This is a genomic window from Bythopirellula superficialaquae (genome assembly GCF_059632245.1).
Window position 1 is genome coordinate 5,535,106 of record NZ_CP197426.1, and the last position, 47,329, is coordinate 5,582,434.

Consider the following 47,329-nt stretch of genomic DNA (forward strand, 5'->3'; position numbering starts at 1 on the left):
CCCAGCGTGGCATTGATGCTAAGCATCCGAATATGCTCGGCGGGGAGCATGATATCGCGCACGGGTCGCGATTGCATTTCGGTCGCACCGTGGATGATCCCTTCTTCACGATGGCCGATCAATCGCGAGGCACGAGCGAGGGCCGCTGTCGCGCGAATTTCGTGCAACTCGGCGGTTTCTGGTTTTGCACCACCCTCCTTGCGCAAACCTTCGCCCCACGACATGATGCCCATCACCACCGTTTCAAACATCCAGACCGCCGGCCAGACGCTGAAGGCAAACCATCGCATGAAGGGCGAGAGCCGCAGCGTAACCCACTCGGCATTGCGCAGCGCGAATATTTTTGGAATCAGTTCGCCGAATATGATGGTGAACACCGTGAGAGGCAACACGACGCAGATCAGCGCGAGAAACTCGGCCAGTCTTGGTGAGAAATCAAATTTCGCTTCCAAGATGGGAGCCAGATTTTCGTCGGCCCCCGCACCACCGACCGCCGCGGCAATGGCACCGACGAGCGTGATGCCGAGTTGCACCACGGCGAGGCTCGCCTCCATGTTCTCTTTCATGTAGAGAGCGACTTTGGCCCCCGCGCGATTCTCGGTGGCGAGCCGCTGCAGACGAGCGACGGTGATCGAAGCCAGGGCGATTTCGTAACCCGCGAAGATACAATTCACGCCGATCATGGTGAGCATGACGGCGATTTCCAAACCCCACATTCAATCAGCCTCGGGAGACAACGATTCTCACGGCAATGCGCCCTAGTTGAGCCATCCAATCTACGGAAAAAGCGACGGATTGGACAGACATTTATCAATAGAACGCAGATGAACACGGATTGGGCCGATGGACGCAGATAGATAGTGGTTTGAAAATCCAGAAACTTATCCGCGTAGATCGGTCAAATCTGTGTCATCCGCGTTCTATTCTTCTTGAATAATGAACGACTCCTTGGATTGGATCAGCGACCCCACAACCATCCCCACAATCGCCATGAAGAGCCCGGCGAGTTGTTGCGGGAAATGCTCGCCTAGTGGCGTGGCCATGAACAGAATCCAGGTCCCCACACCCGAGGCGATCGACAGAATGGCGCCGGCGTTGGTTGAGCGTTTCCAGTACAACCCCGCGACGAGCGGGACAAACGCGCCGACGACCGGCAGTTGATACGTGGTCGAGACCAGATCGTAAACCGAAGTTCCTTCCATGATCAGGGCGTATATGAGAACCAACGCGGTGAAGACAAGTACCGTGTAGCGCATGAGGCGCAGCTCATGGCGGTCGCTCATCCCCGGCCAGAAGTGCTTCAAGATGTTTTGCACGAACACCGTTGAAGGAGCGAGGATCGTCGCCGAGGCGGTCGACATGATCGCCGACAGCAGCGCGCCGAAAAACATGATCTTCGCGAACTCAGGCATGTGGTTGACGACGAGCTTCGGCAGGACTTTTTGCGATTCGGTGTCGCTGCCCATCAGTTCGGCTGTTTCCTCGGGCATGATGATCAGACTGCTCGTCACAATGAACATCGGTACGAGGGCAAATAGGAGGTAGCCGGTCCCGCCGATGATCGGTCCCGCGACGGCCACGCGCTGGCTCTTAGCTGACATGATGCGCTGGAAGATATCTTGCTGGGGGATCGAGCCAAACATGATCGTAATCCCCGCGCCGATGAAGAACATGATGTCTTTGAAGTTCGCATCGGGAAAGAAGCGCAAGAGATCACGCTCGGAGGCGAGTTCAAAGACTTTGGCTGGTCCACCCGCCATGTCGCCCGCGATGAAGGCGATGCCGGTGAGCCCCAGCACGATCACAATCATCTGGAAAAAATCGGTGATCGCGACCGACCACATGCCGCCGTAAACGGTATAGAGCAGAACAATGGCCGTGCCGATGAAGGCTCCTTGGCGTGTGCTAATTTCGTCGTGGGTCAGCACGGCAAACACAAATCCGAGGGCCGTGATTTGCGCGGCGACCCAACCGAGATACGAAAAGATATCGACCACCGAGCAGAAGAGCTCGACCTTCTTGCCGTACCGTTCACGATAGAAATCGTTGATCGTGAGGAGCGACATGGGATAGAGCTTGTGGGCAAAGAAAAGCCCCACCAGGATCAAGCACATCGCCGCGCCCCAGGGATCTTCGACGGTCGACGACATGCCGCCATGCAAAAATTTGGCGGGAATGCCGAGCACGGTTTCTGCAGCAAACCACGTGGCGAACGTCGTGGCAATGATGACCGACAACGGCAACGACCGCCCCGCGACGGCGTAGTCCTCGGTGTTTTTCACCCGCCGCGCAACCCAGAGCCCGACGGCAATTGAGGCGAGGAGGTAGAGGATGACGAAGGTAAGGAGCATGGTAGCGCAACGCTTCAAGAACCATTGATCAATGTCGATAGATTATCAACAGAAGTGCATGGAAAACAGCTCAAAAGAATTCGAGTTGACCACGCATGTCTTGCGGTTCGAGGCAATCGCTGAGAAAGTGCAAATACCGGACAATCTCGCCAATAGAATGCGACCCATGTCGTGAATAAACGATTCCTGCGTGATGATCTCCGGTCGTGTGACGACGCAAGAAATCTTGATCTTGGGTGAAAATAACACGACTGTCTGCTAAAGCGAACGCAATATGCTCGGCATCGGTCGCCGCAATGAGTTGAGCATCACTTGTCGTTGTCACATCAAGTCCACGCAATCGCAGCCCATGAGCAATCGCGTGATCAACATTCTCATCAAGATGAAACCGTATCACTGCCATTTTCCTGCGCGGACAGCTTGAGATTCAGTGGGCTACGATTGTTGGCCTTTAGTTGCTCCACGAATTCATCGGCTTCCTTCATTTGCTGGTCAATGGCCGATTGGTTATCCCAATAGTAAGCCATGGCCGCATGAACATCTGCCAGAGAGAGGTGAGGAAAAGCTGCCACAATCTCGTCGGGCGATTTTCCTTGCCGCTCGTGTAGGACGTAAATATCCCAAACCCGAATCCCGGTCCCAACAATGCAGGGCTTGCCCGACGAAGGATCAATATGGATATGTTGCTGCAATAACATGACTTTTCTCCTACTGGAATCATACCATGCGGATGCTTGCGAAACCAACCGCGTCATTTACGCAAATCCAACGTGTTTCTTCGTCGTCACAATTACTGCTTCTGCTGTTGCGGCAGATTGTCAAAATGCGAGAATAGAACCGAGTCGAGCTGTGTTATCTTCCATTGTCTTGGATGCGCAATATGCCGACAAAAACACCTGCTAACTATCTGCTCGCCATTCTCGGTGGCGTCATCGGCGGAGCCGTCGGTTACTTCATTTTCTTTTATGCCGTTAAGCAGAGCCTGTATCCCATGGTGCTGCCCGGGGCGCTTGTGGGGCTTGGCTGTGGCGCGATGTCGGGGATGAAATCGAAGACACTGGGTGTCATCGCCGGGTTGAGTGCGCTGCTCTTGGGCATCGTCATTGAATGGCAGTTCGCGCCGTTCGATAAGGACGGGAGCTTTGCATTTTTTATCGCCAATCTTGGCAATCTGCGAACAATGACGCTCGTGTTGATTGCCATCGGCGCGCTGTTGGGTTTCGCGTTTGGTATGGGACGCGAAGGGGGCGTGTGGCTACGTCGAACGAGGCAATCGCAAAACGAATAGCGCCACCGACGGACGCGGCTTTATGGCGAGCTTGGCACCGTGGCGTTGAGAAACTCTTCGAGATTGGGATAGCCATCGCCGTCGGGATCGCCCAGATGGTCGTCCTTTTGGGGATTCAAACCATGCTCTTTTTCCCAAGCGTCGGGCATGCCGTCGTTGTCGGAATCCTTGGCAGGAGCAGCCGAGTGGTAAGGGGGCCAACCACCCACGTCCGCCTGTGAGTTGATTATTCCCACCGTGCCGGTGCGAACTTGTTTCACGACGCGGGCATCGACGGCATCGCGCTTTGGTAAGGTCGCACCCGCGGATTCGAGCACGGCTTCATAAGCAGTTTCGGCGGGTTGCGTTTCCACGGTTGCCACTTCAAACGGTTCCCTGCGTTTGTTCCGTGGCTGCACACTTCTGACGAGTTGCCAGAAATCGTCGTTCTTCGCGCCGGCATCTTCTTGGAAGTTGCCTTGCTGATACATTTCGGTTGTATCACCGCCGACTTTAAACGCCGGACCATTGAGCTTGCGGAGGTAGTTGCCGACGTAATTCATCCGCACGGGATCTTCGGCCGAATAGCCGTTGCCGTCATAGATGACGTTGTTGCGAAAATCGAACAACAAGCTGCCATCGCCATAAGTGCCCGGACGGGGGCAGCGAGTGCGATGATGGGCATAAAGATTGTGATGAAAGCTGACGTCGCCGTTGGTGCGGATCAACGATCCAAAGCCATGGTCCCCTTTGTGATGGGCTCCCTTGTTGAGCGATTCGGAAATGATGCACCACTGGACCGTGACATCTGTGATTCCTTCGCCCGACACGGTGCAGGTTTCATCAGTCGACCAACTGGCCGAGCAATGGTCGAGAATCACATTCCGCGAGGGGGCACTAATCGTGACGGCATCGGGCTCAAACGATTTGCCTTTTTCGCGCAGAGCTGCCGCGGGTTCATCGCCGGGACGAAAACGCAAATGACGAACCACAACGTCGTTCGCGCGAACCGTGAAGTTGTAATTCTTGAGGCAGATTCCGTCGCCGGGGGCCGATTGTCCCGCGATCGTGCAATAGGGTCGGCGGCATTCCAACGGCTTTTCGAGTTCGATAATGCCCGCGACTTTGAACAGAATGTAGCGAGGTCCGCGAGTCTCCAAGGCCGCGCGGAAACTCCCGGGGCCAGAGTCGTTCAGATTCTCAACGAAAATGACTTCGCCACCGCGGCCACCTTGCGCGTTAGCGCCGAAGCCTTCGGCACCGGGGAAGGCAAGGGTCGATTGTTCATCAGCAAGTGTCGACAAACCTGCGAATAGCATGAAGGCAAGGGTCAGCAAAAATCTCATGAATCACCCTTGAGCGGAAAAGATAAGATTGAAAGAAAAACTAGAAGCAGCTTACGGTCGCGCGTCACGCTCTGATAAGGCTTTTTCGCCATTTTTGATTGGATATATCTTCGATTCATCAAAGTAAATGAGAGAGGTCGGCACGACTCAAAACACAGGCTTAATGTTCTTCAGCCGGGCTTCTGTTTCCGCCATGAGAACGTCTTCAGCGGCCTCGTCGGCAGCTTCGTAGGTGATGCTGAACCGCAAGAACGCGCCGGCGTCGTCCCAAGGCACGGTGCAGATCGATTGTTCTTTGATCAGGTACTGGCTCGCCGATTCCGCAGTGTCAAAAGAAGGCCCACCATCCAAACCTTTGGGCGATGGTGTGTAAAGAAAATATGTTCCTCCCGGCATGCTGCACTTGAAACCGCAGCGCTGGAGCGTGGCCACCAGTTTTTCCATCCGTCGTTTGTACTTGGCGTGAATCCGCGCGGGGATCGATGGATCGTCCAATGCGGCCGCGGCGGCTTTTTGAATGGCGATGAATTGGCCGGAGTCGCAATTGTCTTTTACGTCGGCAAAGGCGCGGACGATGCGCTCGTTGCCGCACACCCAGCCGAGCCGCCAGCCGATCATGTCGAAGCCCTTGGACATCGAATGGACTTCGACGCCCACGTCCTTAGCCCCAGGCACGGCGAGGAAGCTGTTGGGCTCTTGATCGAAGGAGAGCAGGGCATGCGCGGCGTCTTGTACCACCACGATGTAATTCTCTTTCGCGAAACGGATGACCGATTCGTAAAACTCTCGGGTCGCCGTTCTACCCGTAGGGCTATTGGGATAGCACAGCACCAACAACTTCGCGCGCTTCTTGATGTCGGCTGGAATCCCCGCGAGGTCGGGCAAGAAATTGTTCTCGGCCAGCAGCGGCAATTTATGAACTTCGCCGCCGTAGTAAGCCGTGTGTGTGCCAGCGACCGGATAGCCGGGCACGGTCATGAGCGTCACATCGCCCGGATTGATAAACACGGCCGGCAAGATCGCTAGCGCCGTCTTCGAGCCAATGCAGTGATTGATCTCAGTGGCGGCATCAAGCGTCACGCCATATTGACGTTGCATGAAACGTGCGACGGCTTCTTTGTATTCCCCGATGCCGTTGTCGGCGTAGCCACGATTCTCGGGCTTGCCGATTTCCTCGGCCATCGTGTGCAGCACCACTTCGTCGGCCACGCCATCGTTCTCGCCAATGCCGAAGTCGAGTAGCTTGCGCTCAGGGTGCTCGGCAAGGGCTTGGCGTTTGGCGCGTTTGATTTTCTCGAACTTATAGATCGCGGTGCCTTTACCATATTGGGCACCACCAATGCGGTCGGCAAACAGAGTTTGGAAATAGGGATCGGACATGTCGCGTACTCTATAGTGAAGCCGAGTGGCTGATAGCAAAACCATCAACATACCTAAACATATTGACTGAAACAAGTTGTAGTAAAATCGCCTATTTACGAGAGATGCCGAGGCGAAAATTAGTACAAAATAGCCAATCTGTTCTTTGCGGCTGGAGATAACGAAAATATATTGCTTGAATTAGACTGAATCTGCCACGAAGGGAAACTCATGAAAGCCGAGATCCATTTCTTATGCATAAATCTATTAGCACTTCTTAGTCTCTTAAATTACCAAACGGCTACTTGCAACGCGGGTGAGCTAACATACTCATGGACGGGTCAATTGCGATTATATGACGATACATCACCTGATCCTTGGATGATTGGCGAAGATGATGCCGAATTTCAACTCGAAACCAGTGTTAGCACTAACGCCGTCGACCAAAATGACACTCAAGTACCATTCGCAGCATTTTCAGCCATTTCTGCCCGACTGTGGGTCGACGGTCAGGAAGCACTGTATTTGGGTGATGCGTATATCGACTTTGCAGACACCACCGATATCCTTGATCTCTTGACAGCTGGCGGGCTATTCAGCATGTTCGGCCAGCCTATTGAAATCAGTTCGGTTGTAGGGCTAGAAGCTTCTGCCTTCTCACTAAACCTGGTAAGCGAAACACCTCCGTACTTTGATCCAACAGTTACTACATCAAATGGAGGAACTGGTAGACAACCTTATATGACAATTGTAAACATTGGCACTTTCGTTACGGTTGTTCCCGAACCGTCCAGCTTGCTGATCGCTGGGGTAGGCCTGCTCGCATTTGCTGGAATCCGACGCAAGTAAAATCTATTTGCTGATCAACAAAACAGGGCCGTGCAGTGACAACACTGCGCGGCCTCGTTATTTCAGGAACTGCCGCAGATAGCGGCCTGTGTGGCTCGCTTCGCATTGGGCCACGTCTTCAGGTGTGCCGGCGATGATTAATTGGCCGCCCCCAGCGCCCCCTTCGGGACCAAGATCGATCACCCAGTCGGCGGCTTTGATTACGTCGAGATTGTGCTCGATCACCAGCACGGTGTGGCCCAACTCCACGAGTTGCTGCAACACGCCGAGCAGCCGTTTGATGTCGTCGGTGTGCAAACCGGTGGTCGGTTCGTCGAGCACGTACATCGTCTTGCCGGGGGCGGGTCGACCCAGCTCGGCGGCGAGCTTGATTCGCTGGGCTTCGCCCCCCGAAAGCGTCGTGGAGCGCTGCCCCACGGTGAGATAGCCGAGCCCAACGTCGACCAAGCTTGTGAGCATGCGATGAATCGCCGGGTGATTCTCGAAAAAGAGCGCGGCTTCGTCGATGCTCATCGCCAACACGTCGGCGATCGATTTTTCACGATAACGGACGGCGAGCGTTTGGCGATTGAACTGGCGGCCATGACAGACGGGGCACTTCACAAACAAGTCGGGCAGGAATCGCATCTCGATCCGCTGCACACCCTGACCTTGGCATTCCTCGCAGCGACCACCCTTGGTGTTGAAACTAAATCGTCCCAACTTGTAGCCGAGTTGCTTGGCATGCTTGGTGCCGATGAACACGCGACGAATCTCGTCGAACACGCCCGTGTAGGTCGCGGGGTTCGAGCGCGGTGTCCGACCGATGGGGGATTGGTCGACGTGAATCAACCGTTCGAGCTTGCTCACACCACGCAGTGCTTTGTACGGACCCGGTTTAGAACTCGCACCGTTAAGTTTGCGTGCCAGCGCGGGAACGAGCGTATCGACCACGAGCGAACTCTTACCCGAACCGCTCACGCCGGAGACGCAGGTGAATGTGCCGAGCGGAAATTCGACGTTGATGTTTTGCAGGTTGTGAACGCTCGCCCCTTCGAGTTCCAACATCCGCGTTTTGGCCACGCGGCGGCGTTGGGCGGGGATTTCGATTTGCATCCGCCCGGAAAGATAGTTCCCGGTGAGCGAATTTACATCGGCCATCACTTCGGCGGGCGTCCCTTGCGAGACGACCAAGCCGCCACGATCACCGGCCCCGGGGCCCATATCGATGAGCCAATCGGCGGTCCGCATTACGGTTTCATCATGCTCGACAACCAGCACGCTGTTGCCGAGCTGCTGCAACTCTCGTAACGATTCCAACAACAAATCGTTATCACGCGGATGCAGGCCAATTGACGGTTCGTCGAGAATGTAAAGCACACCTACCAGCCCCGAGCCAATTCCCGTGGCCAGTCGAACACGCTGCATTTCACCACCGCTCAATGTGTCGGCCGCGCGGTCGAGCGCGATATATTCCACGCCGACCTGTTTGAGAAACTTGAGCCGTTTCAGAATTTCCGCGACCAGCGGTTCACCAATAGGCTGTTGCTGCGGAGGAAATTTGAGTTCTTGAAAAAACGTGAAGGCGGCATCAATCGGCAGGGCCGTAATTTCATGAATCGCTTTGCCACCCAAACGGCAGGCACGTCCTTCGGGCTGCAACCGTGAACCACCGCAATCGCTGCACACGACTTGCGCGCGAAACATGGCCAATCGTTCGCGCGAGCTTTCCCGCTTCGCATCGGTGAATTCTTTTTCGAGCAGGGCGAGTACACCGACAAACTTCCCGCCGTCGCCGTGCAGCAATTGCCGCCGCGTTTCTTCGGGCCATTCGCTGAGCGGAGTTTCGAAACTGACTTTGGCTTTGCTAACAAAACTGGCGAGCAGTTTTTCTTGTTCTTCCTTGCTTGGCCCGCCTGCTCCACGCCAAGGAGCGATTGCGCCGGCTGCCAAGGTCAACGCCAAATCGGGCACGACGAAGTCCGCATCAAAGCCTTCGCGCGTCGCGAGGCCATCGCACGTGCGGCAGGCGCCGTAAGGACTATTGAAACTAAAAGTGCGCGGCTCGACCTCGGCCAGATTTCGTTTGCAGTCGGGGCAAGCATAAAAGGTGCTGAAAACGCGTTCTTCCCAGAATTCGTTGCCCTGGCCGTTGGACGCTGTGCCATTGGACGCCCCGCCATTGGACTCGTTGCCGTTGACTCCATTATCGTTGAGCTTAGCTTTGGCCTCGGGAGTAAGCACCGAAATCCGTAACGCCCCTTCGCCATGTTTGATAGCCAAGCGCACCGATTCAGCGAGACGGTTTTCAATCCCTTCGCGAATGATTACGCGGTCGACCACGGCTTCGATGTTGTGATGCTGCCGCGCTTTGAGTTCGGGGACTTGATCGAGTTCGTAAGTTTGGCCGTCGATCCGCACGCGGACAAAACCTTCGCGGCGGATGCGATCCAACACTTCTTGATGCTTGCCCAGACGACCACGCACCATCGGTGCGAGGATCATCACTTTGGTTTGCTCGGGATAGCCCAGGATGTGTTGCTGAATCTCGGTAGGGGTTTGCTGTGAGATCGGCGTGCCGCAGTCAGGGCAACAAACTTGACCCGCGCGAGCCATCAACACGCGCAAGAAATCGTAGATTTCGGTGACGGTCGCTACGGTGCTGCGGGGATTTGTGCTGGCCGCTTGTTGATTGATGGCAATCGTCGGCTGCAAGCCTTCGATGACGTCGACGTCGGGGCGTTGCATTTGATCGAAAAATTGCCGGGAATAAACCGACAGGCTTTCGATGTATTGCCGCTGTCCCTCGGCCAAGAGCGTATCGAATGCGAGCGAACTTTTGCCCGACCCGCTGAGTCCAGTAATGACCACGAACTGATGCTGCGGAATATCGAGGTCGATATTTTGCAGATTGTGCGTGCGGGCCCCACGAATGCGGATCATGTCCGCCTGTTCGGCAGCCGCAGCGTTGGTGGAAACATCAGCCTGGGGAGGTATCGCGGTCGTCGACATCGGCGCCCAAAAGGACCAATCCGCTGGGGTGGCGGCTTGCGTGACAGGGAATAGCTTCCCCTGTGGTCGTAAATACACAGTGGGAAAACCGTTTAGACTAGCACTTCGCGGAACCGGGAACAACCAAATAACCCGAGATTTCCCGTGCCGCGAGGCCGACTAGTAGCCGCTAGCGGCTTAGCGGCAAGGCTTGTTCCGGGCCCCTGGGCCGATTATCATCGAAGGTTTCGTTACATTCCGGAGTCGATCACTATGCGTCATGTTCTTTCTGCTTTGGTGCAGAACGTGCCGGGGGTGTTGGCCCACGTGGCGGGGATGTTTTCCTCGCGGGGCTACAACATCGACAGCCTGGCCGTCGGGGAGACCGAAGACCCTCAACTCTCGCGGATGACGTTTGTCGTCGTCGGCGACGATTCGTTGCTGGAACAAGTCCGCAAGCAACTCGAGAAGATCGTGACCGTCGTGCGCGTCGACGACATCAGTTCCAAGGAATTCGTCGAACGCGATTTGATGCTGCTCAAGGTTCGCGCTGATGAAAACAAGCGGACCGAAATTGGCGAACTGTGCCAAATCTTTCGCGGCCGGATCGTCGACGTGGCCCCCAACCAAGTGATCGTCGAAATCTCGGGACAGGAAAAAAAGATCCAAGCCTTCGTCGAGCTGATGCGTCCCTTCGGGATTGTCGAACTGGTACGCACGGGACGGATCGCGATGGTGCGCGGCTTGGCCGATGGACCAACCGAGCACGGCTCGATCCATGCGGTCGACTCCGAGGCCGTCGCAAAATAGTTGAAGAATTATTCACGCAGAGGCGCGGAGTTCGCAGAGCGTGAGATAAACATATCACTTTCAATCTACAAATTTACAAAACACTTTTATTTTATTTACTCCGGAGTGCATCTCGCGGCCTCTGCGCCTCTGCGTGATATTCCGGGAGTCAGAAGCTAACACAGACGGGAGCAAATCTCATGGCCGCTACGATTTACTATGACAAAGATGCCGACATGAAAGCCCTGACGGGCAAGACGGTCGCGATCATCGGCTACGGCTCACAAGGCCATGCCCACGCCCAAAACCTACGTGACAGCGGCGTGAAAGTCATCGTCGGCCAGCGTCCTGGCGGCGCGAACTACGACCTCGCCAAGAGCCATGGCTTCGAGCCGATGTCCGCGGCGGATGCCACCAAGCAAGCCGACGTCGTGAACATTTTGCTGCCCGATGAAGTGCAGGGCGACACTTACAAGGCCGAGATTCGCGACAATCTCAAGCCAGGCAATATCCTCATGTGTTCGCACGGCTTTAACGTCCATTTCGGCCAAGTGGTTGCTCCCAAGGGAGTTGATCTGCTGCTGGTGGCTCCCAAGGGCCCTGGCCATTTAGTTCGCAGCGAATTCGTGGCCGGCGGCGGCGTCCCTTGCTTGATCGCACTCGGCGATGGGGCCAGCGAAGAGACTTTCAAAGTTGGCATGGCCTATGCCAAAGGCATCGGCGGTACCCGCGGCGGCGTGATCCGCACGTCGATTGCCGAAGAAACCGAAACCGACCTCTTCGGCGAGCAAGCCGTGCTGTGCGGTGGTGCTGCTGCCTTGGTGAAGGCAGGTTTTGAAACTTTGGTCGAAGCTGGCTACCAACCCGAGATGGCCTACTTCGAATGCATGCACGAATTGAAGTTGATCGTCGACCTTTTCTATCAGGGCGGTCTCAACTACATGCGTTACAGCGTCTCGAACACGGCCGAGTACGGCGACTACACCCGCGGCCCACGGATTGTGACCGAAGAGACGAAGAAGGAAATGAAGAAGATCCTGACCGAGATTCAGAACGGCGATTTCGCTCGCCAGTGGATTCTCGAGAACAAGGCGGGGGCCCCTTCCTTCAAGGCAGTTCGCCGCCGCGAGCGGAATCACCCCGTCGAGCAGGTCGGCAAAGAATTGCGGAAGATGATGTCATGGATTCAAGAAAAGGAAGTCTGATTCGCGACAGAATAACGACTGAAATTCAACGCCCAGGGAGTGCCGTCCCTGGGCGTTTTTCGTTGATGCACTCTTTTCTCTCACGCATCGAGTTCGGGCGATGCCAAATGGGCCTGAATGTCATCGCGGGCGTGTTTACGGTCCATGTTCGGCAAGAAATAGGCGAGCAGCCCCATCAACGGCAAAAAGGCACACACTTGATAAACGGTTTCGATGCCATACCGGTCGGCCAGTTTACCAAGCACCGCGGCACCGATTCCGGCCATGCCGAAGGCGAAGCCGAAGAACATGCCGGCCACTAAGCCCACGCGGCTGGGGATCAACTCTTGGGCGTAAACAATGATTGCCGAGAAGGCAGAGGCCAAAATCAAACCGATAGTGACGGTAAGCACTACTGTCCAGTGAAGATTCACATACGGTAATACGAGCGTAAACGGCAACACGCCGAGGATCGACGCCCAGATGACGGTCTTAAAACCGAGCTTGTCACCAACCGGTCCGCCGCCGAGCGTACCTGCGGCAACCGCTCCCAAAAACACGAACAGATACATTTGGGCATCTGTCACCGACACGTGAAAACGATGCATCAAATAAAACGTGTAATAACTCGTGAGGCTCGCCAAATAGATGTACTTGGAGAACACAAGGGCCAACAAGATTGCAATCGACATCCGCACACGCGACGGAGAAAGGCCCGCGGCTTTCGCACCCGCCGTGGAGCGAGACTTCGCGTGATAACTCACAAGATGGCGTTGATACCAGCGCCCGACGTACATCAAGAGCCCAGCCGCCAACAATGCCCCCAACGACAACCAGGCGATGCTCCCTTGGCCGCGCGGCATGACGATAAACGCTGCGATCAACGGGCCGATGGCCGTGCCGGTATTGCCACCCACTTGAAACAAGGATTGGGCAAATCCATAGCGGCCGCCAGATGCCAAGCGAGCCACGCGGGAGGCTTCGGGATGAAAGATCGACGAACCGATCCCTACGAACGCCGCGGAGACCAAGATGCCGGCAAAGCTTGTCGATGCGGCCAAGCCTAAGAGCCCCGTCAACGTGAACATCGTCCCGAACAAGAGCGAAAACGCCCAAGGCCGACGATCGGTCAAAATGCCCACCACCGGCTGAAGCAGTGAAGCGGTGCATTGAAACACGAACGTGATCAAACCAATCTGGAAGAAACTCAGCGAATACTGAGATTTCAAAAGGGGATAAATCGCCGGGAGCAGCGACTGCATGATGTCGTTAAGCAGGTGCGAGAAACTCAGCGCCGCGAGCACGGTGATGACCGTTGATTGTTCTATTGCGGAACTGGAATTCGCTTCGACCGTGGCTGACTCCGCCGACATGCTCTACCTCGCTGCTTGTAACTTGCTTTCTCGTTCTCCACCTATTGTTACGTGGACCCAGCCCCAAGAAAGTAGGTTCATTCCGCAAGGGGGTTCATTCCGCAGATGGGTCGTCGGGCAGATTGGCCAGCACCGCATCCCAGGTTTGGTTGCCTCTGCAAAGCAGCCACCACCACGCTCAGCGGTTCGGCATAAATCTGCGGCAAATCGTACTCACCGGCAATGTGTATCGGGAATGCCAATCGCTCGAGAGGTGGTGTGAATTCGGCGCTAATGTCGGCCCGATTGCCGCGGGCGTCGATACGATACCAACCCATCTCGGGAAGCAAGACCGCATTCAATCCGTGTAAACAGAAGGGCGGTCCAATACCATCTACACTTAGTCGCTGATAGCACAAGCCCGCCGGAATGCCGTTGGCTCGCAAGAGGGCTGCAAGCAAATGGCTTTTGGCATAGCAGTAGCCAGTGCCCGCGGCCAACACGTCGGAGGCCCGGCAAGTTACCGGATTCAGCCGGTAATCGCAACTATGTTTGATCTCATCACGAACCCATTCAAAGCAATGCTTGGCCACGATCATAGGATCGCGCTCATTGCCGGCAAGCTCCAGGGCCCGCTTCCGTACGTCCGGCGTCCGATGATCAATTATCTCAGTGGAAACGAGCCAGGGAGATGGCATAGGAGTCGTGTTGGCGAATGGTTGTGATTGAGTACCATGTACGGACACGACCGCAGATACCAAGTTCATATTTTTAATACCCTTGGCCGCTCGGCACGGAAGAACACGGCTTGGACCTTTGGAATCAGGTGCGAGCCCCTCGCGCAAGCTTTAGGTAGCCGCGATAGAAGGCAAACTTCCTGTGTCACCAAAGTCCAGCGCGTTTTGCTCGAGCTGATTTAATAATATGTCCGTGCGCGAGAGGCAGAAGTCATCAACGAAACACAGCCCCCCAAAAGTAAGAGCATGGCAGAAGTCGGCTCGGGCACCGTCGAAAGTGTAATGAAAAATGGTTCATTCAAGCGTGAGTAGTACAAACTAATCTCGGGCGGACCAAAAATTCCGACGTCGGTCGAATCACCGGGCACAATGGCATCATTTAAACTCACTAACGATCCAAGAGTTATCTCGACATCCAACGGCAGCGCGGCCTCTGCAGCCGTTAATGTCGACAGGAAACGATATTGGTCCGTACCAGGCACATTCGTTATCGAGTGCGAAAACCGGCGGTCGCCAGTTCCCGTAGAGCCCGATGATGACGATGTCGACCCAGGTGTTGGTAACGAAACACCGGTAAGGCTTCGGCCACTTATCGTTGGAAATTGGGGGATGGTCGTGAAAAGAGATCCTCTCGGAGGTTCATCAGCCCCCAGGTAATCCCAGGAAAAGCGAAATGTGCTGCCATTCTTGATCACTTGACCAGGAGATGGGGTTAATAGAGTCGGAGCTGTCCGATTTATCGTCGCAGGGGAAAGATCGTTAATGGTGAAATCAAAGAGCCTAGTTTCCCCAGAGATAAAGCTTGTGCGCATCGTAGCTTGCCAATCTCCAGTCGTATAGGTATTTGCATCTTCGAGTGTATCGAAGTCCCGAAGGTGCAGGCCAAATATGCTTGACCCAAGAGCGCTCTCCTCATCAAAAACATCTCCGGAAGGAGCAATGAGTTCTTGGGCATCAAAAGACGAGCGATCACTAAGGCCGCGGACCCAGAGTGCCACTGAAGTATCTGGTCCGTCACCAGACTCCAACAATGCAAACCTCAAAGCAAAGGCATTTTCCGTCATAGCCAGGGAAATGCCGATACTTAGAGTGAGCAGTAAAGTTACGCAAGCGCGGGTTCTATTTTGGTTCATGAGTCATTCCTCTTCAAAATATACGCAAACTGTTATTACCACTACGTCTGCAGACTGATGGTCCCAAATGGCGATGAAACTACACAGCTCTGATGTTAATATCCTGGGCTGTTAATATCTATCGCAAGAAATGGATCACCCCTTAGGGCGATTACATTTATACCTTGGCCTGATACCGAAATTGTTCAGAATTAAGTCTGAGCACAGGCAGACCAATGCAGACCGAATCATATTCGGCAAAAAACGTGCGAACATAATGCACCTCTTTTGTTCTGAGACGAGTGTCTCGATAAGATTCTGTTCCAGCCTCAATCTAGCATGTTGGCTGGATGTTTCAAATGTTTTTTTTGCTCGCGGGGGATCTTTCATGCTAATTTGCTTAACAGCGAATTCAGCCTTTTATCGTTAATTCCATTGGAACCAATGATCCGATCTGCCACATCGGGCTGAAACGGCAGGGCCTCCTTGGTGTTTTGAAACCCCTCAATTCGCTGGGGTTGCGGTTCGCCTCGCCGACATCTTCTGGTAAAATAATTCGTTACCGCTTCAAATCTCACCCTCAATTCCCGCCTCGCCATGCTCCCCATCCCGCCCGGAACCGCCGCGCTGTTGTTTGATTGCGACGGCACGCTCGCCGACACAATGACCCTCCACTACGCCGCGTGGCGGGATACGCTGCTGGCGCACAACATCGATTGCCCGCGCTCGTTTATCGATACCCACGCTGGCGTGCCCACGCACGGCATCGTGTTGGAAATCAACAAACTGTGGGGCGTTGAGCTTGATGGTGATGAAATCACCGCCGATAAGGAAGCTCGCTTTGCAGCACAGATCCATTTGACCAAACCGGTCGAAGAAGTATTGGCCACGGCTCACGCATATTTCGGGAAGCTACCGATGGCGGTGGTTTCAGGTGGAACCAAAGATATGGTTCACGCGATTCTCGAAACGATCGACGCGATCGATTTGTTTCCCGTGATTATCACGGCCAGCGATCCGGTGGCGCCCAAGCCCGCGCCGGATGTGTTTCTCGAAGCGGCACGGCGGCTGAAAGTCCCTGCCGATAAGTGTCACGTTTTTGAAGATGGTGATCCGGGCATCGTTTCCGCACAACGCGCGGGGATGAGTTTTACCGACGTGCGATTGGTTCTGAAAGCTCGAGCAAGCTGATTTCTGTGGCTGGCCCTCTGTGAGGCCGGATGTTGAAGACCGAGGTCATAGACCTCAGCTACAGAGCACGATTCTACGACTCCGGCGGCACGCGCAGTTCGGTCGCTTCTTGAAGGCCGGTGGCGATCTCGGGCAAAATTCCTTTCTTGCGGTAGATCGGGCGAATCTCTTCCCGCAGCTCTGGCAACAATCGAAAAAACCATAGCGCCCCCAGGATGCAGCCAATCCCCCCGAGAAACAGCGTGGTAGGAGCCCCCCAACGCTCGGCCACCGTGCCGGCGAGTAAGCTGCCAAACGGGGCGGTTCCCATGAACGCCATCACATAAAAGCTCATCACACGGCCGCGCTTGTCTTCGTCGACTAGGGTTTGCAGTAGCGTGTTGCTCACGGCAAGTTGGTTGATAAATCCGAATCCCGTGATCACCAACAGGGGAAGCGAGAGCCATAGCGATCGCGACATCGCAAACAACACCAATCCCGTGCCAAAAACACCGGCGGCCATAGGGATGTATTTACCCAAGCCCAGCACAGTCTTACGCGCGGCAAGAAACAAGGCCCCAATCAGCGCGCCCACGCCCGTCGCCGCCATCATCAGGCCCAGAGTGTTCGCTCCGCCGCCGAGAACCTTTTCGGCCATCACCGGCATCAACACTGTGTAGGGCATGCCGACCAAACTTACGAGGGCGAGCAGCAACAAAATGCTGCGGATCGTGCGGATGCGCGAAACATAACTCCAACCTTCGCGTAGTTCCAGCAGGATATGTTTCTCGCGTGAACGATCTCGCAAGCGCGGTATGACTTTCATCAATAGCAGCGAACCGAGCACCGGAATGAAACTCACCGCATCGACCATGAAGCACCAGCCTTCGCCTGCCGCAGCGATGATAATGCCACCGATCGATGGCCCTAAGAGTCGAGCGCCGTTGACCATCGAGGAATTCAGTGCGATCGCATTCGACAAATCTTCTTTGTTGTCGATCAGCTCAGCAAGCAATGCCTGTCGTGTCGGCATATCGAAGGCATTGATCAGCCCCTGCAACACACTCAGGACCAAGACTTGCCAGATCGTGATCCAACCACCCAGCGTCAGCACGGCCATGGCTAAGGACTGCAACATGGCGAAGACTTGCGTGACGATTAACAGGCGATGGCGATTCCAGCGGTCGATAAAGACGCCCGCAAATGGGGCCAACACAAACGAGGGAAACTGCCCGGCAAAGCCGACCACGCCCAGCAAAAATGCGGAACCCGTGAGTCGATAGACCAACCAACCCGTCGCGATGCGGGTCATCCATGTGCCGATTAGCGAGATGCTTTGCCCGTAAAAAAACAGCCGAAAGTTACGATGCGCGAGCGCCCGCCACATGTACGACAATTTCGACGGGCTGAGCGGATGCTTGGCCGCTTCCGCTTCGGGCGTGGCTGGGGAAGAACTCATGGCCGGCGGCTCACTGGTTGGCTGCCAGAGAATCCCACTTGTTCAAGCGTTCTTCCAGCGCATCGAGCCGTGCCGATATCTGCTGCAAATACGTGATGATGATCGCATGGGTGTATTGTGCATCGATCCCCACGGGCGAATCCCGCACGCTGATATGGTCGACGATGGTGGCCAAATCGGCCTTAGACTTGGCCATGGGATCAACAGACATGCGAATCTCCCGCGTATTTGATATGACGTGATGTGCTGCTGCATCGCAATTATCACGCCACGGGAGAAATCAAGCTAGCCGTCTAATATTTTATGCGGCGGTTTCGTCTCAACAAACCTGTTGCGGCCGCGATGCTGAATAACAAGAGCGACGAAGGCTCGGGCACCGTGGAAGTCGCCGAGAGCCCGACGAAATCCTCCCAGGTCAGGCCTATATTGCGCTGCCACGTGAGGAAGTCACGCCCATCGGTATCGCCGTCGTTGTCGGCATCGCCCAGTTCATCGACACCCAATGAGGACTGCCAGATCGCGAGGTCCGCCGCGTCGACTTCGCCGTTACCGTCAAAATCCCCCGGCACGTATACGAACGGGTCACTGAACAGGTCGCTGGTGAGAAACGTGTTGTCGGTGAGCGTATTCAAGAACGCCACAAGCGCGGCCTTCTCTTCGGTGGTCAGATTAAATGTGCCGAAGTTTTGGGCCGCGATTAAACGTGTGTCAAGGAACGGGTTGGCCTGAATGCCCGAGACATAAAACTCGACGACTTCTTCGAGCGTCGTGAAACGACCATCGTGCATGAAGCCATTCCGCACGGCAGCGTTACGCAGCGAAGGAGTTTTGAATTTGCCATTGCCTGCACCGGCGTCCTCTTCGTTTGTCAGATCGAGTCCGATGTTGTGGGTGTTGTTTGCCACTTGCAGATTGCTGGCATGGCAAGCACTGCACGAACTGTTGCGATGGAAAATTTCAGCACCCAGCTGTTCTTGTTCCGTAAAGACCGCCGCGTAGTCTGGAAAATTCGGATTTGGGCTGGCCGCGACGGCTTGGTCGAATTTGGATTGATACGAAACCATCGAACGGACGAATTGGCTCATCGCTTTGGAAATCCGTTCGTCAGTGATATCAGGTGTGCCGAAGGCTTGCTGGAAAAGCTGGGGATAGAAACTCGTTGCGGCAAGTTTACCCCTGACCTCGGCCAGTGTGCTACCCATCTCAACGGCGTTTTGGATCGGTTGCAGAACTTGCGCTTCGAGCGTTGCGGCGCGTTCGTCCCAGAAATACTTGCCTCGGGAATAGTAGGCATTGTTCGACAAGCCGATCGAATGGCGTGGGGTCACTTCGCCGTCAAAACCTTCGCTGAACTGATTGGGATCGGAAAAGTCGTTTTCCTGCCGGTGGCATGATGCGCAACTTGTGCCGTTGTCATGGGACAAGCGATTGTCATAAAACAGTGCTCGCCCCAGGGCCGCACCTTCATTGGTGATGGGATTGTCGCCGGGCGTATTATTCCGAGCAAGTATGCCACCCGTTTTCCAGTAGGCGGGAATATTGGTGACCGCGTAGCCCACGTAATCGGCGGGGGTCGTGGGCAGGACGGGCACGCCAGGCACCGCCCAACACTTGCTGGCAGTTGAAACGACAGCAACACAGCAGAGTGTGAAAACTGTGCAACGACAAAACTCGAGCATGCTCTGTCCCTTAAAAGTCATGACCAATCAGCTATCTACTCGAGTGACTGAATGAAGCTACTCCCCGGACGCGGCCCGGATTTCGCAGTCCTGGTATAATAAACCCCCTTCGCGGTCGGTGCAACGAAAGCGGACTGATGCTCAAACACCGTCCGTGCGGCAAAGTTTCGTAGACAGGTGCGGAAAGATGCAACTACTCCGCACCTGATTCACGTAACCCAACTAAGTCGCGTGCTTGCGGCGTAGTTTCTGGGTCAATTCCCAGGCGACCAGCGTCAGCACGGCTGGAACCGCGAACCATAAGGCGCTCAATTGAGGCCAAACGCCGGTGGTCAAATACGAAACTGCAAAGAAGCAACCCGTTCCTGCCAAGGCCAGGATGCTCCCAGGCACGGCATATTTCCGGCTCAACAGGTAGCCGACAAAGACTCCTACGATCGCTGCGGCCTGCAGGAACGATTTAGCAACTGGAAAGTCGAATTGCGTACGAAATTGCTCGCCGACCACCAAAACAACCCAACCCACAAAGAGTACCACGCCACTGACCTGAGCGGCCCAACTGAACAAGCGGGGAAGCGTCGCAGGTTGCTTGAACACATGGGCATTCATCATGCACCTCACTTTTCTGACTGGAAAGACTTTAATCCAGCCATTAAGAATGCAACGCTTGTGCCAGCTTCACTGGGCCCGATTCCCCGAGGATTTTTCGTTCCGGAGATCCGTTCGTGTGCGAGTGCTGCACACTGTCTGTGACAGTTGTTCACGCCCCAAATCTTGATGCCCCAATCATTGAAGCTTTAGCCGCGGGAATCGACAAAGCGGATCGCCGCTTGGCGGGCTCGGGCATCGCCGGCCAGATACAGGGCCACGCCGCTGCAAGTGTGGGCCCAGGTGGCTTGCTGCGACATCCACAGCACTTTTTCCGTGCCCGTGGCTTGGCAGCACACACGGATCGAATCCCCCCGCCAATTTTCCGGAACAATGAACCGCACGATCAGTTCGTGGGTCCCTTCGAGTGATGTTTGGGGCGACGAACGGAGTTTGAAGAACACCCCGTGCTCCTGCGAGATCGTGCCGCTTGCCACGACGGCAAACTTCGGCGCTAGGCGAACTTGCTTCTCGGTGATCTTTTCGTGATTCGTCTTCGCGCCACTGATCGTGGGGGTCACGTGGGCGATCAATCCGCCCACGGGCGTGGGCAACTCGCCACCCAGCGAGGCAGCCAACGAGTTGGTATCTTCGGTGGTCTTCGACCATTCGATGTCTTCGCTGAGATGGCTCGCCAATTGAGTGCAGGGAGCAAAACTGTGGACTCGCATGCGGTTATCGCTATCACCCACCTCGACGCGCACTTCTTTCACGTCGCTGATGTCGCCGTCGAGCAAGTGGACCGACACGCGCAACTTCACCTCGACGATTTTTTCGCCGGGATAAAGATCCGCTTTGTTGGCGGGGGTCACGTCGACACATTCCGCGATCCGCCCAAAATCAAACGCCACCTGCGGTTTGCCAGCAGTGGCATTTGTGTTGCCAAGCGCCAGCAAAGTCAAAGAAAGGATTCCACTTCCTAGTCGAATGGCCAGTGACATGACGAGATTCCTTCTGCTCCGTGCCGTAAGATTCCTGCGAGGCGTCGGTGTGCCCCCCAGGCCACCGACTCCTCAACATCATTACGCAGCGAGTTCGGAAAAGGGTTCGCGTCAACAAAAAAAGCCCAGGAAACACAGTTCCTGGGCTTGCTGGCATTTGCCAAAATCTTTTTCGTTGGTGCGAACTTATCCCTTGGCCTGGGCGTAGCGCTTCGCCACCTCGGGCCAGTTGATGATGTCGAAGAACGCCGTGATGTATTCTGGTCGGCGATTCTGGTATTTGAGATAGTAAGCGTGTTCCCAAACGTCGAGACCCAAGATCGGCGTGTGACCGTGCATCAACGGGCTATCTTGATTGGCGGTGCTTTCGACGTGTAGCTTGCCGCCGTCACCCACGCAGAGCCAGGCCCAGCCGCTGCCAAAGCGCTTCGTCGCGGCTTCGGTCAGTGCGGTCTTGAAGGCTTCGTAGCCGCCGAGATCTTTATCGATTGCCGCGGCCAATTCGCCGGACGGATCGCCGCCGCCATCGGGGCTAATCACCGTCCAGAACAAACTATGATTCGCATGGCCGCCACCGTTGTTTTGCACGGCCGTGCGAATGTTCTCGGGAACGGCGTCCAAATTCTTGATCAAGTCTTCAACGCTTTGATCGCCCAGATCGGTCCCTTGCACGGCAATGTTGAGATTGTTCACATATGCCGCGTGATGCTTGTCGTGATGAATCTCCATCGTCTTAGCATCGATCGACGGCTCAAGGGCATCGAACTTGTAAGGAAGCGGCGGCAACTTGTACGGGCCGGTCGGCGGCGCGGGGGCAGCCGCTTGAGCGAAAGCATTCTGAGGGAGGGTGCTTAACAAAGCCGCGCCAGTGACGGCGGAGACTTGCAGAAAATTACGGCGGGAAAAATCCTCGGGCAGGTTCATGGATCACCTCGACGAGTGAATAGGAGAGATTGATCGTGCGAGCGCACGATCCTGTTCGCGTTAGGGCAATCCTAATGCCGAAGCGGTGGAGGGTCAATTGACGGCATTGCGCAACAGCCACGCCAAATATTGATTATTTCATTACCAATCTGACAGCTTAGCGACAAGCTTCTGTCCCCAATTTTGCCTTGAGATGGTAGCTTACGTGTGGAGTAAATCAGCCATGCGAATTCTTATTGCCGTACTTTTAATTGTATTATCTGCTACTTGTCGTGCGGATGAAACGATCACGATCCCGCTCAAAAGCATCTGGGCCTACAAGATGCAAGGCACTCGCGACGTTCATGGCTTGGATCTTGGCAGATTCCACGAAAAATATTTTCCAGGATGGGGATTTGAAGATTATGAACGGGAGCGTGAAACCGCCATTAAAGAGATCCAACAACACTTATCAAGCAAAGTTGCTTCTGATAATGCGGTGCCAGGTTTTGTGATTCCAAGATTGATCGACCTCCACACACTTCGCAAGATACCCCATCTCATGGAAGGTGTCATGCGGCATGGCAAGCCTGAAAACTGGACCAATTCATTTCCTATTGGTGACGAAATGACGCTTGTCTTCTTTTCGCATCCACTCAGCTATTACATTCAGCTCACGGAAGTTGCGCGTACGGGGAAAAATATTACTGTCAGCTATCAACCGATTCCACATTATACGTCGGAAAGCACGGTGCATTTTGCGTTGATTCCTTTGGGAAAACTTCCCGTTGGTGAATATCGCGTCCATTTTAAACAGGTGGGAATGGACAAAAAGTTTTATAAAGCCGGATTTACGCCACTTGGTTACGATCAGCAAAAGAAACATATCTGCCAATCTTTTTCTTTCACGATCTGGGAACCTCCTCGGCCTGACGATAGCAAGCTGAGCGAAAATGCCGTGGTGATTCCACTCAAGGACATATGGGGGCATAAACTGGCGAGTACAAAAGATATTTATGAACTTGAAGGAGGTCGAAAGAAACTCAATGGCATGTTGTTTGAAGAACGCCTCAAGAATTCTACCGTTATGCGAATAGAACGATCACTTTCACGCCATGAAAGGGACAAACCTGCGGGAGAAGGTTTCATTATTACCGCCACAAACTTTGCCGCTTTACAGGCTATGGAAAAGTTTACCGCAGACTCTCACCAACCCACCGGCACTAACTCCGCATCTGATGAGCTTACACTTTGTTTTTACAAACATGCCCATGGCCGATCAGTCGTTATTGATCAGATCGTTCGCGAAGGGAAGTCAATAACCATCAAGTACCATTTCGTGGCATCCAACTATTACGGTACGCGTGGTGCTCAATTCGCGCTGATCCCTCTGGGAAAACTTCCTGCGGGCGACTACCACGTCGAAATGAAACAATTGCCAGGAACAGGCCCCGCTTGGGGACCTCCCGCACCGCCCATCGATCCAGAACGAGTGAAGCAACTCGTCTGCGGCTCGTTCGATTTTAAGGTCAAAGACTGACTCTACTTTTCACCACTCGTCTTAAACTCGTAATTCACCGGCGAGAGTGGCACGCCCCATTTGCTTTGGAAATTCACGTGCTGCAAACTGTTGAGGCCCAACTTGTATTGATTGTCGGGTTTTAACGTGACCGGCAAAATGCAGGTTCTGCCGTCGCTCGTCCACTTTGGCTTCTCATCGGCCAATCCTTCGGGGAAACTCGCCCCGCCGCCGACCCAGGACATCCCTTTGCCCATCGGAACATTGAAGGTGATGCGGATCGCCTTCGACTCGGGATCGACGTCGGTCGCGCCATTCTCGGGGACCATTTTCGTAATCTGCGGGGCACGAACGCGGCTTTGCATCGCTTTGTTAGAGCCGCGGGTGGTGAAGCAAATCACCGAGCAGGGGGCCGATTCACCAGCAGCACTCTTAAAATTCTGAAAGCTCTTGGAATTGATCCCGACACGATAGTACTTGCCTCGCTTGAGCTTTACGGGCAGCACGCACGTGCGTTTGTCTTTCCACGAGGCCTCTTTATCGGGATCGGCGGGAAACATCTCGTCTTTCTCGTCACCGGTCCAGCTCATGCCATCGCTCATGTCGCGGTCGAAGGTCACCGTGATTTCGGTGAGCTTGGGATCGATGTCGGTCGCGCCGATTTTGGGAGACGTGGAAACAATCCAAGCAGGGAGGGGAGCGGCAGCCTTTTCGGCAGCTGCCGTCGCGGCGTGAGTAAATTCAAGTGGCAATCCAAACAGACAAGCAACTAGCAACAGTCGACGCATAGCAAACTCCAATATTTAGAGTGAACTTACCTCTCATGTCCGTGAAGTCTATTTGAATGTAACGGGATACTTCAAGACAAGTCAATTTGCCCATTAAAATCTCCCTATCAAACTCCCACGGTACGGTAGCTAATGCCAACTCGCGCGGAGTACGTTGGGGGATCTGGGTGGACCTGCTTAAAGTGCAAGCCTGGGTAGTAGGGATCGTTGCTAAAAAGGCGATAGGCTTCACGAGCCTGCTGTTTAACACGTGTGGGCAAAGCCGCATACAATTCGCGGAAACTGCGGGTGTTACGCGAAATCATAGCCGATCCGGATCGAGCTCCTCGGTCAGCCCAGCTCGATACTCGGCGAGAGCTTCTCGCGAAAGATTTGCCAATTGATCCGAGGTTCGCGAGATCGCTCGATCAAATTCATCTTCAGCAGCCATCTCCGCGAGAAGACGGGACGCCAGCAATTCCTGTTCAGCGGCAGGCAACTTGGCAGCCTCGGCGAATGCTTGTTCAAGTAACGTCATGAGTTTCTTCCTTTGGCACAATTATACCATGCCGCGAGATAAACCCAATTACCAGATTCGTGGATCGGGAGTGATATGCTCAGCCCTACACCCGCCAGAAATCACTGCTCTTCGTGGCAATCGATTTGACCACGTCCCAACGGTTCTCGCCGGTTCGTTCGAGATCGGTGAGCGAGTCGATGTACTTCAATCGCGGCACAATCCCCTGACGATGCGCCAGTTGAATCGCGAGGCCAGGCCGAGCATTCGCTTCGAGCACCACGGGTCCCGTGTCGGCATCGACCACAAAGTCGATCCCCACGTAGCCCATTTCGAGGGCATCGCTCAACTTCATCGAGCCTTCGAGTACTTCGTGCCAATAAGGCAATTCAATGCCGGCAATCGGCTGCTGCGTGTCGGGGTGGTGCGTGATCGCGCGGTCGCGGCAGACGCCGCCAAAAGTTTTGCCGGTATCAAGCTCAATCGCCGCGGCGACGGCCCCTTGATGGAGATTCGCACGGCCACCCGAAGCCTTCGTCGGTAGGCGAATCATCGCCATCGCCGGCACGCCTCGATACAGTATCACCCGAATATCGGGCGTTCCTTCGACGGCAATGCTCTTGAGCATGGGGTGACTGACGATACGGCGCTCGACGATGATTTGGTCGAGCTGTCCACCCAACGAATACAAACCTGAAAGCACGGTCGAAAGGTGATGCCGAAGGTCGGTCCACTCGATGAGCCGCCCCGAGGTGCTAAAAAAGTTGTTGCCTAACCGGCCAGCCACAACAATGATCCCGCGTCCCGCGGCTCCGCTCGCCGGTTTCACGACGAACTCCGTACGGTTGCCGATCAGCTCCAAAAATCGCGGGCACTGACTATGCTCGGTCATCACGAAGTAAGTTTCGGGAACCTGAATGCCATGCTCCTGGCAAATTTCCTTGGTCTTGAGCTTGTTATCGACGCGGGGATACAAACTCCGCGGATTGTGCTCGAGAATGAAATCGAGATTACGGTGGTTGATCCCCAAGATACCCCGGCGATGGAGTTCTTCGGGCCAGGCCCAGAATCGTTTGGAGTTGTTATCCATGGTGTTGGTCTCTTGTCACGACCTGAATTTGCCACAGAGTACACAGAGGTCACAGAGCATATGACTTTGGATGTCTACTTCGGTTGGCTCGATCTTGAATCCGTCTACGGTGTGATTTCAATAAACAAACAGTTCTGAGTGCTCTGTGCTCTCTGTGGCTACTTTCATTTCACCATGTCGCGGAACCGCCAGAGTTCCACGAGGCGATAGCCGCTGTAGCGACCGATCCAGATGAACGCCGCGATCGTGAAGAAGTGCAGCTCGGGATAGATTAACAGGATCTGTCCGATTTCTTCCCAGCTCAAAATCAAATAACAGAACGCGGCAACCACAAACGTGCCGATCACGATTTGAATCGCAAACGCGGTGCCGTCTTCCTCGGAAGTCACAAAGAACCGTTCGATCAAGATCGTCAAAATCACCAATGGCAACAACACGGCACGCACGCCCGAGGCGGGGGCCATGTAGTCGATCACCGACACGCCGAACACGACGAACAAAATAATGATCGTCAGCACGATGCTCGACCGCGGCACCATTAACAGATGCAACCGATCGAGGAGCGACCGTCCGACGTAACCGGCCATCAGCACCGAGATCAAGATCACCAAGCCCGTGCCCCAGGCAGCGTAGATAAAGCTCATCGCCAACAGGGCGGGGGCGAAGGTTCCCAACGTGCGAATACCGATGATGTTGCGGAAAATCGCGGTAATCAAAGCACCCAGCGGTAACAGCAGCATCAACGACATCACTTGATGCATCTCGACCGGCAGCCGCGTCAGATCGAACACCTGCGAGGGGCGGCGGACTTCCGAAAGTAACAGTTTGTCGGGAGGAGCGAGCCGCATGATGGTGTACTTCTGCGTCAGGTCCTTAGCGCCATTGCTGCGAACGATCACTTCGCCGTCGCGGCGAATCGGTATAAAGTTCTCTGGCATAATCCGGGCGTAACCATAGGTCGGATCGAAGGGGACCCAACGATGGCCGTAGAAGGCTTCGACCCACACATGGGGGGTCGGATTATCCGCCTGACGCAACTCGAAGCCAACCACCAGCCGCGCGGGAATTTTGTCTGCCCGACAGAGCGTTACAAAAGCGCGAGCGCGGCCCAAAGGCGTCGCCCGATGATTGGCCAGCGCCGAGGCCACATTATCATAACCATCCGCGGCAGTTCCCGGCTTAAGTTCCTGCGAGCAAAACACAAAAAATTCTTGAACACGCTCCCCATCGGTTAAGTCGGCTCGTGAAATTTTCTGGAGCACCTCTTGGACGTTGGACGAGGAGGTGTTGATGTTCTCATCGCTGCGCAAGAAGCGGGTCCGACCAGCTGACGACAACGTGGCCAGCGTATTTTGTTCTCCCCACGAATGGCGAGGCCGCAGACGGATATCAAATTCAGCCGTGACCCGAAACGGCCCAGCGATGTTGGTATCCACCACCAATTCGCGATTTTTGCTCAAGGGCGTTTCGCGAATTTCGTTGTGAAGATTCGTGTACGACAGCTCCTCGACTTCCACCTCGGCCGCGGGGCTCGACGTGGGCAGACCCACCACGACTTCCGTTTCCGGAGGTCCCAGGTCGAAACCAATGTCGTAGGTAAGGCGCCAGAGACTGTCTTGCTGGGCGACTTTGGCTTCGGTTCGTGAATAGTATCGTGCCGAAAAACACACGATTCCTAGCAACACAAACACCAGCGCAACGATCTGACTAAGTACGCGAGCACTCACGGCAGTAAGCCTTTAATTCATCAAGAGTTGTAAAATCAAAGAGTGGTCCATCGCTGGATTTTTCCCTGGCAGGCCGGCCCAGCGTGACCAATCATAGTAGTATAGTTTACGCACTACGCCAGAACCGCCCGGTCCAAAGAGCCGTATAAGAGCTTTTTGTGGGCCGAAACGGTTGTGCAGGCTGTTCCCTTGGCGGGGACTCCATGCCAAAATGAAGGGCTAAAAATCCCAGTTTCCCAGCCAACACCCCTAGACCATTTCGCCACCGGCGACTTTTTCTTACCAGCGAGTATTGAGTCCGTGACATTCAGAGAAGAGCCTTGTCGATCCGTGCTCATGCGTGGTTTCTCTACGCTTGGCCTGTTGATTTTGTTTGCGCTCGCGTGCGGCTTGCCCGTCGTCGAGAGTCCGTTCATTTCCACGGCCCGTGCCGAGGAAGAGGACAACCAAGACGAACAGACTGACGAAACTGAAGAAACCAAAAACGACACGGATCAAGACGCCGCCCAGGAAGAAGATAAAGAAGAGAAGAGCGAAGACGAAAGCAAGAAGCCCGCCGCAAAAGAAACCGAAGACGAAGAAGAGTCGCCTCCTCCCAAGAAAAAGAAAAAGCAAGACGAACCGGTGAGCAAGAAGGAGCAAGAGCAAGCCGAGAAGGCTGCCGACGAAGAAGTGAGCGAATCCGACGAAGAAGCTGACCGAAAAGAAGATGAGAAGGCCGCCGCCGAAGAAGCTGCCGGCGCGGAAGTGGAGATCGACGAATCGGACGACGAAGAGGAAGAACCCGTCGAATCAGAAGAATCAAAAAACAAGCCACCGGTCGTCGAAGACACACCAATCCAACCGACGCAGGAGACACCCCCCGTGCAAAAGCGCGTCATTGGTGCGACGGCCACGCTCATGGAAAAGCAAAGCGAGCTGCTCTTCCGTGCCCGCGTCGACTCCGGAGCGAAAAGTTGCTCGCTGCACATCGAAGATTACAAGATCGAAAACGAGTCGGACCAGATGGCCGAGAATATCGGCAAGGTCGTGCGGTTCCATATTAAGAACGGCAACGGTGAATCGCATTGGCTTGATGCCAAGATCGCCGGTTACGTGGTGGTAAAGACCGCCGCTCATCGCGAACGTCGTTACAAAGTTCCTTTGACGCTGCGTTACAAGGACTTTGAAAAGACCGTGCTCGTGACGCTTAACAACCGCGAAAAGATGGAATTTCCCCTGCTTTTGGGCCGCAATTTCTTAATGGGCGATTTCGTCGTCGACGTTGAGCAAGACAACAACGAGCTGCACACGCGGTAGTCACACGCTCTCGCCAGCGAGCCAGCCGGTGCTGAATGCCCCTTGAAAGTTGTATCCGCCGATGGGGCCGTCGAGGTCGAGAATCTCGCCCGCGAGATACAGCCCCGGCACGAGTTTGCTTTGCATCGTGCGAGAATCGACTTCCGCGAGGCTGACCCCACCGGCCGTGACTTCGGCCTTCTTGAATCCCAAAGTGCCGTTCACCGGGATCGCTTGCTGCTTGATGGCATCAACAAGTTTGTTTCTTTGAACTTTGCCGAGTTCAGCGATGCGCTGATCGAGCGCGATGCCCGCTTGAGTTAATAGCGCATCGGCCAACCGTCTTGGCAACCACTCACCAACGAGCGCGTTGATGGGTCGTTTACCATTGGCCGTGGCTTCTTGTGCGATTGTTTCCACGAGTTGTTCTCGAGTTGTGTTCGGCAAAAAATCACACACAGCCAACCAATCGGTCGCATCGGGCTCGGTTGTCACCGCGCGGCTAACATCCATCGGCGTCGGGCCCGACAAGCCGAAATGTGTAAACAGGAACGAGCCCCGTCGCTCGGCAAGGGGCTTCTTCGCATCGCCACGAACGATCTGCATGCGAACGTCAGGAATCGTCACACCACTGAGCTCATGCACCCACGTGGCTGGCGAACGCAACGGCACAAGGGCAGGGCGGGGGGGCACAATGGAATGCCCCAACTGCTTCGCCCACGCATAGCCATCACCGGTTGTGCCACTGCCGGGATACGATTGCCCACCCGTGGTGAGAATAACTTTCTTGGCTGTGATTTCGTCTCTCTCGGTTGTGATCAGAAACTGGGATTTAGTTGAGCCGTTGGCGCTAGCCTCGGGTTCCCTGCCAACCGTAAGATCTCCCGACATTAGTGCGTTCGGCACATTTTCCAAGCTGATTACACTTTCGCCCAGCCGCAATTCCACCCCCGCCTGCCGTAACATCTCAAGCAAGGCATCGCGGACATCGATCGCCCGGTCACTTGCGGGAAATACTTTGCCAGTGGGCTCGACTTTGGTGGCGACCCCCGCGGCATTGAACAGGGCAACGAGCTCGTCGGGCCCCAACGCTGCTAAGGCCGAGTGCAGAAACGAGCCCTGCGAGCCGAAGGCCGTCACGATCCCTCTGCGATCCGTGGCCTGCGTGATATTGCAACGGGTCCCCCCCGACATGAGGATCTTCACACCCGCCTTGCGATTTTTTTCCAACACCACAACGCGATCATGACGCAGAGCAGCCCGCGCCGCGGCCAGCATCCCCGCCGCCCCGGCACCAATCACAACAACATCAACAGTATTCATAGCAAACCGCTAAGTAACGCTAATGTCACGCTGATAAATATGAATGACTTGCTGCAATGAGAATTAGCGATTATTAGCGCACATTAGCGGTGCTACTCTTTCTCTTTCGCCAAGTCGACGCAAATAATCTCCGCGTCGTTTCGCACGAAGAGTTTCTTGTTGGCAAACGCGGGCATGCTCCATACCACCTCGCGGCCAAACGCGTTGTTCGTGGGTTCGATGATGTGCGCGCGGTCGAGCTCTTCATACTTCGCGGGCGAAAGCTTGGCGATAATCAAGTCGCCGCTGTCGTTGAACAGCCAGTAACGATCGGCCTGCCGCACGATAAACGCCGTGCCGCTGTTTTCCGGTTTTTCGCTCACGGGCTCGGAGGTTTGCCAGATTCGCTCGCCGCTGGGTACTTTCACGGCCATCATATTGCCGCTTTGATCGAGACCGTAAATCGTATCGCCATCGACGATTGGCTGCACATTGATGGGCGCGATACCATGCTTGCGCTCGTTGCCCCAAACAATCTCCACCTCGGGCTTATCCTGGGCGAGCTTGAGCATCAGCGATTGATCGGAATAACCGCCGACATACAAATGATCGCCCGACACAACCGGCGACATGATGATCGAGCCGTTGGTGGCGGTGTAGGGAACTGACCAATATTCCTTACCCGTTGCGGGATCGGACGACGAGATGCCGTTGGGACGGCTGGAAATCAATTGCCGCACGCCACCCGCTTCGATGATCGTTGGGGGTGAATAACCTTGCTCGGGGGAATCGAAGTTATGCCAGATCTCGTCGCCGGTCTCCAAATCGAACGCAACGGTGTGCGTCCCTTCGCCACCCACGACACAGATCAACTTGTTGCCATCCACGAGCGGATGAGCGGCGTAGCCCCACAGGGCGGCTTTAGTCTTGTATTCCTTTACGAGATCCTTCTGCCACACGATCTTGCCCGAGTTGACGTCGAAGCAAATCAAATTTCCTTCGGCCCCCAGCGTGTAGACCTTGCCGTTATGCACCGAGGGCGTGCAGCGTGGTCCGGAGGGGTAAGAAATCGTGTAGGTCACCGGGTATTCGTGCTTCCAAAGCTCCTTGCCGGTCGCTTCGTCGAGACACATCACGCGCTCGCTGCCGGTCGACGTCTTGCGCTCGAAGTTGGCGATCTTCACATCGTCGCCGGTGACGTAATCGGTGATGAACACTTTGCCATCGGCTACCGCAGGCCCTGCATAGCCGCCTGCTAATTTTGTTCGCCACAAAACCTTGGGCCCATCTTCGGGAAATTTCTCGACGATCCCTTCCTCGCGCCAGATGTTATCGCGCTGGGGCCCCATCCATTGCGGCCAATCGTCAGCAAACACCGGCGACACAGAAATCAACAAGCAGGCAAATATCAAACGGTTCATGGCACTCTTCTCCGTAAAAGTAGTTAACGTTTTATGTCTGTGTCTCACGACATCGTAAACCCAGGCCGGCTCGCGCGGCTAATCAGCGCATCCGCGGCGGCATCGTCGACGAACCTTTCCGTTTCGGGATTCCATTTCAACTCGCGGCCCATCATCAACCCGATGTTGCACAAATGGCAAGCGGTCATCGTGCGATGATGCGTCTCGACGTCGGAAATCGGCTCGCCTCCCTTGGCGATGCACTCGAAGAAATTGCCCATGTGATCGCCGGGCAGCTTGCCCTTGTAAAGTTTCACCACGGCTTCATCGAGGGCCGTCTTGTCGGCTTCCGACATTTGCTCGATGGGCTTGCCGGTGAACTTCTCGCGATTGACGAAGATGCGACCTTTCGAGCCTTCGAACAAAATGCCGTTGGGGAACGACGTGCCATCGGGACGGGAATAAACGTCGTTGACGCTAATCAACGCTCCGTTGGCATAGTTGAGATCGATGCTGAATTTCGTCGCGGTGTTGAAGCCGTTGGGGAGCGTTGCTTTGCCGTTCAGAAAGGGCGCCCAGTCAAAATTTTCAGGGACAAGCTTGGTAAATTCGCCTTTGGCGACGATCGACGTTGGCCCTGTGCGATCAACGCCGAGCGCCCATTGGGCGATGTCGATGTGATGCGCTCCCCAGTCGGTCATTTTGCCCCCAGAGTACTCGTAGAACCAGCGAAATTCCTTGCGACGTTCTTCGGTGTAGTCCACTTGGGGAGCAGGGCCTACCCACATGTTCCAGTCGATGCCCTCGGGCGTTGGTGCATTCTTGAACGGCCCACCGATATCGCCACCGCCAATCGCCATATAGGCTTTGACGTTGTCACCCAGCTTGCCGCTTTGCACGAAGGCGATCGCCTTCAAGAACAGCAGGCCATGTTCGCTCCGCTGTTGGGTCCCCACTTGAAAGACTCGCCCCGTTTGTTTGACGGCATCGCGAATGCGAATGCCCTCTTCGATGGTGAGCGTCAACGGCTTTTCGCAATAGACGTCGCAGCCCGCGTGCAGGGCGTCGATGGCAATGGGCACATGCCAATGATCGGGCGTGCCAATCGTCACCGCGTCAGGCTTTTCTGTTTCAAGCAGCTTGCGATAGTCGCGATACTTGGTGAGCTTGCCGCCAAACTCTTTGTTGAACTCTTCGGTATGCAGATCATCAACGTCGCAGACGGCGATCATGTCGCCAAACTTAGCGGCCTTCCGCGCGATCGCCCCCCCTTGGTTGTACCGGCCACGGCTGCCGCCAACGCCAATCGCGGCGATCTTTGGTTTGCTGTTGGCGTCTTGGCCGAAAAGGTTGGCGCCCGTCAACATGGGCGTGGCAAAAGCAGCACTCAATACGGCACTCTGCTGAAGAAACTGGCGACGAGACGAGTGGTTCACGTAAGAACTCCTGTGGATCCGTTGACTATAACGGGATGAACAACGTTGAGGGCCGAGGGTTTGAATTTTGCCACGACTGCGATGAAAGCGACAAATTCTCCGAATACGCTGCACAAACGACGCAGCTTTTAGGGGGTTCCCTCAAAGGAGAAGGCAACTTTATGATAGGGCTATCCACAGACGCTCGCAAGCGACGCACCGGGACCCGCTTGCTGTGTCGCTCGTTGATGATTCTTTTTAATCGCTTTTTTGAGGAGGCTTTCATGCTCAGCCGCAAATCGATCATTGTGATGGTCGCAATTGCCACATTTCTTGCCGCTAACGAATCCCATGCTGGGCGTCGTGATCGACGATCAACCCGGCAGCGTCCTTGCCCTTGCAAGTCAACAACCGCGGCTCAATCACAAACAGATTCCGCCGCACCCACACAAGCCGATGGTTGGCAAACGCTTTTCGATGGCAAGTCGCTTGACGGTTGGACCGCCAGCGAGAACAAAGATTCCGTGAAACTTGTTGATGGCGAAATGGTCGTCGGCGGAGGCGAGCGCAGCCATGTGTTTTACACCGGGCCAGTTGGTGATCACGACTTTAAAAACTTTCAACTCAAACTCAAAGTGAAGGCCGAACCAAAATCGAACTCCGGCGTGTACATTCACACGAAGTACCAAGAAGAAGGTTGGCCCGAGCAAGGCTACGAAGTGCAAGTCAACAATGCGGGCGATGACCCTCGCAAGACAGGTTCGCTCTACGGTGTGATCGACGTGAAGGAATCACCGGCCAAAGACGACGAGTGGTTTGATTATCTGATCACCGTCGAAGGGGACCACATCACGGCCGACATCAACGGCAAGCAGGTTGTCGAATTCACCGACACCGGCGACGACATGCCGCACCTCAAGGAATTCCCTGGCCGCAAGTTGGGCAGCGGTACCATCGCCCTCCAGGCCCATGACCCAGGGAGCGTCGTCCACTACAAGGACATTGCAATCAAACTCTTGCCGTAGAGCCATTCTGCGGCGAATCGCAACAAGTTTTTCGCCAATCCGCAAGAATTCGCTCCGTTCGCGAGATACAATGTGGGGACTTCGTTGCCGCACATTCCGGGGTGAGAGTCGATGCGCGATTGGTGTCTGTCACTGCTTGTGAATATCCTCATGAGCGGCGTGGCTTCGGCCGCGCCGCTCGTTTATTCTGGCTACACGATCACGTTCAGTAAGGGCGAGTGGGCCGACTATACGCTGCCTGAAAACCAGGACGCGATTCTTCCAGATATCATCATAACCCGCACCGAGTCGATGGGGATTTTCAACATCGCCACCGAGGAGATCTTCGAGTTAAATTTTAGTCCCGAGGGGACCGCATGGGCGTTTCCCTTTAACAATCCCAGCGCCACGATCAGCGCCGCCAACTGGGAATCGCTCGTCTTCGAAGATTGGCAAACCGCCAACGGCGGGCCGGGGGGTGGTCCTCCTGCGACCGTGGGCCAAGACGCCGCCGTCCATTTAGTGGAGCAAGATATCTATCTCGACATCCGTTTCACCGACTGGGGAATCGGCATGGAATCGGGGGGAAACTTTACTTACGAACGTGCTGCGATCACTCCTTCAGCGGACTTTGACCGTGATGGCGACATCGATGGCCGCGATTTCCTCACCTGGCAACGCAACGTGGGGATGACGGATCCGCTACAAAGCGATGGCGACGCCAACTTCGATGGTGCGATTAATGCGGCGGACTTAGCCGTTTGGCAAGCTGCTTATGCCAATCCGCCAATCACCGCGATTATCGCTGTGCCGGAACCGGCAGGGTTTCTGTTAGCCGGTTTTTGCCTGGTATTTGCGCTGGCAAGCCGTCATCAGATAATTAGCAGTATCAACTAAAAGTGCTTTCCCCCGCCGCTCGATACGCTATCATCGAGGGTTCTTTGGGCACGAGCTTTTGCGGCCGCGATCCTGGGCATCGGAATCGCTTCGCCGCTTCGTTAAGGACGCACCCACTGGATGGGACCTTTCGGGCAACATCTTCGAGTCTTGCGCTTACGCGCCGGTTTGGGCCTGCGAACTTTCGCCGAGCTCATCGCTGAACGTACTTCCACGGTCAGCGCCATCGAACGGGGAACCTGTGCCCCCTGGCATCGGCAAGACAAGCTCAATCGCATTGCCGACGTGCTGGGTTTGGTGGAAAGCTCCGACTATTGCCGCGATTTTTACGCGCTCGCTCGAACGATTGCGGCGCCCAACGGAGCAGTCACCATCAGTGGTGGCATGCTCGGCTGGTGGTGGATGACCGACCACGCGCCGGCACTCGACATATCAGCGCTGCGTGATCTCACCGAGTTCATCGGTGCCACAAAGCATTTGGAAATCTCCAATGGAGCAGAACTGCCAAGCAACGTCCTTTCCGTTCACGAAGCTGCCCGTTACCCCGCACTGACGGAACTTGCCGCCGAATGGCGGGTTCGAAAATTGCTTGGCCGCCGCGACACACCACTCGCCACGGCACCCGTCGACGTCGAAGCGGTTCTGGAAACTCAAGCCGACGTCACCATCGAGATCATTCCTGGATTGATTCCGCATTTTAGCGTGCAGGCCTGCGCCGTGATTCGCCAAGGGAAGCTCACCCTGCTTGTCGATCGTATCGTCGCCGATTCGCGACCACTCGCTTCGTATCGGGAACTGTTGGCCCGCTGCTTTGCCCCCGCGGCATTGTGGATCAGCCCGACAGAAACCGTCGGGCCCGAGTGGTTTTACGATTTGCAACTTCACGCCGACTGGCCCCAACTGCTGCGCGATTGCGAACGCTTCGCGCTATCGATGCTTTTGCCGGCGGCGCCGGTGCTCGCCGCCGCCGAGACAGCCTACCGCGAAGTCGTGGAACAACAAGGTTGGGTCGAAACCGACATCGCCGCGCGGGCGGTGCGGAATCGGCTTGCCGAGCAATTCGCGGTTCCGCCGCTATTAGTCCACACGCGACTCACCCGCTGGCCTTGCCATGTGTACGGCCGAATCGCGCAAGCGCTGGCCGCCGAAGAACTCACGCTCCCGCCGCTCGATTGGTTCGTCGAGGAAGATTCTCCTCGTCAGCAATTGCTCTTTGAGAAACACGGCGCGTAGTCAAACTTTGCCGCGTTGGCACCACCTGCCCACCCAACGATCAACCCCGCTCAAGGGTTTGGATTCAACACGCTTTGGATCTCCTCGGGGGTCATGCCGCGGTCGAGCATGTCGCGCTTCAGATCGGCTTCGATTTGCTTCTCGCGAACCGAGCACCAGGAAGCCGAGATCACGCATCCCAAGGTGACCAACACGGCGGTCACGCAGCCTATGACCGCGAGGAGGACGACGAACCGTTGCTCACCGTCCAGGCTCTCCAAAAAACCGGATATTCCCTCAGGAGCAGATACTTGAGCAAGCAGGGTGGTGACCATGGAAATCTCGATCTGACAACGGTGCGGGAAGCTGATTCTGCCAACATACCCTGCGTTCGCTTGGCGTCCCAGTTTCTTGGCAGGGTGGGGGTACTTTCCATGGCGAAGGCCCTAAATCTTGGTCACACCCTACAATCGACAAATCAGACATACTACGGCTGCCTATTTGTTGGGCGAACCCTGCCCGCGGTTGATTGACGACGCATCCTAAACCATTTACCGTAAAGGTGTTGGCGAACGTTTTCAATTTGCTAGGTGTCGGCAGCTACTGGCAAATCCCGCCCGACGGATCGCCCTCGTTGTGTGGTGGAGAGCGCTGGTCGTGGCAGTGCCTATTTGTTGGGAGCGTGTGTGGCAGATAAACCTTGGGGAGGCGTATTCGATGGGGGAACCGACCCCCGTGTCGAGAAGTTCACCGAAAGCGTGAGCTTCGACCGCCGACTCTACGCCCAAGATGTGCGGGGATCGATCGCTCACGCCCGCATGTTAAGCACGGTCGGTGTGTTGACTGCCGACGAAGCTAGCAAGATCGTGGCGGGGCTAGAGGAAATCGCCGCCGAGATCTCTGCTGGCACTTTCGTGTTCCGTCAGGAACTCGAAGACGTCCACATGAACATCGAGCGTTCGCTCATCGAGCGCATCGGCGACGTGGGGCGCAAGTTGCACACGGGCCGCAGCCGCAACGATCAGGTTTCGACTGACTTTCGGCTGTGGATTCGCGACTCGCTCGATCAAATCGATGTGTTGCTCGTCGATCTGCAACGGGCTTTTGTCGGACGCTGCACACAAGACGAGGGCGTGATTCTGCCCGGCTACACCCATCTGCAGCGCGCCCAGCCCGTGTTGGCCAACCATTATTGGCTCGCCTACTGCGAAAAATTTCAGCGGGATCGCGATCGCCTTGCCGATTGCCGACGCCGCGTGAATCAACTTCCCCTGGGGACTGCGGCCTTAGCGGGGACAACGATCCCCATCGACCGGCAACAAGTCGCCGACGCACTCGGCTTTGAAGGCTTGGTGGCCAACAGCATCGACAGCTCCAGCGACCGCGATTTCGCCATTGAATTTGCGTTCGCGTTGACGCTCGTGGCCGAGCATTTGAGCACTTGGGCTGAAGAATGGATTCTGTGGTCGACCTTTGAGTTTAGTTTTCTGCGACTTCCGCAGGCCTACTGCACCGGCTCGTCGATCATGCCGCAAAAGATCAATCCCGACGTGCTGGAGCTGACCCGGGGCAAGACGGCTCGCGTGATCGGCAATTTGCAGGCGTTGTTGGTGCTCGTGAAAAGCTTGCCGCTTGCTTACAACCGCGATCTGCAAGAAGACAAGGAACGGGTTTTCGATTCCGCCGACACGGTGAGCGCTTGCCTGGAACTGGCGGCTGCCGTCGTTACGGGGGCGGAACTCAACCGCGAAGCGATTGCGTCCCGGCTGGAGCACGGCTATCTCGATGCCACAACACTGATGGAATATCTGATTGGCCTCGGCGTCCCCCAACGCTCGGCCCACGAGATCATCGGCAAGTTGGTGGCCAAGGCGATGAAGCAGGGCGTACCGCTCGCCAAGCTTTCGCTCGCCGATTTTCAGCAAGCGCACGCATCGCTTGATGAAAAAGTCTTTGATGTCCTCGGCGTCGAGAAAGCGATCGCCGCTTTTAAGAGCGTCGGCTCGACCGCGCCCGCCATGGTCGCCCAGCAAGTCGCCGCCTGGCAACACAAACTAAAACTTTAACAACCACTAACGGCGATGCGATGCATCGCCTGTCCCTGCGATTCGTTGAATCGCAGCTATTGGCTGATTGAGAACCACTCCCTGATTGACCGCTCTGAATAACGACACTTCCTATGAAACATTTACTCAAATACTTCTGCTTGCTTTGGCTCGCGATCCCTGCCACGGCGTTCGCTCAAGACTCTGCCGCGCTGTTCGAGGAAGCGGCCCGGCGGAGCCACGCCGTCGCGGCGGTGCTCGACGCGCCTCATGAAAAGCCGGCCGATGCCCTGGCAGCTGTGTTTACGCTGATTAACTTGCGCGAATACCCAGTCGCTGCGGAAATCTTTAAGCCGCTGGCCGAAGCCCAACTTGCCCCCGCCGACCAAGCCGACTTGGTGCGTCAGTTCGGAACCGCGAAGTTCCTGATGCTTTCTCGCGAAGCCTCGCAACACGGCATCGCCGGTGGCCGGGAGTTCGCCGAAGCCGCGCTGGCCGCCTCTGCAGCGGATGCCGCCAAACCCGAGCGAATGAACACCTTGCTTACCAATTTGGCCAACGACGATAGTTCAATCCGCCAAGAAGCTCGCAATGATCTCGCCGCCACGGGTCTCCCTGCCGCTCAAGCGGCTTTGGAAGCGCTGGCCGCTTCGACCGACAACGCCGAGCGGAGCCATTTGCTCACGGCTTTGGTGGAAATGAGCCCTGTGGTCGATCCCTTGGCGATTGCGGCCCTGGCCAATGGCGCAGGACAATTCCGCCGCGATGCCGCGGAACTCGTGGGACATCTGCATTTGCTCGAAGCCGTGCCTTGGCTGGCCACGATTATTGCGGGCGGGGAAAGCGATGCCGACACAATCGCCGCCGCGCAAGCCGCACTCACGAAAATGGGCCTGACGCTACCCAACTCGCACGATGCGCTGGCCGTGTTGCAGCGTGAACTGGAGCGCACCGACGCCGGCATCCCCACCGATTCGCTCCCCAACGAAACCGGTCTGTGGTGGTCTTATGATCCAACAACCAAAAAGTTCACCAGTGTGGAACTGATTTCCTGCGAACGACGTTCGTTGATTCACGCCCGCATCGCACAGAATTTGCTCGTACTTGCGAACGCTTCGGCCGCGGATCGGCAACTTGCCATCATTTCGGCGATTGAAGCTGCCCACATTCTCGGGCAGCAACCCTCGGCCGAAATCACTCAACTCGCCACGGGTTTGGCCACCACCGATATCAACGCCGCCCTGGCTGCCGCGATCAAAACCAGCCGCGTGAACGCCGCGATTGCCGCCGCGAAATTACTCGCCGACCGAGCGGATCCCACGGCTTTGGAATCGTTGGACGGCACCTCCACGCCGCTCGCCCAGGCGGTGGCTCATCCCAATCGCGAACTCAAATTCACCGCGCTGACGGCGATCATGAATATCAATCCCCGCAAATCCTTCCCGGGGGCCAGCTATGTCCCCGAAGCTTTGTGGCTGTTGGCCCAAGGAGCGGGTATCGAGCAAGCCGTGGTGGGGGCACCTTCGCAGGCTCATGCCAATAATTGGGCCGGAAACTTACGCGGTTTGGGTTACGATGCGATTTCCGCCACGACCGGAATTGGATTGATCCAGCAGGCCCTCGGTTCGCCGCGACTCGGGCTCGTGCTCATCGACAGCGACATCGGCAAACCGCTTGTGCGCGAAACGCTCTACCAGCTTCGGGCTCAGCCTCGTTTAGCCCATGTGCCTGTCGCCCTCCTTACCACCAATGAAGATTTGCTGCTCGGCGAGCAACTCGCCAGAGTCGACAAGCGTTTGCTCGCCGTCTCGCGGCCCCATACGCCCGCAGCCATGAAATCGCTCGTTGACCGGCTGATTGCCCAAACCGGCGAGCCTTTGTCCGCCGACGAGCGTACGCAGCAGGCCGTGCAAGCCATCGATTGGCTCGCCCAAATCTTGAATCAAGGAGTGCCATACGACGAACTGTTGCGCGATTCGGCGATCCTCGAACACACGGTCTATAACCCCGACCTGACCAAGCCCTCGCTTGCCGCCTTAGCCAACGCCGGCACCGCAGGCAGCCAACGCACGCTCGTGGATTTTGCGAGCCTTGCGGCGCAACCCATGCCACTCCGCCAATTGGCCGCCGATTCGTTCGCCCGTAGCCGCTCCCGATTTGGAATCTTGCTGACCGCCGCCGAGATCGCCCAGCAATACGACCGCTACAACGCCAGCGAAACCGGAAGCGTCGAGACCCAAAATGTCCTCGGTGAAATTTTAGATGCGTTGGAAAACAAGCTGCCGACCAAAAACTAACCACAAAGGCACAAAGAACACGAAGAGCATAGACGCCTAAGAAACAACGTATCAGAAGCCTAACAACGACTTAGTGTCCTTCGTGCCTTAGTGGTTGCAATTTTTAAATTCCATGAACTCTCCGCGAAATAGCCTCGAACCGAATGGAGCGCCGAATCCGCTACGCGGAATTATCGGTTCCGGCCCGGCCATGGCGGAAGTCTATCGCGTCACCAAGCAGGTGGCTCAATCCCAGGCCTCGGTGTTGCTCTTGGGCGAAACGGGCACCGGTAAGGAGCTTATCGCCCACGCGATCCACGAGCTTAGCAATCGCCGCGAACGGGCGTTTGTCCGCGTCAACTGCGGGGCATTGAGCGAAAGCCTGCTCGAGAGCGAGCTGTTCGGCCACGTCCGCGGCGCTTTCACGGGGGCCATCGACAACCGCACCGGGCGTTTCGAAGCGGCCCACAAGGGGTCGATTTTCCTCGACGAAATCAACTCCACGACCCCGCATTTGCAAGTGAAACTCTTGCGAGTATTGCAAGAACGCGAGTTCGAGCGCGTGGGCGACACGAAGACGCTGCAAGTCGACTGTCGAGTGATCGCCGCCAGCAACCGCGATTTGTTGACGCTCGCCTCGGAAGGTGCGTTTCGAGAAGATTTGTATTATCGGCTGAACGTCGTGCCGATTTATTTGCCCCCGCTGCGCGAACGCCCCGAGGATATCCCCGAACTCGTCACGCATTTCCTCAACATCTACAATGAAAAGAACGACCGCTACGTGGTACACATCGACCCCAAGGCGCTCGATGCGATGCAACGTTACGAGTGGCCAGGGAACGTCCGCGAGTTGCAAAACATTGTCGAGGGTGCTGTCGTCATGGCCCACGGAGATGAGCTCACTCTCGATTTGCTGCCTTCGATTGTCGTCACGGGAAGGTCACCTCGCGGACTGGGCAATCGGCCCATGGACTTCGGGTCACTGGCCGAAGAACTTGTACAGGTAGGTCTCAACGGAGCAGGGGATACGGCGGTCGATTTGCACAGCAAGATCGTCGATCACGTCGAGCGGGAAGTCATCTCCCAAGTGATGACCAGCTGCGACAACGTGCAGATCAAAGCGGCGGCTCGCTTGGGAATCAACCGCAACACGCTCCACAAAAAACTCAAACAGTACGGCCTGGAAGGGGACGAGTAATACACGCTACCAGCAGCGTGGCTAACTATTTAGCCGCGGAACTTGTTCCGTGATTTCTTGCCACGTAACGCCCATGGACTCCGGCATCAACATCGTCTGTTTCGCGGCCAGCTATGCGGTGGCCTTGGTGCTGGAAATGTTCGGACTTTGGCGACCGCTTAAATTAGGCCGCATCGCTGAGATCACCGCGGCGGGGGCGGGGCTCGTGGCCCACACCTGGTATCTGGGCGTTCGCGTCGCTAACCAGCCTGCCGCTCCGCTTTCCAGCCAGCAAGAATGGTTTCTCTTGGCCGCTTGGCTGCTTGCCGCGGTGTATGTTGCGGCCCGCTTGTACTATCCGCAGAAATCGCTGGGATTGTTTTTGCTGCCGGGGGTGCTGGGACTCATCGGTGCGGCCACGCTTGCTTCATCGCAACCGCTGGCCGCTTATGCCGCTCCGCGGGTGTGGGGAGTGGTCCACGGCGTCTTCTTGATGCTGGGCACGATCGCCGTGTTGGTGGGATTCTTCGCCGGATTGATGTACCTAATCCAAAGTTATCGCCTGAAACAAAAGCGCCCCGCCTCGGCAGGGTTTCGGCTTCCTAGCTTGGAATGGCTCGAGCGAACCAACAGCCGCTCCCTTGGTGCGGCGACGGTCTTCGTCCTCGGCGGATTTCTCACGGGAGTGCTCACCCAACTCGCCCAAGACGATTCGCACAGGCTCTCTTGGACCAATCCGGTCGTGCTGAGCCTGACGTTGATGACCGCTTGGCTGCTGGTGGCCGAAACCTTCCGCATGATCTATCCCGCTGCGCGGCAGGGTCGGAAAGTCGCGTTTCTCACCCTCGCAGCGTTCGGATTCTTGCTCTTGGTGTTTGCTTCGGTCATGTGGGGCGATAGTTTCCATCAAGAAAAAGCCACGCGAGCCGGGGCGTCCCCGCCCCCGATTGAAACCGTGTCATTCGGAGATTCGCCATGAAGCTCCGCATGATTGGCTGCACCTATCACGACGCCGACCTAAGCGTTCGCCAGAGAATCGCCTTCGATGAATCGCAAATCGAGCGAGCGTTACGCCAATGGCAGCAGCAGCTTCCTGGCACGGAACTGGCGATCCTCTCGACGTGCAATCGGGTGGAACTCTATGCGGCCGGCACGAACGAGCCGCCCGAACTGGAACAACTCGTCACAGCCTTGGCCGGTTTTCACAATCTGTCGGCCAGCGATTTGGCGGGCAAACTGACGACACTCTCCGATCAGCAAGTGGCCGAGCATTTGTTCCGCGTCTCGGCCAGTCTCGATAGTATGGTCGTGGGCGAACCACAGATCCTCTCGCAAGTGAAACAGGCTTATCAGTGGGCCAAGCTCACCGGCTCGGCCGGCTCCCAACTGCACGAACTTTTTCAGGCCGCTCTGCGAACCGCCAAGCGTGTCACGGGCGAAACATCGCTCCACCGCCATCGCGTGAGCATCGCCAGTGTGGCCATTTCGGAACTCGCCACCTGTGTGTTTGAAACCTTCAACGGCAAGCACGTCCTAGTGACCGGAGCGGGCAAGATGGCCGACGAAACCTTGCGTTACTTGCGCGAGGTAGGCAAAGCCAAAATACACGTTGTGAATCGCAATCCCGAGCGTGGCCAACAACTGGCCACAAAATGGCAGGGAACATTCCACCCTTGGGACGATCTGTGGAATCAACTCGCTCAAGCCGATTTGGCGATCAGCACCACGGCCGCCACCGAGCCGATTGTGACCGCCAACCAATTCGCGGAAAAAGTCGTGCCCCGTCGGCACCAACGACCGCTAGTGATTTTGGATCTCGCCGTGCCGCGCGATTTTGAAGCGGCCATCAACGACGAACTGGGGGTCTATCTTTACTCGATCGATGACTTAGACTTGGCCTGCCAGCGAAATCGTGCCGCGCGTGCCGCCGAACTTCCCGCCGCCGAGGCCATCGTGGTCGAAGAAACCAATCGCTTTATCGCCGAAACGCATCTGCGCTCGACCGCTCCCGTGATCACGGGACTGCGAAAGGGTTTGCATCAACCCAAAGAAGCCGAGCTCGAGCGGTTGTTCAACAAGCTCCCCGAACTCGACGATCGCAGCCGCAACGAGATCCGCCAGTTTGCCGACCGACTCGTCAACAAGCTGCTGCATCCTCCGTTGGAATCATTGCGTGACGCTTCGCAGAACGGCACGCATCACGGCTTGCTGGACGCCTTGCGGCGTCTGTTCAAGATCGAAGAGTAATATTCCAATTGGGCCAATAAAAAACGCCCTGGCAAGCAATGCTGGGCGTTGTCAGTTTCTCAAATCTTGACGAGCGGCTCAGTCGTCCTCGTCTTCTTCTTTGTATTCGTATTCGACGTCTTCCTCGGAATCGAGATCGTCTTCTTCGTCGTCTTCAGCAGAGTCTTCTTCGACTTCTTCCCACTCGTCGTCTTCGTACTCTTCTTCCACTTCATCTTCAGCGTCTTCGTCTTCCTCTTCGTCCTCTTCTTCGTCTTCATACTCGTAGTCGTAGTCGCCCTCTTCGGCGTCATCGTCCTCTTCTTCGTCCTCGTACTCTTCATCTTCGTAATCGTCGTCGCCCATGTTGGTGAGCGGACTCAAACAAGGATCCATGAGTTCGAACTTGTTCTCGAGCAAAGCTATTGAGCCTTTGCTTTCAAAACCTACCGCCGACAATTGCCAAGAATCATTTAGCTGCACGATATGCTCCTCTCACCATCTCACGAATACAAATACGGGTTTGGGTCTGTATGAATCATGTGTTGCGGATAGGTAACCTAACTGCGACACCAGTTTTTTTGCAAGACTATCACTCTATGCCAACGCTATGAATTTGATCGATAGGGGGCAGTTGTTCCAAGCGGCGGAGACCAAAAACTTGTAAAAACTTTTTCGTCGTGCCGTAGAGAAACGGCCTGCCCAGTTCCTCAGAACGTCCGACAATACGCAATAAATCCCGTTCCATCAACACTCTTAGGATTTCTCCGCACTGGACCCCCCGAATTGCCTCAATTTCCGCACGCACCACCGGCTGCCGAAAGGCCACCACGGCCAGGGTTTCCATAGCCGGTGGAGAGAGCCGAATCTCCTCGCTTTCGCCATGCAAACGGCGGATCCAATCGGCCACGACGGGGCGTGTAAACAATTGCACCCCGCCCGCCACTTCCACCACCTGCATCGCGCTGGCTCGCTCTTCATAACGCCGAGCAAGCATTTTCAGCAAAGTACGAGCCTCCGTTCCATCGGCAAGTTTGGCGACATTCGCCAGTTTTCTTGTGGAAATCGGTTCCCGCGATAAGAACAGCACGGCTTCGAGCCGCGTGAGTTTAGCCTCCTGTTCGTCTGCGGGATTCCCCACGACCGCCGTGGCTAACTGGTTGCCAGTTGGCAAGCGCCGCAGCCGCGAACTTTTTGCACCGCTCAGGGGGGTGCTATACCTTAGCGCGACGCTTTGCAATCGCTGCCCAAGGCTAGTGGCACGAGACTTCATAGCGGTGTTCCCAATGCGGTGAGGTGATTAACGCCACAAAGTTCCCGTGTCGAGCCGAGCATTTTGCATCGACGTGACTTCGCCCACAACTTGCCGCACGGTGGCCAACGGATCGGCATCGATCGCCTCGAATTGTCGCGTGAAATCGGGATTGTCCCCAATTGGCAGGGCACACTTAAATCGATAGCCCTGACCCCATTTTTCCAGGGAATATTGAGCCACACCCAAGCTCTTAAGCAGCGAAAGATGCATCGCCATTTCCCCTTGATTGTCCTGGGTGATCGGTGCCGGGGGAGTCGGCATAGCGCCCGTGGCTGAAGCTAATTGCACGGGCTCGGCGTTGCCTTGAAAGGTCGCGCGTGAAACGGCTGGCCGAGCTGTGGGAGTCGGCAACACATCGTCGTATCGCGGAGCCGTCTTCTCGCCGATGGCCGTGTTAGCCGGCAACGACTTTTTCCAACCTAACGCATCCTGCGCCACCTCAACAAATCGATCGACGACCTGCTGCGCGCCTTGCGGCAACGGACCGTAATAAACCCAGGCCGTCGGCAAACCGACGAGTGTGACCAACATCACCACTGCACGAAACATCACAGCCATGGCATCTCATCCTTGAGGTGCGGAGTACTTCTGGGGACCACGGGCTTGCGCCTGCGGCTAGAACGGCGAATCCTTTCGCCGCGCGGATGGTAGTCCTGGTTGAAATTCGCCCGCAATGCCAATTAGGCAAGAGTCGGTAGGCGCGAGCTGCCAGTTTTGGATGTGCTAGCGCCCAGCAACCAGCGTCTAACGTCTATACTGCATGCATGGCCAATATGATCTACCTCGACAATAATGCGACCACTCCTTTACTGCCGGAGGTGGCCGACGCGATGCGCCAGGTTTGGCTCGATTTTCCCGCCAATCCGTCCAGCCAGCACCGTCCTGGCCAGGCAGCCCGGCGGGTGCTGGAAAACGCCCGCGAACGCATTGCCGAGCTTTTGGGGGCCAAAACGACGGGTTTGGACGCCGATCGGCTTGTTTTTACAAGCGGTGGCACCGAGGCCAACAATCTGGCTTTGTTCGGACTGCTAGCAAACCAACCCTCTGCTCACCTGCTCACTTCGGCCATCGAGCATCCGTCGCTCTTGGGCCCTGTGGCCGAGCTGGAACGCCGGGGCTGGCAAGTCACCCGGGTCAGGGCCCGTGAAAACGGCATCGTCAATCTCGACGAATTCGCCGCGGCCTTTCGCGATAACACGCGCCTCGTAAGTATCATGGCCGCCAATAACGAAACGGGGGTTCTCCAACCACTCGAAGAAATCAGCCGCCTTTGCGCGGAAAGAAATATCCCCCTGCTCACGGATGCGGCCCAACGGGTCGGCAAACTTCCCACGCGCTTTCACGAGTGGAATCTCGCCGTTCTGAGTTGTGCTGCGCATAAGTTTCACGGCCCGTTGGGAATCGGCGCATTACTACTGCGAAACGACGTGGCGCTCGCACCACAGCTCTTTGGCGGACATCAACAAGCCGCCCAGCGACCTGGCACGGAATCGGTGGCCCTCGCCGTGGGAATGCAAACTGCCCTGGAGATTTGGCAGCGCGAAAGTGAAGAACGCACAGCACACCTCGCGGTACTACGCGATGAATTCGAGCAGCTGATCCAAGCCGCCATTCCGTCGGCGGTCGTCGTTGGCAAGGATGCGCCACGCCTCCCCAACACCGCGAACATTGCGTTTCCAGGCGTTGATCGACAGGCATTTTTCCTGGCTCTCGATCTCGCGGGCATCGCGTGTTCGACCGGTTCCGCTTGCGCGAGCGGGTCAAGCGAACCCTCGCCTGTGTTGGTCGCCATGGGCCTGCCAAGAGAGCAGATTGAGGGGGCTTTGCGGTTCAGTTTTGGCGTGACAAATACGCCAGACGATGCCCGCGAAAGTGCTCGCCGTATCATCAAGGCACACAATCACTTACGACGCTAACTATTTGGCGAAAATTGCCCCGCGAGTCCTCCCTACGTGCTCCGCAATCGGCTAAAATCAGGGATTCCATTTTTTGCTTCTTTTCGCAGGGAAATTAGGCCTTTTCGAGCCTCCCCGCGACACCTTCGAA

43 protein-coding genes (1 of these 43 cut by a window edge) are annotated in these 47,329 nt (G+C 55.9%); 16 read left to right on the forward strand and 27 right to left on the reverse strand.

Annotated features, from left to right (window positions below; translation table 11 throughout):
* The 4 genes from SH678x_RS22870 to SH678x_RS22885 form a co-directional block, all read right to left on the reverse strand.
* A protein-coding gene (locus SH678x_RS22870; RefSeq protein WP_496920787.1) for a hemolysin family protein crosses the window boundary here: on the reverse strand, positions 1-716 show its 5' portion. Its footprint begins 601 nt before the window's first position; only the first 716 of its 1,317 coding nucleotides appear in the window; it begins with the start codon at positions 714-716; its stop codon lies off the left edge, out of view.
* A 204-nt stretch (positions 717-920) separates the two neighbouring features.
* On the reverse strand, positions 921-2,351 hold the full coding sequence (locus SH678x_RS22875; protein WP_496920788.1) for a high affinity choline transporter 1: 1,431 nt from the start codon (positions 2,349-2,351) through the stop codon (positions 921-923).
* 70 nt (positions 2,352-2,421) lie between these two features.
* Positions 2,422-2,748, reverse strand: coding sequence for a DUF5615 family PIN-like protein (locus SH678x_RS22880; RefSeq protein ID WP_496920789.1), 327 nt, complete (start codon positions 2,746-2,748; stop codon positions 2,422-2,424).
* Entirely contained in the window at positions 2,729-3,049 is a 321-nt protein-coding gene (locus SH678x_RS22885) for a DUF433 domain-containing protein (RefSeq protein ID WP_496920790.1), read from the reverse strand. Before SH678x_RS22885 ends, SH678x_RS22880 begins: the two co-directional genes overlap by 20 nt.
* 182 nt (positions 3,050-3,231) lie before the next feature.
* On the opposite strand from SH678x_RS22885, the gene SH678x_RS22890 reads away from it, so the two are divergent.
* Positions 3,232-3,639 carry a hypothetical protein gene (locus SH678x_RS22890; RefSeq protein ID WP_496920791.1) on the forward strand — a complete coding sequence of 136 codons (408 nt, stop codon included), beginning with the start codon at positions 3,232-3,234 and terminating at the stop codon, positions 3,637-3,639.
* Positions 3,640-3,659: 20 nt separating this feature from the next.
* Here the strand turns inward: SH678x_RS22890 and SH678x_RS22895 are convergent, their stop codons facing one another.
* Positions 3,660-4,964 (reverse strand): pectate lyase, encoded by a 1,305-nt coding sequence (locus SH678x_RS22895; protein WP_496920792.1) that lies wholly within the window; start codon positions 4,962-4,964, stop codon positions 3,660-3,662.
* 147 nt (positions 4,965-5,111) lie between these two features.
* On the reverse strand, positions 5,112-6,344 hold the full coding sequence (locus tag SH678x_RS22900; protein WP_496920793.1) for an LL-diaminopimelate aminotransferase: 1,233 nt from the start codon (positions 6,342-6,344) through the stop codon (positions 5,112-5,114).
* Between the two features lie 210 nt (positions 6,345-6,554).
* Here SH678x_RS22900 and SH678x_RS22905 point away from each other — a divergent pair, with 210 nt between their 5' ends.
* Positions 6,555-7,172 (forward strand): PEP-CTERM sorting domain-containing protein, encoded by a 618-nt coding sequence (locus SH678x_RS22905; protein WP_496920794.1) that lies wholly within the window; start codon positions 6,555-6,557, stop codon positions 7,170-7,172.
* A gap of 57 nt (positions 7,173-7,229) precedes the next feature.
* Here SH678x_RS22905 and uvrA read toward each other — a convergent pair whose 3' ends face one another.
* A complete protein-coding gene (uvrA, locus tag SH678x_RS22910; RefSeq protein ID WP_496920795.1) occupies positions 7,230-10,241 on the reverse strand; it encodes an excinuclease ABC subunit UvrA in 3,012 nt (1,003 codons plus the stop codon).
* 174 nt (positions 10,242-10,415) lie between these two features.
* Between uvrA and ilvN the strand changes: the two genes are divergently transcribed.
* Both ilvN and ilvC read left to right on the forward strand, forming a co-directional pair.
* Positions 10,416-10,952: an acetolactate synthase small subunit gene (ilvN, locus tag SH678x_RS22915; RefSeq protein WP_496920796.1), complete on the forward strand. Its 537-nt coding sequence runs from the start codon at positions 10,416-10,418 to the stop codon at positions 10,950-10,952.
* Between the two features lie 179 nt (positions 10,953-11,131).
* Complete coding sequence (gene ilvC, locus SH678x_RS22920) at positions 11,132-12,136, forward strand: ketol-acid reductoisomerase (RefSeq protein WP_496920797.1); 1,005 nt, start codon at positions 11,132-11,134, stop codon at positions 12,134-12,136.
* A gap of 80 nt (positions 12,137-12,216) precedes the next feature.
* Here ilvC and SH678x_RS22925 read toward each other — a convergent pair whose 3' ends face one another.
* The 3 genes from SH678x_RS22925 to SH678x_RS22935 all read right to left on the reverse strand — a co-directional run bounded on the left by SH678x_RS22925 (position 12,217) and on the right by SH678x_RS22935 (position 15,337).
* A complete protein-coding gene (locus SH678x_RS22925; protein WP_496920798.1) occupies positions 12,217-13,488 on the reverse strand; it encodes an MFS transporter in 1,272 nt (423 codons plus the stop codon).
* A gap of 77 nt (positions 13,489-13,565) precedes the next feature.
* Positions 13,566-14,234 carry a transglutaminase-like domain-containing protein gene (locus SH678x_RS22930; protein ID WP_496920799.1) on the reverse strand — a complete coding sequence of 223 codons (669 nt, stop codon included), beginning with the start codon at positions 14,232-14,234 and terminating at the stop codon, positions 13,566-13,568.
* A 149-nt stretch (positions 14,235-14,383) separates the two neighbouring features.
* Positions 14,384-15,337 (reverse strand): PEP-CTERM sorting domain-containing protein, encoded by a 954-nt coding sequence (locus SH678x_RS22935; protein WP_496920800.1) that lies wholly within the window; start codon positions 15,335-15,337, stop codon positions 14,384-14,386.
* Positions 15,338-15,913: 576 nt separating this feature from the next.
* Here SH678x_RS22935 and SH678x_RS22940 point away from each other — a divergent pair.
* Entirely contained in the window at positions 15,914-16,507 is a 594-nt protein-coding gene (locus SH678x_RS22940; RefSeq protein ID WP_496920801.1) for an HAD family hydrolase, read from the forward strand.
* 73 nt (positions 16,508-16,580) lie between these two features.
* On the opposite strand, the gene SH678x_RS22945 is transcribed toward SH678x_RS22940, so the two are convergent.
* From SH678x_RS22945 to SH678x_RS22970, 6 genes are all read right to left on the reverse strand, one after another.
* Positions 16,581-17,945: an MFS transporter gene (locus SH678x_RS22945; RefSeq protein ID WP_496920802.1), complete on the reverse strand. Its 1,365-nt coding sequence runs from the start codon at positions 17,943-17,945 to the stop codon at positions 16,581-16,583.
* 10 nt (positions 17,946-17,955) lie between these two features.
* Positions 17,956-18,156 carry a hypothetical protein gene (locus tag SH678x_RS22950; RefSeq protein ID WP_496920803.1) on the reverse strand — a complete coding sequence of 67 codons (201 nt, stop codon included), beginning with the start codon at positions 18,154-18,156 and terminating at the stop codon, positions 17,956-17,958.
* An 82-nt stretch (positions 18,157-18,238) separates the two neighbouring features.
* Positions 18,239-19,537 (reverse strand): cytochrome c peroxidase, encoded by a 1,299-nt coding sequence (locus SH678x_RS22955; RefSeq protein WP_496920804.1) that lies wholly within the window; start codon positions 19,535-19,537, stop codon positions 18,239-18,241.
* 309 nt (positions 19,538-19,846) lie between these two features.
* Positions 19,847-20,236, reverse strand: coding sequence for a hypothetical protein (locus tag SH678x_RS22960; RefSeq protein ID WP_496920805.1), 390 nt, complete (start codon positions 20,234-20,236; stop codon positions 19,847-19,849).
* A gap of 185 nt (positions 20,237-20,421) precedes the next feature.
* A complete protein-coding gene (locus SH678x_RS22965; protein ID WP_496920806.1) occupies positions 20,422-21,213 on the reverse strand; it encodes a hypothetical protein in 792 nt (263 codons plus the stop codon).
* A gap of 186 nt (positions 21,214-21,399) precedes the next feature.
* Complete coding sequence (locus SH678x_RS22970) at positions 21,400-22,137, reverse strand: Fe-Mn family superoxide dismutase (RefSeq protein WP_496920807.1); 738 nt, start codon at positions 22,135-22,137, stop codon at positions 21,400-21,402.
* 223 nt (positions 22,138-22,360) lie between these two features.
* Between SH678x_RS22970 and SH678x_RS22975 the strand changes: the two genes are divergently transcribed.
* Entirely contained in the window at positions 22,361-23,656 is a 1,296-nt protein-coding gene (locus SH678x_RS22975) for a hypothetical protein (RefSeq protein WP_496920808.1), read from the forward strand.
* 2 nt (positions 23,657-23,658) lie between these two features.
* Here SH678x_RS22975 and SH678x_RS22980 read toward each other — a convergent pair whose 3' ends face one another.
* The 4 genes from SH678x_RS22980 to SH678x_RS22995 form a co-directional block, all read right to left on the reverse strand.
* The gene (locus tag SH678x_RS22980) at positions 23,659-24,423 is read right to left on the reverse strand and encodes an Ig-like domain-containing domain (RefSeq protein WP_496920809.1); all 765 of its coding nucleotides are present in this window, start codon (positions 24,421-24,423) and stop codon (positions 23,659-23,661) included.
* A gap of 301 nt (positions 24,424-24,724) precedes the next feature.
* A complete protein-coding gene (locus tag SH678x_RS22985) occupies positions 24,725-24,940 on the reverse strand; it encodes a hypothetical protein (RefSeq protein ID WP_496920810.1) in 216 nt (71 codons plus the stop codon).
* A gap of 85 nt (positions 24,941-25,025) precedes the next feature.
* Positions 25,026-26,009: an alpha-L-glutamate ligase-like protein gene (locus SH678x_RS22990; RefSeq protein WP_496920811.1), complete on the reverse strand. Its 984-nt coding sequence runs from the start codon at positions 26,007-26,009 to the stop codon at positions 25,026-25,028.
* 164 nt (positions 26,010-26,173) lie between these two features.
* On the reverse strand, positions 26,174-27,736 hold the full coding sequence (locus SH678x_RS22995) for a 7TM domain-containing protein (protein WP_496920812.1): 1,563 nt from the start codon (positions 27,734-27,736) through the stop codon (positions 26,174-26,176).
* Positions 27,737-28,072: 336 nt separating this feature from the next.
* On the opposite strand from SH678x_RS22995, the gene SH678x_RS23000 reads away from it, so the two are divergent.
* Entirely contained in the window at positions 28,073-29,035 is a 963-nt protein-coding gene (locus tag SH678x_RS23000; protein ID WP_496920813.1) for a putative ATP-dependent zinc protease, read from the forward strand.
* Here the strand turns inward: SH678x_RS23000 and SH678x_RS23005 are convergent, their stop codons facing one another.
* From SH678x_RS23005 to SH678x_RS23015, 3 genes are all read right to left on the reverse strand, one after another.
* Positions 29,036-30,337 carry a BaiN/RdsA family NAD(P)/FAD-dependent oxidoreductase gene (locus SH678x_RS23005; RefSeq protein WP_496920814.1) on the reverse strand — a complete coding sequence of 434 codons (1,302 nt, stop codon included), beginning with the start codon at positions 30,335-30,337 and terminating at the stop codon, positions 29,036-29,038.
* Positions 30,338-30,429: 92 nt separating this feature from the next.
* Positions 30,430-31,737, reverse strand: coding sequence for a PQQ-binding-like beta-propeller repeat protein (locus tag SH678x_RS23010; protein ID WP_496920815.1), 1,308 nt, complete (start codon positions 31,735-31,737; stop codon positions 30,430-30,432).
* A 44-nt stretch (positions 31,738-31,781) separates the two neighbouring features.
* Positions 31,782-33,152, reverse strand: a complete 1,371-nt coding sequence (locus SH678x_RS23015) for a Gfo/Idh/MocA family protein (protein WP_496920816.1) — start codon at positions 33,150-33,152, stop codon at positions 31,782-31,784.
* Positions 33,153-33,415: 263 nt separating this feature from the next.
* Here SH678x_RS23015 and SH678x_RS23020 point away from each other — a divergent pair, with 263 nt between their 5' ends.
* The 3 genes from SH678x_RS23020 (at position 33,416) to SH678x_RS23030 (ending at position 36,265) form a co-directional block, all read left to right on the forward strand.
* Positions 33,416-34,156, forward strand: coding sequence for a 3-keto-disaccharide hydrolase (locus tag SH678x_RS23020; protein WP_496920817.1), 741 nt, complete (start codon positions 33,416-33,418; stop codon positions 34,154-34,156).
* A gap of 111 nt (positions 34,157-34,267) precedes the next feature.
* Positions 34,268-35,032 carry a hypothetical protein gene (locus tag SH678x_RS23025; protein WP_496920818.1) on the forward strand — a complete coding sequence of 255 codons (765 nt, stop codon included), beginning with the start codon at positions 34,268-34,270 and terminating at the stop codon, positions 35,030-35,032.
* Between the two features lie 120 nt (positions 35,033-35,152).
* Entirely contained in the window at positions 35,153-36,265 is a 1,113-nt protein-coding gene (locus SH678x_RS23030; RefSeq protein WP_496920819.1) for a helix-turn-helix domain-containing protein, read from the forward strand.
* Between the two features lie 50 nt (positions 36,266-36,315).
* Here the strand turns inward: SH678x_RS23030 and SH678x_RS23035 are convergent, their stop codons facing one another.
* A complete protein-coding gene (locus SH678x_RS23035; protein WP_496920820.1) occupies positions 36,316-36,579 on the reverse strand; it encodes a hypothetical protein in 264 nt (87 codons plus the stop codon).
* 351 nt (positions 36,580-36,930) lie between these two features.
* Here SH678x_RS23035 and argH point away from each other — a divergent pair, with 351 nt between their 5' ends.
* From argH to hemA, 5 genes are all read left to right on the forward strand, one after another.
* Positions 36,931-38,310 carry an argininosuccinate lyase gene (argH, locus tag SH678x_RS23040; protein WP_496920821.1) on the forward strand — a complete coding sequence of 460 codons (1,380 nt, stop codon included), beginning with the start codon at positions 36,931-36,933 and terminating at the stop codon, positions 38,308-38,310.
* 113 nt (positions 38,311-38,423) lie between these two features.
* The gene (locus SH678x_RS23045; RefSeq protein ID WP_496920822.1) at positions 38,424-40,586 is read left to right on the forward strand and encodes a hypothetical protein; all 2,163 of its coding nucleotides are present in this window, start codon (positions 38,424-38,426) and stop codon (positions 40,584-40,586) included.
* A 190-nt stretch (positions 40,587-40,776) separates the two neighbouring features.
* The gene (locus SH678x_RS23050) at positions 40,777-41,763 is read left to right on the forward strand and encodes a sigma-54 interaction domain-containing protein (RefSeq protein ID WP_496923096.1); all 987 of its coding nucleotides are present in this window, start codon (positions 40,777-40,779) and stop codon (positions 41,761-41,763) included.
* A 49-nt stretch (positions 41,764-41,812) separates the two neighbouring features.
* On the forward strand, positions 41,813-42,721 hold the full coding sequence (locus SH678x_RS23055) for a hypothetical protein (protein ID WP_496920823.1): 909 nt from the start codon (positions 41,813-41,815) through the stop codon (positions 42,719-42,721).
* Positions 42,718-43,989: a glutamyl-tRNA reductase gene (gene hemA, locus SH678x_RS23060; protein WP_496920824.1), complete on the forward strand. Its 1,272-nt coding sequence runs from the start codon at positions 42,718-42,720 to the stop codon at positions 43,987-43,989. Before SH678x_RS23055 ends, hemA begins: the two co-directional genes overlap by 4 nt.
* A 78-nt stretch (positions 43,990-44,067) precedes the next feature.
* Here the strand turns inward: hemA and SH678x_RS23065 are convergent, their stop codons facing one another.
* From SH678x_RS23065 to SH678x_RS23075, 3 genes are all read right to left on the reverse strand, one after another.
* On the reverse strand, positions 44,068-44,451 hold the full coding sequence (locus tag SH678x_RS23065; protein ID WP_496920825.1) for a hypothetical protein: 384 nt from the start codon (positions 44,449-44,451) through the stop codon (positions 44,068-44,070).
* A 109-nt stretch (positions 44,452-44,560) separates the two neighbouring features.
* Positions 44,561-45,241 (reverse strand): SMC-Scp complex subunit ScpB, encoded by a 681-nt coding sequence (gene scpB / locus SH678x_RS23070; RefSeq protein WP_496920826.1) that lies wholly within the window; start codon positions 45,239-45,241, stop codon positions 44,561-44,563.
* Between the two features lie 27 nt (positions 45,242-45,268).
* Complete coding sequence (locus SH678x_RS23075; protein ID WP_496920827.1) at positions 45,269-45,841, reverse strand: hypothetical protein; 573 nt, start codon at positions 45,839-45,841, stop codon at positions 45,269-45,271.
* A gap of 206 nt (positions 45,842-46,047) precedes the next feature.
* Between SH678x_RS23075 and SH678x_RS23080 the strand changes: the two genes are divergently transcribed.
* Complete coding sequence (locus SH678x_RS23080) at positions 46,048-47,199, forward strand: cysteine desulfurase family protein (protein ID WP_496920828.1); 1,152 nt, start codon at positions 46,048-46,050, stop codon at positions 47,197-47,199.
* Positions 47,200-47,329 lie beyond the last annotated feature (130 nt).

Bases quoted from the DNA above. Each gene is read 5' to 3' on its own strand.
- SH678x_RS22875 (WP_496920788.1), bottom strand. From the start codon at position 2,351: ATGCTCCTTACCTTCGTCATCCTCTACCTCCTCGCCTCAATTGCCGTC.
- SH678x_RS22885 (WP_496920790.1), bottom strand. From the start codon at position 3,049: ATGTTATTGCAGCAACATATCCATATTGATCCTTCGTCGGGCAAGCCC.
- SH678x_RS22890 (WP_496920791.1), top strand. From the start codon at position 3,232: ATGCCGACAAAAACACCTGCTAACTATCTGCTCGCCATTCTCGGTGGC.
- SH678x_RS22895 (WP_496920792.1), bottom strand. From the start codon at position 4,964: ATGAGATTTTTGCTGACCCTTGCCTTCATGCTATTCGCAGGTTTGTCG.
- SH678x_RS22900 (WP_496920793.1), bottom strand. From the start codon at position 6,344: ATGTCCGATCCCTATTTCCAAACTCTGTTTGCCGACCGCATTGGTGGT.
- SH678x_RS22905 (WP_496920794.1), top strand. From the start codon at position 6,555: ATGAAAGCCGAGATCCATTTCTTATGCATAAATCTATTAGCACTTCTT.
- ilvN (WP_496920796.1), top strand. From the start codon at position 10,416: ATGCGTCATGTTCTTTCTGCTTTGGTGCAGAACGTGCCGGGGGTGTTG.
- ilvC (WP_496920797.1), top strand. From the start codon at position 11,132: ATGGCCGCTACGATTTACTATGACAAAGATGCCGACATGAAAGCCCTG.
- SH678x_RS22925 (WP_496920798.1), bottom strand. From the start codon at position 13,488: ATGTCGGCGGAGTCAGCCACGGTCGAAGCGAATTCCAGTTCCGCAATA.
- SH678x_RS22930 (WP_496920799.1), bottom strand. From the start codon at position 14,234: ATGAACTTGGTATCTGCGGTCGTGTCCGTACATGGTACTCAATCACAA.
- SH678x_RS22935 (WP_496920800.1), bottom strand. From the start codon at position 15,337: ATGAACCAAAATAGAACCCGCGCTTGCGTAACTTTACTGCTCACTCTA.
- SH678x_RS22940 (WP_496920801.1), top strand. From the start codon at position 15,914: ATGCTCCCCATCCCGCCCGGAACCGCCGCGCTGTTGTTTGATTGCGAC.
- SH678x_RS22945 (WP_496920802.1), bottom strand. From the start codon at position 17,945: ATGAGTTCTTCCCCAGCCACGCCCGAAGCGGAAGCGGCCAAGCATCCG.
- SH678x_RS22950 (WP_496920803.1), bottom strand. From the start codon at position 18,156: ATGTCTGTTGATCCCATGGCCAAGTCTAAGGCCGATTTGGCCACCATC.
- SH678x_RS22960 (WP_496920805.1), bottom strand. From the start codon at position 20,236: ATGATGAATGCCCATGTGTTCAAGCAACCTGCGACGCTTCCCCGCTTG.
- SH678x_RS22965 (WP_496920806.1), bottom strand. From the start codon at position 21,213: ATGTCACTGGCCATTCGACTAGGAAGTGGAATCCTTTCTTTGACTTTG.
- SH678x_RS22970 (WP_496920807.1), bottom strand. From the start codon at position 22,137: ATGAACCTGCCCGAGGATTTTTCCCGCCGTAATTTTCTGCAAGTCTCC.
- SH678x_RS22975 (WP_496920808.1), top strand. From the start codon at position 22,361: ATGCGAATTCTTATTGCCGTACTTTTAATTGTATTATCTGCTACTTGT.
- SH678x_RS22980 (WP_496920809.1), bottom strand. From the start codon at position 24,423: ATGCGTCGACTGTTGCTAGTTGCTTGTCTGTTTGGATTGCCACTTGAA.
- SH678x_RS22985 (WP_496920810.1), bottom strand. From the start codon at position 24,940: ATGACGTTACTTGAACAAGCATTCGCCGAGGCTGCCAAGTTGCCTGCC.
- SH678x_RS22990 (WP_496920811.1), bottom strand. From the start codon at position 26,009: ATGGATAACAACTCCAAACGATTCTGGGCCTGGCCCGAAGAACTCCAT.
- SH678x_RS23000 (WP_496920813.1), top strand. From the start codon at position 28,073: ATGCGTGGTTTCTCTACGCTTGGCCTGTTGATTTTGTTTGCGCTCGCG.
- SH678x_RS23005 (WP_496920814.1), bottom strand. From the start codon at position 30,337: ATGAATACTGTTGATGTTGTTGTGATTGGTGCCGGGGCGGCGGGGATG.
- SH678x_RS23010 (WP_496920815.1), bottom strand. From the start codon at position 31,737: ATGAACCGTTTGATATTTGCCTGCTTGTTGATTTCTGTGTCGCCGGTG.
- SH678x_RS23020 (WP_496920817.1), top strand. From the start codon at position 33,416: ATGCTCAGCCGCAAATCGATCATTGTGATGGTCGCAATTGCCACATTT.
- SH678x_RS23025 (WP_496920818.1), top strand. From the start codon at position 34,268: ATGCGCGATTGGTGTCTGTCACTGCTTGTGAATATCCTCATGAGCGGC.
- SH678x_RS23030 (WP_496920819.1), top strand. From the start codon at position 35,153: ATGGGACCTTTCGGGCAACATCTTCGAGTCTTGCGCTTACGCGCCGGT.
- SH678x_RS23035 (WP_496920820.1), bottom strand. From the start codon at position 36,579: ATGGTCACCACCCTGCTTGCTCAAGTATCTGCTCCTGAGGGAATATCC.
- SH678x_RS23045 (WP_496920822.1), top strand. From the start codon at position 38,424: ATGAAACATTTACTCAAATACTTCTGCTTGCTTTGGCTCGCGATCCCT.
- SH678x_RS23050 (WP_496923096.1), top strand. From the start codon at position 40,777: ATGGCGGAAGTCTATCGCGTCACCAAGCAGGTGGCTCAATCCCAGGCC.
- hemA (WP_496920824.1), top strand. From the start codon at position 42,718: ATGAAGCTCCGCATGATTGGCTGCACCTATCACGACGCCGACCTAAGC.
- scpB (WP_496920826.1), bottom strand. From the start codon at position 45,241: ATGAAGTCTCGTGCCACTAGCCTTGGGCAGCGATTGCAAAGCGTCGCG.
- SH678x_RS23075 (WP_496920827.1), bottom strand. From the start codon at position 45,841: ATGGCTGTGATGTTTCGTGCAGTGGTGATGTTGGTCACACTCGTCGGT.
- SH678x_RS23080 (WP_496920828.1), top strand. From the start codon at position 46,048: ATGGCCAATATGATCTACCTCGACAATAATGCGACCACTCCTTTACTG.